This is a genomic window from Streptomyces sp. NPDC043738, assembly GCF_056436545.1.
The window spans coordinates 1-55,956 of sequence record NZ_JBWKCJ010000042.1 but is presented as its reverse complement, the minus strand read 5'-3'; the positions used below and the strand labels follow the sequence as shown (position 1 = coordinate 55,956).

Sequence of the window (55,956 nt, the reverse complement as noted above, 5' to 3'; positions counted from 1 at the left end):
CCGTACGGCCGCCGGGGCGGCGGCGCATATGCTCGCCCGTATGACCGAAGCCGCACCGCTGGACCCCGAAGACCGCAAGATCATCACGCTCGCGCGTTCGGCACGGGCGCGCAACGGCGTGCCCGAGGGCGCCGCCGTACGTGACGAGACCGGCCGCACGTATGTCGCCGGCACCGTCGCCCTGGACTCGCTGAAGCTCAGCGCGCTGCAGACGGCCGTCGCGATGGCCGTCGCCAGCGGGGCGACGTCCCTGGAGGCCGCGGCCGTGGTCACCGACGCCGAGGGCGCCGCCGACGCGGACCGTGCGGCCGTACGGGACCTCGGCGGCCCCGAGACGCCCGTCCTGGTCGCCGGCCCCGACGGCACCCTGCGCGCCGCGGCCCCGGCGGGCGAGTAGCACCCGCGGCCGCGGGAGGCGGGGGCGGGGCCGTACGGCGAGGCCCGCCCGCATCCGCCGCGCGCCGCGGCCGTACGCCGCACTGATCATCGCCCGCTGTGGTCGGAGCGGCGCCGTGGATCGGGGAGAATGGGCGCCATGAGCGTTCGTACAGACTCCTCCGCCCCGCACCGCGCCGGCTTCGCCTGCTTCGTCGGCCGCCCCAACGCGGGCAAGTCCACCCTCACGAACGCTCTCGTCGGGACGAAGGTGGCGATCACCTCCAACCGCCCGCAGACCACCCGCCACACGGTGCGCGGCATCGTGCACCGTCCCGAGGCCCAGCTGGTCCTCGTCGACACACCGGGTCTGCACAAGCCGCGCACGCTGCTCGGCGAGCGCCTCAACGACGTCGTCCGCACCACCTGGTCCGAGGTCGACGTGATCGGCTTCTGTCTGCCCGCCGACCAGAAGATCGGCCCCGGCGACCGCTATATCGCCGGTGAGCTGGCCGACATCAAGAAGACCCCCAAGGTCGCCATCGTCACCAAGACCGACCTGGTCGACTCCAAGGCGCTGGCCGCCCAGCTGATCGCGATCGACCAGCTCGGCAGGGAGCTGGGCATCGAGTGGGCCGAGATCATCCCGGTCTCGGCGGTGGGCGACACCCAGGTCTCCCTCCTCGCCGACCTCCTCGTCCCGCTGCTCCCGGAGGGCCCCGCGCTCTACCCGGAGGGCGACCTCACCGACGAGCCCGAGCAGGTCATGGTCGCCGAACTGATCCGCGAGGCCGCCCTGGAGGGCGTGCGCGACGAGCTGCCGCACTCGATCGCGGTGGTCGTCGAGGAGATGCTGCCGCGCGCGGACCGCCCCGCCGACAAGCCCCTGCTCGACATCCACGCCAACGTCTACATCGAGCGCCCCAGCCAGAAGGGCATCATCATCGGCCCCAAGGGCAAGCGCCTGAAGGAGGTCGGCACGAAGTCCCGCAAGCACATCGAGGCGCTGCTGGGCACGCCGGTCTTCCTCGATCTGCACGTCAAGGTGGCCAAGGACTGGCAGCGCGACCCCAAGCAGCTGCGCAAGCTGGGCTTCTGAAAGGCCCCTGGGACAGGCCTTACGCCACGCCCCGGATCCGCCGCACCAGCAGCGCCCCCACCAGCCCGATCGCCGCCGCGACGCCGTACAGCGCCCGGTAGCCGCCGAGGTGGCCGACGATCGGCGCGGCCAGCGCCGGGGCGGCCACCTGCGGCAGCGAGTTGGCGATGTTGATGATGCCGAGGTCCTTGCCGCGGTGCGCCGCGGCCGGCAGCACCTCGGTCATCAGCGCGAGGTCGACGGAGGTGAAGACGCCGAACCCCAGGCCCAGCAGCGCGGCGGCGCACACCGCCCCCGGCCACGTCTGCCACACGGCCAGCAGCCCCGTGGCCACCGTCATGATCACCCCGGCCCACAGCACGAACGGCTGCCGCCGCCCCGCCCGGTCCGACCAGATCCCGCCCACCACGACCGTGGCCAGCAAGGTGACGCCGTTGACGGCGGTCAGTACCAGCACCCCGCCGCCCGGGTCCGGCCGCCGCAGCACATCCCGCAGGTAGTACAGCAGATACAGCAGCGCCAGCGAGTTCCCGAGGTTGACCAGGAACCGGGTCAGCCAGGCCCAGCCCAGGTCGGGATGGCGGCGCGGGCTGATCCAGAACCCGCCGAGGAACGCCCGCCAGGTCAGCGCCGGTCGCCGCGCCGCCGGCAGCACCGGATCCCGGTGCAGCAGCACATACGGCAGCGTCCCCAGCACCGCGAACCCGGCGCAGGCCAGATAGCCGCCGACCACCCCGCCGCCGGCCGTCGCCAGCCCCGTCCCGGCCACCACGCCCAGAATCTGCGCGGCTCCCAGCCAGCCGCCCACCGACCCCCGCTGCCGGTGCGGCACCCGGTCGGGCACCGCGGCGGTGATCGCCGCGAACGCCGCGTTCAAGGTGAGCTGCACCAGGCACCACCCCACCGCCATCACCGGCACGCTCCGGGCCCCCGCCAGCAGCACCAGGGCCCCGGCCCCGCCCGCGACCCCGACGACGATCCACGGCGTCCGCCGCCCGAACCGCGACGTCGTACGGTCCGACAGCGCCCCGAACAGCGGGTTGGCGACCATCGAGACGGCGGCCCCGGCCCCCGTCACCCACGCCAGCACCGACTCCTTGGCCGTGCCCGCCGGCGCCAGCTCGGCCGCCTGCCACGCGAGCAGGATCTGCAGCGGCCCGTACCACCCGACCCAGATGGCCCCGTTCGCCAGCGACAGCGACGCGGTCCAGCCGCGCCCCACCCGCCGCGACGGCTCCGCGAGCGCCCCGGAAGCCGCCGGCGGGCTCATCCCCGGTCCTGCCGGGCCTGCTCCCGCAGCACCTCCCGGAACCAGTGGTACGACGCCTTGGGCGTGCGCCTCAGCGTCTCGTAGTCCACGTGCACCAGCCCGAACCGCCGCGCGTACCCCTCCGCCCACTCGAAGTTGTCCAGCAGCGACCACACGAAGTACCCCCGCACGTCCACCCCGGCCGCCATGGCCGCGTGCAGCGCCCGCAGATGCCCCTCCAGGAAGGCGATCCGCTCGCCGTCCTCGATCCCTTCGTACGAGCAGCCGTTCTCGGTGATGACGACGGGCGGCAGCCGCTCGCCGTACCGCTCCCGGAAGGAGACCAGCAGCTCGGTCAGCGCCTCCGGCACCACCGGCCAGCCGAAGTCGGTCCGCGGGTAGCCCTCGATCTCCCGGGGCGCGAAGGGGAGTTCGGCCGGTATCTCGATCCCGGCGAAGTCGGCCGGCTCGCCGCCGCCCGCTTCCCGCGGGGCGCCCACCGACGTCGGCTGGTAGTAGTTGATCCCGTACCAGTCCAGCGGCTGCGCGATGATCTTCAGGTCCTCGGCGACCGGGCCCGGCAGCATCCCCGCCAGGTCCCACTCCTCACCCGGATAGCGCCCCAGCAGCAGGGGCTCCGCGAAGAGCCGGTTGAGCAGCAGGTCGTAGAGTCCGGCGGCCGAGGTGTCCGCCTCGTCCCCGGAGGCCGCCCAGGTCGGACCGTGCGAGTTGGCGATGCCGATGCCGCCCGCTCCCCGGGCCCGCAGCGCCTGTAGGGCCAGGCCGTGCCCCAGCAGCTGGTGGTGCGCCGCCGGCAGCGCCTCGAACAGCAGCCGCCGCCCCGGCGCGTGCTGTCCCAGCCCGTAGCCCAGCAGGGTCAGTTCGGCGGGCTCGTTGAGCGTGATCCACCGCTCCACCCGGTCCCCGAGCCGCGCCGCCACCACGTCCGCGTACGCCGCGAAGTGCTCGGCCGTCTCCCGTACGAGCCAGCCGCCGCGCTCCTCCAGGGCCTGCGGCGTGTCCCAGTGGAACAGCGTCGGCACCGGCGCGACGCCCGCCGCCAGCAGCTCGTCCACCAGCCGGTCGTAGAAGTCCAGCCCGGCCGCGTTGACCGCGCCGCCGCCGTCCGGCACGACTCGCGGCCATGCCACCGAGAACCGGTACGCGCCGACGCCGAGCCCGCGCAGCAGCGCCACGTCCTCGCGGTAGCGGTGGTAGTGGTCGGTGGCCACCCGCGCATCCGACCCGTCCTTGATCCGCCCGGCCTGCGCCGCGAACACGTCCCAGGACGAGCGTCCCCGCCCCTCTTCCGCCACCGCGCCCTCGATCTGCGCGGCGGAGGTCGACACCCCCCACACGAAGTCCCGGGGAAAGCGCGGCAGCGAGGCGGACGAGACCGGCACGGTAGTCATGGCCGGATCTTCCTTACCGCCGGTAACAGTGTCAAGGGGTGGGCGGGGACGGGCAGTTGGGGCGACGTGGACCCAAGGCGCCGCCCGCGACGTCGCCGCCTACGACCCTTCCTTCATCACCCGCGTGATCAGCGTCCGCTGGTCGGCCGTGAGGCGGGGGTCGGAGCAGTACACGGTGTTGCCGTCGACGGTGATCTGGTAGCTGAAGCCGTCGGGGACGCCGACGGGGGGCTCGGCGTGGGCGGTGGCCACGGCCCGTTCGGCGAGGGTGTGCCAGTCGGCCGCGTCGGGGCGGTCCGCGGTGTCGATCTCGGCACGGCGGTCGACGCCCGCGAAGCCGCCGGTGCGGTGGATGTGAATGCGCATAACGGAATCCTCCGACGTCGTCGGACGCCTTGCGAGGGGGCTCCTACCCCCTGTGGCCACGGTAATGGCGGGCGGGGCCAGAGCGCCTGTCGGACGACCCCCGCCCCGCCCGTGTCCCGTGTCCTACGCGAGGGGGACGCCGACCTTGTTCCAGGCCTCCTGTACGGCCTTGAGCTCCTTGCCCTCACCGAAGCGGGCGCGGGCGGCCGCGACGGTGAGCGCGGCGAAGTCGGCGAACCGGGCGTTCTTGGCGAGCTCGCCGCCGGTCAGCACGTCGTACCAGACCTGGCCCGCGCGCTCCCAGGCCTTGCCGCCGAGGGCGGTGGCGACCAGGTAGAAGGCGTGGTTGGGGATGCCGGAGTTGATATGTACACCGCCGTTGTCGCCGGTGGTCTCGACATAGCCGTCCATCGTGGCGGGCTGCGGGTCCTTGCCGAGGACATCGTCGTCGTACGCCGTCCCGGGGGCCTTCATGGAGCGCAGGGCGGTGCCCTTGTCGATGCCCGGGCCGAGCAGGTCGGCGCCGATCAGCCAGTCGGCCTGGTCGGCGGTCTGGCCGAGGGCGTACTGCTTGATCAGGACGCCGAAGACATCGGAGACGGACTCGTTGAGGGCGCCGGACTGCCCGTAGTAGTCGAGGTTGGCGGTGTACTGGGTGACGCCGTGGGTGAGCTCGTGGCCGATGACGTCAACGGGGATGGTGAAGTCCGCGAAGAGGTCGCCGTCGCCGTCGCCGAAGACCATCCGCTCGCCGTCCCAGAAGGCGTTGTTGTACTTCTCGCCGTAGTGGACGGTGGCGTCGAGCGGCAGGCCGGCGCCGTCGATGGACTTGCGGCCGTAGACCTTCAGGTAGAGCTCGAAGGTGGCGCCGAGGCCGGCGTGGGCGCGGTTGACCGAGGCGTCCTGGGAGGGGCCGTCGGACTCCGCGTGCACCTTGGTGCCGGGCAGGTGTTCCCGGTGGTGGGCGTCGCAGATGGTGCGGTTGGGCTTGTCGGCGGCGGCTCGGGCCTCCTGAGGGGCGACAGCCTTGGCGGCCTGGACGCGACGGCGGGTGCGCTGGAGGGAGTCGTGCTCCAGGGTGCGGCGGGCGGGCTCGTGGTGCAGCGGGTCGTCGGACTGGGCCAGGTTGTCGAGGATGTGCGGCGGGATGATCGTGCAGAAGACGGAGGTGGAGGTGGCGGCCTTCTTGCTCGTCTTGTTGAGGTCCATGAACAAAAGGTGGCACTGTGTAGTCCGGGTGTCACTGGCCGCGGTCGAGATTCCTGAATATGTGTGGTTCGTCGCATTTAGGCCGTAACGCCCGACCCGGTCCCGCATACTGATACGCGCCCGCCACTCAGGGCGTACCTCAGCTAGGGTGCTGTGCATCATGCGTTTCGGGCTGCTTCTCCTTAGCTGCCGCGGCGAGGGCCTGTAGTCGTAGGCCGACCCCCTCCCCGCGGAGTTCGGTGTTGCGATCTTTCGCCCCGTCGGCCCCCCAGCGGACATACGAGGAGCCCTACGCATCATGACGAACCCGTCGAGCCCCGCAGCCAACGCCGTCGGCCGCCGCACCCCGGTCACCAACGCCACGCGACTGCAGCGCCCCTCCGGGATGCCGATCCACAAATACGGCCCCTACGAAGCCGTCGACATCCCCGACCGCACCTGGCCGGACAACCGCATCACCGCCGCGCCCCGCTGGCTGTCGACCGACCTGCGCGACGGCAACCAGGCCCTGATCGACCCGATGTCGCCGGCCCGCAAGCGCGAGATGTTCGACCTGCTGGTACGCATGGGCTACAAGGAGATCGAGGTCGGGTTCCCGTCCTCCGGCGAGACCGACTTCGCGTTCGTGCGCTCCATCATCGAAGAGGGCGCCATCCCGGAGGACGTCACCATCTCCGTGCTGACGCAGGCCCGCGAGGAGCTGATCGAGCGGACCGTGGAGTCGCTGCGCGGTGCCCACCGCGCCACCGTCCACCTGTACAACGCGACCGCCCCGACCTTCCGCCGGGTCGTCTTCCGCGGCTCGAAGGAGCAGGTCAAGCAGATCGCGGTGGACGGCACGCGGCTGGTGATGGAGTACGCCGACAAGCTGCTGGGCGACGAGACGATCTTCGGCTACCAGTACTCGCCGGAGATCTTCACCGACACCGAGCTGGACTTCGCGCTGGAGGTCTGCGAGGGCGTCATGGACGTCTGGCAGCCGGAGGAGGGGCGCGAGATCATCCTCAACCTGCCCGCCACCGTGGAGCGTTCCACGCCGTCGACGCACGCCGACCGCTTCGAGTGGATGTCGCGCAACCTCTCCCGCCGCGAGCACATCTGCCTGTCGGTGCACCCGCACAACGACCGCGGTACGGCCGTGGCCGCCGCCGAGCTGGCGATCATGGCGGGCGCCGACCGCATCGAGGGCTGCCTGTTCGGCCAGGGCGAGCGCACCGGCAACGTCGACCTGGTGACGCTGGGCATGAACCTGTTCTCCCAGGGCGTCGACCCGCAGATCGACTTCTCGCAGATCGACGAGATCCGCCGGACGAGCGAGTACTGCAACCAGATGGAGGTCCACCCGCGCCACCCCTACGCGGGCGACCTGGTCTACACCGCCTTCTCCGGCTCCCACCAGGACGCCATCAAGAAGGGCTTCGACGCCATGGAGGCCGAGGCGGCGGCCGCCGGCAAGACCGTGGACGACATCGAGTGGGCGGTGCCGTACCTGCCCATCGACCCCAAGGACGTCGGCCGCTCCTACGAGGCCGTCATCCGCGTCAACTCCCAGTCCGGCAAGGGCGGTATCGCCTACGTCCTGAAGAACGACCACAAGCTGGACCTGCCGCGCCGGATGCAGATCGAGTTCTCACGGATCATCCAGGAGAAGACCGACGCCGAGGGCGGCGAGGTCACCCCGGCCGCCATCTGGTCCGTCTTCCAGGACGAGTACCTGCCCAACCCCGGCAACCCGTGGGGCCGCATCCAGGTCAAGAACGGCCAGAGCACCACCGACCGCGACGGCGTCGACGCGCTCACCGTCGAGGCGGTCGTCGACGGTGAGGACACCGTCCTGACGGGCTCCGGCAACGGTCCGATCTCCGCGTTCTTCGACGCCCTGCAGGGCATCGGCGTCGACGTACGCCTGCTGGACTACCAGGAGCACACCATGAGCGAGGGCGCCTCCGCGCAGGCCGCCTCGTACATCGAGTGCGCGATCGGCGACAAGGTGCTGTGGGGCATCGGCATCGACCCGAACACCACGCGCGCCTCGCTGAAGGCGGTCGTCTCCGCGGTCAACCGCGCGGGTCGCTGACCCGGACGCAGATCGTTCCCGGCGCCCCCGTGGCTCACGCCGAGCCACGGGGGCGCCGTCGTGCGCCCGGGCCACCTGAAGGTGGGGTTTGAGAATCCACCCCGATTACTCTGCGTAGCTGGCCAGTACTTTCGGTGCTGCGCCCGTCGGAACCGGCCGCGGCGCGGACACCAAGGACGTGCACATGAGCAGATCACGCATGCCGGTCGTGGCCCGGCTGGCGCTGGCCGGGGCCGCCGCCCTCGCGGTGGTGGGCTCCTGCCTCACCCCGGCCTCCGGGGCGCCGGCCGCCGCGGCCGACCGCCCCACCTACGTCGCACTCGGCGACTCCTACAGCGCGGGCTCGTTCGTTCGCCCCTGGGACGACAGCGACGGCTGCGGCCGCTCCTACCGCAACTACCCCCATCAGGTCGCCGAGCGGCTCCACTACGAGCTGACGGACGTCACCTGCGGGGCGGCGGAGGTGGTCGAGGGGATCCTGGAGCCCCAGCCCTCCCACAAGGTCCTCGGGCCGCCGACGACCCCGCCACCGGGCGGCTGGGACGCCATCGCCCCGCAGGTCGACGCACTGTCCGACGACCCCGACTACGTCACCGTCAGCATCGGCGGCAACTCCCTCGGCTTCGGGCCCATCATGACCAAGTGCCTTGAACTGGGCGCTTTCGCGCCGGTGTGGAAGCCCAGGCCCTGCACCGACTACTACACCGACGGCGGGGGCGGGGCGGAGTGGCTGGACGGGCAGTTCGCCCGGCTCGATGCCGACTTCGACCGGATGATGACGAGGATCCGTGCGGCCGCGCCGCATGCGAAGATCGCCGTCGTCGGATATCCGGCGGTCGTCGCGGACCCCTCCGGCTGCCGTTACGGGCACTGGAACCAGCTCGGCAGCATCAGAAAGGGCGACATGCCCTGGGTGGACGAGCTCGAACGCGACCTCAACGGCCTGCTGAAGAAGCAGGCGGACAACCACGGCACCGCCTACGTCGACACCTACGGCTCCAGCGCGGCCCACGGCGTGTGCGAGAGCGGCGACGCGAAGTGGATGTACGGGATCAAGGACGACCTCACGGGTGACGGTGACCAGACCGACCCGCCCGCGGGCCTGTGCCGCCAGATCCCCGGCGCCGGAGAGAGCTGCACCCTCGTCCACCCCAACGCCCGTGGCCTGGACAACCAGGCGCGCGAGGTGACCGAGGCGCTCAGGGGACCGTCCTCGAGAAGCTGACGCGGCCCCGCTCCGCGCCGCGTCAAGGGGCTCCGCCCTTCTCCCCCGCAAGGGCGGAGCCCGCCCCCCTCCCGTCAGTTGTCCGATACGAGGTGCTGACGCCGCATCACTGATGTGGCTAACATCACGTCCAATAGGCGACGGGGCCGCAGCGGCATGGAGGCTGGCGTGATGCACAAGATGTGTGTGATGGGCGTGCGCACGTCCTGGCGTACCGTCGCCGACGGCGAGTTCTTCTGCCCGGACTGCGGCGGGGACCGCAACTACCTGCGCCGCACCGGTCAGCGCCGCCTGACCGTCCTGGGCGTTCCGGTGCTCTCCCGCGGCGCCACCGGCCCCGTCCTGGAGTGCTCCGCCTGCCACGGCCACTTCGGCCTGGACGCCCTGGACCACCCCACCACCGTCCGGTTTTCCGCGATGCTCCGCGACGCCGTCCACACCATCACCCTCGCCCTGCTGGCCGCCGGCGGTACGTCCTCGCGCGCCGTGCGGGCCACCGCCGTCGACACGGTCCGCGCGGCCGGTTTCGCGGACTGCTCCGAGGACCAGCTGCTCACCCTCCTCGCCGCCCTCGCCGCCGACACCGGCCTGCCCCCGAGATCCTCGGCCGCGCTCACCGCGGGCCACTGCGGCCACCACGGCCTCGACCCCTGCGGCACCGCGCTGGCCATAGAGCTCCATGAGTCCCTGGAGCCGCTCGCCCCGCACCTCGCCCGCACCGGCCGCGAGTCGCTGCTGCTGCAAGGCGCCAGGATCGCCCTCGCCGACGGCTCCTACACCCCCGCCGAACGCGAGGCGCTCACCACGGTCGGCAGCGCGCTGATGCTCCGGCCGGGCGACACCCACCGCCTGCTGGCGGCCGCCCGTACGCCCTCCTGAGGGCCCCAAGTACGCCCTCCCGACATGCGCGACGCCCCGGCGCGGCCGACACCCCCGCGGCGGCCCGAGGCCCACGCAGACCGACGCCCCGCCACCCGGAAGGTGGCGGGGCGTCGGCCGTACGCGTCGCGCAACGGCGTCAGACGGCGCCCGACATCAAGACGCGGCCGGCGTCAGACGGATCGGCAGGCGGCGCAGCCCGGTCGTGATGAACCCGGCCGACGGCTCCAACTCCTCCTCGGGCACCGCCAGTTCGAGATCCGGGAACCGGTCGAAGAGCGCCGGAAGGGCGAGCCGCGTCTCCATCCGGGCCAGCGGGGCGCCCAGGCAGTGGTGGACACCGTGGCCGAAGCTGAGGTGCTCCACGTTGGGGCGCCGGACGGAGAACTCGCCCGCGGTGGGGCCGTGCTGCTCGGGGTCGCGCCCGCCCCCGACGAACGACGGCAGGATCGCGTCGCCCTTGCGGATGGTGGGGCCGTCCGGGATCTCGATGTCCTCGACGGCGAAGCGCAGCGGCAGATTGGCGACGCTGGGGGACCAGCGGAGGGTCTCCTCGATGACGTCGTTCCAGGAGGCCTGCCCGGCGCGCACCTGCTTGAGCTGCTCGGGGTGCGTGAGCAGATTGTGCACCGCGTTGCCGATGAGGTTGACGGTGGTCTCGTGCCCGGCGACCAGGACGAGCAGCAGTGTGTCCAGCAGCTCCTGCTCGCTCATCTTCTGGCCGTCCTCGTCCCGCGAGGTGACCAGCAGGCTGGTCAGGTCCTCGGCGGGCTGCCGGCGCTTGAGCGCGACCAGGCCGCGCAGCAGCTCATGGGTGGCCATCAGCGTCTTCCCGGCCTCTTCCGGGTCGACGCTGGTCATGATGATCTCGGCGAGCCGGGCCAGCTCCGTGCGGGTGTCGTCGCTCGGGATGCCGAACAGCTCGCAGATGACCTGCATGGGCAGCGGGTGCGCGAAGCCCGCGCGCAGGTCGGTGACCGAGCCGGCCGGGGCCGCCGCGAGGTCCTCGATCAGGGCCGCGGTGATCCGCTCGACCGACGGCTGCATGGCCTCGGTGCGGCGGGCGGTGAAGGCCGGCGCGATGAGCTTGCGCAGCCGCCGGTGGTCCTCGCCGTACGCGGTGAACATGTTGGTGACGCCGACCCACGTCGCCAGCCAGCCGTCCTGGTACTCGCCGCGCTGCCAGGCGGGCCAGTGTTTGCGGGGGTCCTTGGAGACGCGCGGATCGGTCAGCAGCTGCTTGATGAGGGCGTGGCTGGTGATCGACCAGGCCTCCGGGCCCTGGGGGATCTGGACGCGGGTGACCGGCCCTAGCCGACGGAGGCGCTCGGCCTCGGCGTAGACGTCGGATCCGGAGGGGTCGAGGGCGACGAGCTGTTGTCCCATGGGGTGGCTCCTGCCTGATCGGGGGTGATGGGAGTGAAGCGGGCCGGGAGAGCGGTCAGGGCCCGTTGGAAGGCGCCGGGGCGCCAGCTCAACTCCTCTACGGGAACGGCGAGTTCAATGTCGGAGAGCCATGCGGTGAGACGTTCGATCGCGGTGGTGGCGATCACCAGCGCATGCCGCGGCACCGGGCAGGCATGGGGGCCGGACGCCCAGGTCAGATGCGCGCCGCTGCCCGAGCCGCTGTCCAGGGAGACCTCCCCGAACTGGGTGTTGGCCGCCGCGTAGGAGACCAGCACCAGCTGGCCCTTGCGCACCCACGTGCCGTGGAAGAACACGTCGCGGCGGGCGTAGTGCGCGGAGTACTGGCCCATCGGCGGGTCGTTCCACAGCACTTGGTTGATGGCGTCCTGCACGGTCAGCGCGCCACCGGACAGGGTGCTGTAGTAGCGGTCGTCGGAGAGCATCCGCGACAGCGCGTTGGCGATGAGGTTGGCCAGCGGCTCGTTGCCCGCGGCCATCGTCACCACGATCTGCGCGATGACCTCCTCGTCGCTCAGACCGTTGGGGTGGTCCAGGAACCAGGACGTCAGGTCCGCGCCGCGCTGCGCCTTCTTCCGGCCCACCAGCTCCATGATGTACGCCGAGAACGCCGCGTCGGCGGCCGCCGCCTCCTCCGGCGTGGCACCGTCCATCAGCCCGCCGATGGCCGCGATCAGCTGGTCGCCGTACTCGTCGGGCATACCGAAGAGGCTGTTGAACATCAGCAGGGGCAGCTGCTGGGCGTAGGCGGACATCAGATCCACCTCGCCCGTCGCGCCGAACTTCTGGATCAGGGAGTCCGCGGCCTTGCGGACCCGCGCCCGCAGCTCCTGCGGCTCGACGAGCCGGAAGCTGTCGGTGATCACCTGGCGGTAGCGGCGGTGCACCTCCCCGTCGTTGAACAGGGCGTTGGGCCGCCAGCCCAGCATCGGCATGACCGCCGTGTCGGGCGGCACCGTCTCCATCCAGGCCCGGGAGTCCTTGGACCAGGTGGTCTCGTCGTTCAGCAGGTCGAGCGCGGCCCGGTAGTCGATGACCAGCATCGCGGTCACGCCGGTGGCGATCTCCACCGGGGCCAGGGCGCCGTACTGCCGCAGATAGGCGTAGTAGCGGTGCGGGTCGGCGGCGAACTCCGGGTCGTACAGCCTGACGAGCGAGTGGCCTTCGACCTGGTCCAGCGGATGGCCGCCCGGTGCGGGGGCGCCCTGGGCGAGGGCGTCCGCCGGCCCGGCGGCCACTCCGCCCTGGGCGTGGGCGGGGCAGCCGGGTGGTGGGGTGGCACCCGGCTCGTACGGGGAAGTCACGAGGTCTGGTTCTCCTGGGGCGTGTGGGCGAGAACGTGCCCGACGAGCGCGATCAGCGCATCGACGGACTGGTCCCGGTCGCGGGCGTCGCACATCACCAGCGGCGTATCGGGGTGCAGGTCGAGGGCTTCGCGGAGCTGCGGCACGTCGTAGTGCGGCGCGTCGGGGAAGGTGTTGACCGCGACCGCGTAGCGCAGGCCCGCCTCCTCGATGATGTCCATCACCTCGAAGGAGTCCGCGAGGCGACGGGTGTCGGCGAGGACGAGCGCGCCCAGCGCGCCGCGGGCGATGTCCTGCCACAGCGGGCGGAATCGTTTCTGTCCGGGGGTGCCGAACAGGTACAGCACCAGATCACCGGGCAGGGTGAGCCGCCCGAAGTCGATGGCGACGGTGGTCGTGGTCTTCTCCCGCACACCGGCGAGGTTGTCGACGAACGCACCGGACTGCGTCATCACCTCCTCGGTGTGCAGCGGCGGGGTCTCCGAGAGCGCACGGATGAGCGTGGTCTTCCCGACCCCGAACGGCCCCGCGACCAGGAGCTTGACCAGCGTCTGGTCGGCTCCCGAGAGGTACATGCCGTCGGTGGCGGCTGCGTTGCTAGGACTTGAGAGAGCGGAGTCCATCGAGAACCCTCTCCAGGATCTGCCGGTCGAATTGCTCGGCTTCGGGGATGGGGACACGGGCGTGCAGCCGCCCGGCATCGACGAGGTCGGCGACCAGTACCTTCACCACGCTGACGGGCAGCTGAAGGTGGGCGGCGACCTCCGCCAGAGACAGCGCCCCGGGCTGCAGCAGCTCCAGGATGCGGTGCTCTTCCGGGCGTACCTCACTGGTGATCGGCATCCCCGCGCTGTGCAGCAGGGTGAGCCGGTCCAACGTGTTACGGCTGGGCTGGGCGCGTCCGCCGGTCGCAAGATAGGCCGGTACGAGGCGCCGTCCGCTGCTCTGGCGCGGCGTCATGCCGGCGTACCGAGGTCCCGAGCCGGGCTGTTCATGACCTTGCTGCCCAGGGTCGTGACCTGGATCTGCATGTGGTGCGCGACGACGCCCATGTTCACCTCCGGGCCGCAGAAGACGGCCAGGCAGGTGTTCTCGCCGGCCGGTATCGCGAAGACGAAGCCCTCGTCGGACTCGATGACGGTCTGCCGCAGCCTGGCGTCGTCCTTGCCGGCGAACGCCGCGGTGACGGCGCGGCCGGCGCCCTGCAGCGCGGACATCATCGCGGCGACACCCTCGGCGGAATCCCGGGTCAGGCCCGGTGAGGCGCCCTCGATGAAGCCGTCGCCGGAGATCACGGCTGCGTGGATAACATGCGGCAGCTCCAAGAGGGGGGCCAGCACCCAGGACTTGTCCTCGGTGACGCGGCGGCGGGTCGGGCTGTTCATGGCTGGACGTTCCCTTCGGGACTGCGAGGGGCTTCTGACTGGGCTGCCGCGCGGCCGGACTCGGTGCCCTGCTGGAGCGCGGCCCAACGAGAGCCGGTCTCCTCCGGGGAACGTTCGTGGACGGGCTCGGTGCGCGGCAGACTCTGTTCCTGCTCGGCCACCGGCTGCCGGCGGCGCCTGCGCGGCAGCCCGCCCTCGGCGGAGGCCGCCGCGGCGTCGGGCTGTGCGGGCACGCCGTGTGCCGGAGCGGCCGGCGCGGGGGTGTGCGGTGTGGGGGGAGTGGGGGCGGCGGCTCCGGTCGGGAGTACGGCGGGCCGCTCGGACGCGCCGGAACGGCGCGGCATCGGAGCCATCACGGACATGGGCTGGGCGCTCTCGTCGAGGACGGTGAGGAGGGGGTCACCCGGGATGTAGACGACGGCCCGCACGCCGCCGTACGGCGAGGACTCGATGTGCACGCCGAAGCCGTACTGGCGCACCAGCTGGCCGGCCGCCGCGAAACCGGACCGCGGCGGGTCGCCGAGCTGGGTCAGCAGCAGGTCCGTGTCGCTCGCGAGGAGCTCCATCGCGGCCTTGACCTCGTCGTCGTGCATACCGACGCCGTAGTCGTCGATGATGACCGACGCACCGCGGTTGCCCTGCTGCAGCGTGACGGTGACGGGCAGCTCCCGGTGGGAGTGGTGCAGCGCGTTGGCGAGCAGCTCGGTGACGGTGATCGCGATCGGCTCGACGGCCCGGGCGACCACCGCGACGGGGTCGCGCAGCTGGTTGCTGACCTGTACGCGCTCGTAGCCGCGCAGCCGCGAGGCGGCGCCGACCACCAGCTCGGAGAGGTAGGAGTCCTCCCGGGTCAGGCCCGGCCAGGCGCCGCACACCACACCGGTGGCCTGGATGCGCCGCAGCGCCTGCTCGTTGAGGAAGTCGGCGGCCAGCAGGTCCTGGGCGACGGACGGGTCGTCGTAGCGGTGCTGCATGTCCTGAAGCGCCGTCTGGAGGCGGTAGAGCAGCGCCTGGATCGTCGTGGTCGCGCCCCGCAGCGTGGACTGCGCCGCCGCGTCGACCCGGGACCGCTCCTTGGTGATGGCCTCGCCGACCTGCTCCAGCACGGCGCTGAGCGCCTGGTCGGTCTCGGACCCCGCGAACCGGGCGTCCAGCAACCCGCGTACGGGCACGTGCGGGTGGGCCAGCGCCATCGTCAGGTCGGGCAGCCTGGTCCCGGCCAGGTGCCGGATCTCGGCCTCGGTGGCGCGCAGCCGGGCCGAGAGCTCCGTATTGCCGTGGAGCGTGGCGCTGTTCTGTTCCTCAGCGGCGGTGAGACGGGCCGTCAGGGCCTTGCGCTGTCCGCTGGCCCGGATCGTGAGCGCCGCCAGGACCACGGCGGCGGCCGTACCTGCGCTGAGGCACCACAACAGCGCCTCCGGTATGGATGTCATCGAGATCCTCTATATGGGGACTGAGGGGGGCGGCCGGCCATCACGGCTTCGTGGTGCCGATCATCACGGGATGCTACCGGGGAGTTGACGAGCCGTAAGGGCCGATCGCGGGGGGTGACTGAGAAGTGCGGAAGGTCACGTTCCGCCCGTGTATGCCCTGGACCATAACGTGATGTGGCCCTGTCATCCAGGAGAGATGGCAGGGCCCTTGTGCTCTTGTTGTGACGGCTTGGTGAAAGCCGGTCAGGCGCCTTTGAACTGCGCGTTCTTGACGGCGCCGATGAAAGCGGACCATGCGGGCGCCGGAAACGCGATGGCCGGCCCGTGCGGATTCTTGCTGTCACGGACGGGGATGAGGCCGGGGATGTCGTCGGCTACCTCGATACAGCTACCGCCGTTGGTGTCGCTGTAGCTGCTCTTGCGCCAGCAGGCCGTGCTCAGGTCGTGGTCTCGCATCGTCTGTAGTCCTCAGCGGCCGATTCGATCAGGGCTAGGGACGCGTCGGGTGAAAGCGCGGCGGCCCTCGCCAGATCGTAGCTCTCCTGTACGTGCCTCACTACGGCCGGTTCGTCCAGCAGATTGCCCGAATACACGCCCTCTGTATAGGCGGTTGGCGGGGCATCCTCGAATTCCAGGAGGGTCACCATCTTGCCGATGATGGAAAACGCGCCAGCCGAGAACGGGAGGATCTGCACCAGGATCTTCCGCTCGCGCCCAAGTCGCGCGATGTGCTCCAGCTGCTCAGTCATGGCGGCCATGCCGCCCACCGGCACCCGCAGTACCGCCTCGTGCAGAACAGCCCAATACATGGGACGAGCTGTGTCCTTGAGGATGGCCGCCCGGTCGAGCCGGGCGCGGACCTTGTCTTCGATGTACTCGTCTGCGGCCAGCGGGTTGCCTGCGAGCATCAGCGCCCGTGCATAGGTCGGCGTTTGCAGCAGCCCCGGCACGATCATCGACTCGAAGTCGCAGATCTTGGTCGCCAACCGCTCCAGATCCGCCGCTGCCGCGAAGTAGTGCGGATACCGCTTGTCGTCGATCAGCTTGCGCCAGGCCCGCTCGAAAAAGCCGTCGGTTTGCAGCACCTCGTCGATCCGGATCGCCACATCCAGCTGGGGCTTGCGGATCGCCTGCTCGAACTGGCCGATGTAGCCGCCGGAGACGAACACCCGCCGCCCCAGTTCGCCCTGCGTCAGTCCGGCGAGCTCGCGGCGGTACTTGAGCTCCGCGCCCCAGTGCTCCCATGCCGCCATGCGTGAGCCATTGGCCATGGCTGACTCCCTCTAACTCCCACCGTGTGCACGGCAGTTGTAGTGCCGATCCCGTGCCGATCCCCTTGCGCAGCGTAGTTCCGCAGCGTCACGCTCTGCATGCAAAACGTGAACAACCCTGCGAAAAAAGGCGGACGATCATGAAGCACCTCAAGGAAGTCGATGCCGTGACGACGGAACTGCGCGAGGCCCTCGCCGGCGCGGGGGTCGTCCTGCCGTCGCTGCGCCCCGACCCCGTCTCCATCGCGCACCGCTACAACCCGCCGCTCGTCGAGCTGGGCCGCTGCTCGATGGAGGTCGCCCGGCAGCTGACCGCGGCGCTGGTGCGGCAGTCACGGGGGGAGCGGCCCTAGACCTACCCGGACGGCGGCCTTCCGCCGGGTGAGCAGCGGGGACACGTGTGGAAGCTACGAGAGCAAGGAGCGACCGCATGGCGAAGAACCCCGTCGTACGCCCGAAAGGCGACGGCGACGCATTCTGGCTGATGAACGGCCTGTATGAGGTCAAGGCGTCCGGTGACGAGACCAACGGCGAGATGACCGTCATGGAGATGACCATTCCGGAGGGAGGAGGCCCACCGCCTCACACCCACCCCGGAACCGAGAGCGTCTACGTCGTCGAGGGAACGCTGCGCTATCACATCGGCAACGAGACGTTCGAAGGCGGCCCCGGGTCGTTCTTCCACATCCCCGCGGGGACGCTGGAGCGATTCGAACCCACGAGCACGGTCCGCATGGTGATCACCTACACGCCGGGCGGTATCGACAAGTTCTTCGCCGAAGCCGGTGAACCGGCCCAGCGACGCGAGCTGCCACCGCCGTCGGCCACGGCCCAGGACATCGAGCGCATGGTGGAGGTCGGCCGGCGGCACGGCATCGACATGAGGCCCCTGCACCTGGCCTAGGGCGGGCCGGTCCTAGGCCGCCCGACGGAGACCCCACCGGCCTCCTCCCCACCACCCACCTACGGGAGGGGCCGCACCGCAGGACGGAGTCCGGAGGAGCGGCCCCGCGGCCGAACAGCCCCGCGCAGCGGCAACCAGCCCGCCGCAGGCGCAACGGCGACAAACCCCCACGGCGGGAAAGCCGACCACGTGGGAAGCGGCCAAGCGCAGCGGAACGCGCAACGGCGACAAACCACCACGGCCCCGCAGCCGCCCACGTGGGCGGTCCCGCCATGCGGAACAATGGCCGCATGAGTCTGTTCCGCGACGACGGCATCGTGCTGCGCACCCAGAAGCTGGGTGAGGCGGACCGGATCATCACGCTGCTCACCCGGGGCCACGGCCGGGTCCGGGCGGTGGCCCGTGGCGTACGGCGCACGAAGTCGAAGTTCGGGGCGCGGCTGGAGCCGTTCTCGCATGTGGACGTGCAGTTCTACGCCCGCGGCAGCGAGCTGATCGGCCGCGGCCTGCCGCTGTGCACACAGAGCGAGACCATCGCCGCGTACGGTGGCGGGATCGTCACCGACTACGCCCGCTACACCGCCGGCACGGCCATGCTGGAGACCGCCGAGCGGTTCACCGACCACGAGGGCGAGCCGGCCGTACAGCAGTACCTGCTGCTGGTCGGCGGCCTGCGGACGCTCTCGCGCGGCGAGCACGCCCCGCACCTCGTCCTGGACGCCTTCCTGCTGCGCTCGCTCGCCGTCAACGGCTACGCGCCGAGTTTCGACAGCTGTGCGCGGTGCGGGCTGCCCGGTCCCAACCGGTTCTTCTCCGTGGCGTCGGGCGGAGTGATATGCGGCGACTGCCGGGTCCCCGGAAGCGTCGTACCCTCCTCAGAGGCCATCGGACTCCTCAGCGCGCTGCTGACCGGCGACTGGGAGACCGCGGACGCCTGCGAGGCCCGGCACGCCCGGGAGGGCAGCGGGCTGGTCACGGCGTATCTGCACTGGCATCTGGAGCGGGGCCTGCGCTCCCTCCGGTACGTAGAGCAGTAACGCACAAGCACACAGCGCATCACCAACGCATCACCTGACGAACCCCCGAAGCGACACATAGGAGACGTGGGCCGCATGGCACGACGCGGGATTCTGGGCCGTAATCGGCGCGAGTACGAGACGCCCGAGCCGCACCCTTCCGGTGCGCGGCCGCCGAAGATCCCCAGTGATCTGGTCCCGAACCATGTGGCCGTCGTCATGGACGGCAACGGCCGGTGGGCCAAGGAGCGCGGGCTGCCGCGCACCGAGGGCCACAAGGTCGGCGAGGGCGTCGTCCTGGACGTGCTCAAGGGCTGCATCGAGATGGGCGTGAAGAACCTCTCGCTCTACGCCTTCTCGACGGAGAACTGGAAGCGGTCGCCCGACGAGGTCAAGTTCCTGATGAACTTCAACCGGGACGTGATCCGGCGCCGGCGCGACGAGATGGACGCGCTGGGCATCCGCATCCGCTGGGTCGGGCGGATGCCGAAGCTGTGGAAGTCCGTGGTGCAGGAGCTCCAGATCGCCCAGGAGCAGACCAAGAACAATGACGCGATGACGCTGTATTTCTGCGTGAATTACGGCGGTCGGGCGGAGATCGCGGACGCGGCGGCGGCCATCGCGGCGGATGTGCGGGCCGGGAAGCTGGACCCGTCGAAGGTCAACGAGAAGACCGTCGCGAAGTACATGTACTACCCGGACATGCCGGACGTGGACCTCTTCGTGCGGCCGTCCGGCGAGCAGCGGACCTCGAACTACCTGATCTGGCAGAGCGCGTACGCCGAGATGGTGTTCCAGGACATTCTGTGGCCGGACTTCGACCGCCGGAACCTGTGGGACGCGTGCCTGGAGTACGCCAAGCGGGACCGCCGCTTCGGGGCGGCGCCGGCGCCGGACGGCCACCCGGCCACGTAAGGCAGCGCGACCACGACACGGGCCGCCCCCTTGAGCCTGAAGGGGGCGGCCCGTGTGCGTCGGTCCTGGCGTGACGCCGAATCCGGCGTTACTTCTCCTCGGCGGCCCGCTCGGCGCACTCGCCGCACGTCCCGAAGATCTCGATGGTGTGCGCCACGTCCCGGAAGCCGTGCTCCGCGGCGATCTGGTCGGCCCACTTCTCCACCGCGGGGCCCTCGACCTCGACGGCCTTGCCGCAGGACCGGCACACCAGGTGGTGGTGGTGATCGTCGGTGCTGCACCGGCGGTAGACGGCCTCGCCGTCGCTGGTGCGCAGCACGTCGACCTCGCCGGCGTCGGCGAGGGACTGCAGAGTGCGGTAGACGGTGGTCAGCCCGACCGAGTCACCGCGGTGCTTGAGCATGTCGTGCAGTTCCTGTGCACTGCGGAACTCGTCCACCTCGTCGAGTGCGGCGGACACCGCGGTCCGCTGCCGCGTCGACCGGCCGCGTACCGGAGATCCCGCGCTCGTCGCCACCGTTGCCTCCCTAGGACGTCAGGGACCTCTCCCTGCACATGCGTCCCGCCATTGTGCCAGGTGATGCCCGGATCCCCGGTGGGACGCTTACACCTGCGCGGACATCTCCCGTACTCCTGGGGGCACATCTGCACGTACCCCTTTACGTATATCTATGCGCCGACTCGTGCGGGCTTAGGCGGCGCTATCCGGCCACCTTCACGTCGTCCGCGGCGGTGCGGCCGCCGGGTACCTCCAGGGTGCACCCCGCACCGGGCTGTGCGGCAGCCCTGGCGCGCCTTTTCGTCAGCGGCCCGGCGAGCGCGGTGAAGACGACGAACAGGCCGATGGCGAGGAGCACGATCGTCGCGCCGGACGGCACGTCGACGTAGTACGAGGTGGTGGTGCCCGTAAGAGTGACCGCCACACCGATGGCCACGGCCACCGTGAAGGTGACCGCGAAGCTGCGGCTGATCTGCTGCGCGGCCGCGACCGGGATCACCATCAGGGCGCTGACCAGCAGCAGGCCGACCACGCGCATGGCGACGGTGACGGTGACCGCGGCGGTCACGGCGATCAGGAGGTTCAGCAGCCGCACCGGCAGGCCGGTCACCCGGGCGAACTCCTCGTCCTGGCAGACGGCGAACAGCTGGCGGCGCAGGCCGACGGTGACCGCCAGCACCAGTGCGGCGAGCACACAGATCGTCGTCATGTCCTGCGGCGAGACGGTGGTGATCGAGCCGAAGAGGTAGGTGCCGAAGTTGGCGTTGGAGCCGGCGTCGGACAGGCTCATCAGCATCACGCCGCCCGCCATGCCGCCGTAGAACAGCATGGCCAGCGCGAGGTCGCCGCGGGTCCTGCCGTACCAGCGGATCAGCTCCATGACGACGGAGCCGGTGACGGCGACGGCGGTGGCGACCCAGACGGGGCTCTGGTTGAGCAGGAAGCCGAGGCCGACGCCGGTCAGCGCGACATGGCCGATGCCGTCGCCCATCAGGGCCTGGCGGCGCTGGACGAGGTAGATGCCGATGGCGGGGGCGGTGACGCCGACGATCAGGGCGGCGATCAGAGCCCGCTGCATGAAGGGGTAGCTGAGGATTTCCATGGCGATACAGCCCCTAGGTCAGCAGGCCGGTGCGGAGCGGTTCCGCGGCGGCGTCGGCGTGTGGGTGGACGTGGTCGTGGCCGGGCAGGGCGTGCTGACCGACGGCCTTGGGCGGCGGGCCGTCATGGACGACGCAGCCGTCGCGCAGCACCACGGCGCGGTCGATCAGCGGCTCCAGCGGGCCGAGCTCGTGCAGGACGAGCAGGACCGTGGCGCCGGCGGCGACCTGCTCGCGCAGGGCGGCGGCGAGCACCTCCTGGCTGGCCAGGTCGACGCCGGCCATCGGCTCGTCCATGATCAGAAGTTCCGGTTCGCCGGCCAGGGCCCTGGCTATCAGCACCCGCTGGTGCTGTCCGCCGGAGAGCGCGTCGACGGCGTCCTTGGCACGGTCGGCCATCCCGACCAGCTCCAGGGCGCGGTGTACGGCCACCCGGTCGGCCTTGCGCAGGATGCCCAGCTTCGTACGGGCCAGGCGGCCGGCGGTGACGACCTCGCGGACGGTGGCGGGGACCCCGCCGGCCGCCGTGGTGCGCTGCGGGACGTAACCGATCCGGGCCCAGTCCTTGAAGCGGCGGAACTCCGTGCCGAAGAGGGACAGCGCGCCGCCGGTGAGCGGGACCTGGCCGATCACCGAGCGCACGGCGGTGGACTTGCCCGACCCGTTGGCGCCCAGCAGCGCGACGACCTCGCCGGTGCGGACGGTGAGGTCGACGCCGCGCAGCACGGGGCGGGCGCCCAGGGAGGCGGTGGCGCCGCGCAGGTCGATGACCGGCTGGGGTTGCACCTGGTTCACGGTGTCCTCCGTATCGGGCTGGGGTCGTGGGGAGGGGCTGCTCACTTGCTGCCGAGGGCCTTCTGCAGCGCGGCGAGGTTGGCGCGCTGCACGCCGAAGTAGTCCTTGCCGCGGGACTTGGCGGTGATCCCCTCCAGCGGGTCGAGCACATCGGTCTTCAGGTGCAGATCGCCGGCCAGGGTCCGGGCGGTGGCCGGGTTGGCGATCGTCTCGAAGAAGACCGTGGAGACGTGGTGCTCCTCGGCGAGGGAGTGCAGGCTCCTGACGCGGTTGGCGCTGGGCTCGGACTCGGGGTCGAGGCCGCTGATGGCCTCCTCGGTGAGGCCGTAGCGCTCGGCGAGGTAGCCGAAGGCGGCGTGGGTGGTGATGAAGGTGTCGGTCGCCCGCTTCTTCAGCCCGTTCCTGAAGTCGGAGTCCAGTGCCTGGAGCTTCTTCACCAGCGCGTCGGTGTTCTTCTGGTAGTCCGCCTTGTGGCCCGGGTCGGCCTTGGCGAGGGTCTTGTTGACGCCCTTGGCGACCTCGGCGTACTTCACCGGATCCAGCCAGATGTGCGGGTCCTTTCCGCCCTCGGACCCGGAGTGCGCGTGCTCGCCGCCGGCGTGGTCGTGGTCGTGGCCGTCGACCTCGGTGCCGTGGGCCTCGAGGGAGGTCAGGGCCGCCGCGTCGGCGACGTTCTCGACGCCGGACTGGGCGATCGCGCTGTCCACGGCGGGCTGCAGGCCCTTGAGGTAGACCACCGCGCCGGACGCGCTGAGCTTGGCGGTCTGCTGCGCGGTCAGGGTCAGGTCGTGCGGCTCGACACCGGGCTTGGTGAGGCCGGTCACCTCGACGTGGTCGCCGCCGATCTGCTCGGCGAGGAATTCCATGGGGTAGAAGGACGCTGCCACCTTCAGCTTGCCGTCATCCGTGCGCGTCGCGTCGGCCGTGGAGCAGGCGGAGAGGGCCAGGAGGCCGAGTACCGCGGCTCCGGCGACGGCGGCGGTGGATATGTGACGGCGTATGTTCATGACAGTCATTTTCAACAAACTTGGAAACGATTGTCAACAAACCGGGGGCGGGGTGTGAGCGGGGCGACAGTGGTACGGAACCGATTTGGTCTGGGGGGTGCGCCCGCCGGTACCCTGAACTATTCGTCCATCCGTCTCCCGACCACCCCCCAGCGCGAGACGTCAGGGCGTCTGCCCAATTCATCGTTCGTCGTCGTAATGAAGAGAGCACCGTGGCCGCCGACAAGATCGATACCATCGTCAGCCTGAGCAAGCGCCGTGGCTTCGTATACCCCTGCAGTGAGATCTACGGCGGCTCTCGGGCTGCCTGGGACTACGGTCCGCTGGGCGTCGAGCTCAAGGAGAACATCAAGCGTCAGTGGTGGCGCTCCATGGTCACCTCGCGCGACGACGTCGTCGGTCTCGACTCGTCGGTGATCCTGGCCCCCGAGGTGTGGCAGGCGTCCGGCCACGTCGCCACCTTCACCGACCCGCTCACCGAGTGCACCTCCTGCCACAAGCGCTTCCGCGCGGACCACCTGGAGGAGGCGTACGAGGCCAAGCACGGCAAGCTGCCCGAGAACGGCCTCGCCGACATCAACTGCCCGCACTGCGGCAACAAGGGCGGCTTCACCGAGCCCAAGCAGTTCTCCGGCCTGCTCTCCACCCACCTCGGCCCGTCGCAGGACACCGCCTCGGTCGCCTACCTGCGCCCCGAGACCGCACAGGGCATCTTCACCAACTTCGCCCAGGTCCAGCAGACCTCCCGCAAGAAGCCGCCGTTCGGCATCGCGCAGATGGGCAAGTCCTTCCGGAACGAGATCACTCCGGGCAACTTCATCTTCCGCACCCGCGAGTTCGAGCAGATGGAGATGGAGTTCTTCGTCAAGCCGGGCGAGGACGAGCAGTGGCAGGAGTACTGGATGGAGCAGCGCTGGAACTGGTACGTCGACCTCGGTATCCGCGAGGAGAACATCCGCTGGTTCGAGCACCCGGCCGAGAAGCTCTCGCACTACTCCAAGCGCACGGCTGACATCGAGTACCGCTTCAACTTCGGCGGCACCGAGTTCTCCGAGCTGGAGGGTGTGGCCAACCGCACCGACTACGACCTGAGCGCGCACTCCAAGGCGTCCGGCCAGGACCTCTCCTACTTCGACCAGGAGGCCGGCGAGCGCTGGACTCCGTACGTCATCGAGCCGGCGGCCGGTGTGAACCGCGCGATGCTGGCCTTCATGCTCGACGCGTACGTCGAGGACGAGGCGCCCAACGCCAAGGGCAAGATGGAGAAGCGCACGGTCATGCGGCTCGACCCGCGCCTGGCGCCGGTCAAGGTCGCGGTCCTGCCGCTGTCCCGCAACCCGCAGCTGTCGCCGAAGGCCAAGGGCCTCGCCGCCGACCTGCGCAAGAACTGGAACATCGAGTTCGACGACGCGGGCGCCATCGGCCGCCGCTACCGCCGCCAGGACGAGATCGGCACGCCGTTCTGCGTCACGGTCGACTTCGACACCCTCGACGACAACGCGGTCACCGTGCGCGAGCGCGACACGATGAAGCAGGAGCGGGTGTCCCTGGACCAGATCCAGTCGTACCTGGGCGGGCGACTGCTGGGCTGCTAGTCCCTGGCGGGGCGGCGCCGGCGTAGCGCCGTCGCATCGCTGCAAAGCGCCGGTCGGGCTCGGGTGAACCGGGCCCGACCGGCGCTTGTGCGTGGGGAATACCGCTCCCCACCCCCACGTTGTGGCCCCGCAGGGGGGCCTCGCGACCCCTACGGGATGTGTTCGCCCACCCCCTAAGTGCCCCTGCTCCCCCCCAGCTACCCCCGCGACGGCCGCGCCGCGAGCCAGGTGCACAGGGCGGCCAGGGGGAGTTCGGCCGCGACGGCCATGGCTATGGCGGTGGCCAGTTCCGGGCCGGGGGCGGCGGTGGCGAGGTCGATGCAGGCGTCGGCGACGAGGAGGACGGCCGCGGCGGCCGCGGGCGCGCGGTGGCGGTGGCCGCCGCGCAGCAGGCGGGTGCCGGCGGCGAGCAGGGCGGCGGCCTCCAGCGCGTCGAGGGCGACCCAGGCAGCCGCCTCCGCGGGCGGCAACGTGCCGGCGAGGTAGCCGAGCCAGGGGAGCAGGGCGAGACCGGCGCCCGCCAGGATGCGGCCCTGCCACCGGCGGGCGGTGCCGACCCGTGCGGGCCCGTGGCAGGCCACCGGCGGCGTCGCGTAACGTCCGTCGTGCGCAGGGGAGTTGAGGGCGATGAAAGCCATGGCAGGGGTCTCTTCCGGTCTCTGGAACCCGGCCGTCGGGCTCGTGATCAAGACTCCGGTTTTCGCCGGCCGCGGTCAGTAGCGCCGCTGTCCGACCTGGGGTGGCACCAGCTACACCCCCCGTACGGCAACGGGCTTCATGGTGGCCCGCGGCGCCCGGCATCTACGGTTGGATCATGAAAATCCCGCCCCGGCTGCGGCGCGTGCTCACCCGCCTGACCCGCGACACGTCCTTCCTCGCCCTGGGGGCGCCGCTGCACCTGTGCATCGGGTTCCTGCTGTTCATGACCTTCGGTCTCGTATGGGAGATCGTCGAGGGGCACGACGCCAGTGTGCCGGTGGTCCTGGGCTTCACGGTGGTGCTGACGGTGCTCTCCGTGCCGGCGCTGACCGCCGCCCAGCGCTGGCGCTTCCGGCAGCTGCTCGGGATCGACATCCCCCGCCCCGGATGGCGGCGGCCGCAGCGGCAGTTCGGTTACCACTGCCTGGTCGGCACGCTGCTCGGCGGGCTCGAAGTGCTGCTGCTGTCCCTGCTGCTCTCGGGCCTGGCCGCCGCCACGGTGTACGCATGGATATGGGGGGCGCCCTGGACCTGGCGGGCCGACCACCCCGGCTACACCACCCAGGCCTTCTACGTCACCCTCGCCGGCCTCGCGGCGCTCGCCGCCGTGCCCGCCCTCGCCGCGGCCCTGGTGCGCCTCGAGACGCGGCTCGGACCCGATCTGCTGGGGCCCGATCCGAGCGCGGACCTGGTGCGGCGGGTGGCCGACCTCACCGAGAGCCGCGCCGGGGCGGTGGACGCCGCGGATGCCGAACGGCGGCGCATCGAACGCGATCTGCACGACGGGGCGCAGCAGCGACTGGTGTCGCTGGCGCTGAATCTGGGGCTGGCCAAGGCCACGCTGACGGATCTGCCGCCGGAGGTGCGGGAGGTCATCGACACCGCGCACCGCGAGGCGAAGGAGGCGATCGAGGAGCTGAGCAGCCTGGTGCGGGGGCTGCACCCCGCCGTACTCGACGAGTTGGGGCTGGATGCGGCGCTCTCCGGACTCGCGGCCCGTGCGCCGCTGCCCGTACGGCTGCGGGTGGATCTGCCGCCGGAGTTGCCGCAGCGGGTGACGCCGGCCGTCGAGGCGGTCGCGTACTTCGTCGTCTCCGAGGCGCTGACGAACATCGCCAAGCACGCGCCGCAGGCGACCAGGGCGGATGTGACGGTCACCCGGCTCGGCGGGATACTGCGGGTGGTGATCGCCGATGACGGTATGGGCGGGGCCGATCCGTCCAAGGGGAGCGGCCTGACGGGCCTCGCCCAGCGAGTGCGGTCCGTGGACGGAACCTTCCGGATGAGCAGCCCCGTGGGGGGCCCGACCATGATGAGCGTGGAGCTGCCGTGCCCGATGTGAGGCGTGCCGTGATCGCCGAGGACTCCGTCCTGCTGCGGATCGGGCTGGTCAAGGTGGTGGAGATGGCCGGGTTCGAGGTGGCGGCCGAGTCCGGGGACGCGCAGGGGCTGCTGGCGGCGGTCGAGGAGCACCGGCCGGACCTGGCGGTGGTGGACGTACGGATGCCGCCCGACTTCACGGACGAGGGGGTGCGGGCGGCGCTGTCGATCCGCCGGCAGTGGCCCGGCACGGCGGTGCTGATGCTCTCCCAGTACGTCGAGGAGCGCTACGCGGCGGATCTGCTGGCCACGAACACCAGCGGGGTGGGCTATCTGCTCAAGCAGCGGGTGGCGGATGTCGAGGAGTTCATCGAGGCGCTGCGGCGGGTGGCCGACGGCGGCACCGCGCTGGACCCGCAGGTCGTCGCCCAGCTGCTGGTGCGGCGGGCGAGCGATCCGTTGGAGCGGCTGACGGCCCGCGAACGGGACGTGCTCGCCCTGATGGCCGAGGGCCGCTCCAACGCGGGGATCGCCGCCCAGTTGGTGGTGAGCGAGAGCGCGGTCGCCAAGCACATCAACAACATCCTCGCCAAGCTCGACCTGCCCAAGGCCGACGGCGATCACCGGCGGGTGCTGGCGGTGCTGCGCTTCCTCGGGGTGGGTGCCTGATCCGCCGCGTGACGCGTCGTCGTTGACGTGGTGTGAGCTGCTGCCCGCCCGCCGTGGTTCCGCCGTGTGAAATGGCGGAAATAAAAGCCGTCGGCGCGCATCCATTGGTCTGTCTCAGGCGTCTCACGACCGAGCGGCTTTCTCATATGAGCCGCATTGCAGGCGTATCAGGGGTATTTGGAGTATTCAATTTGAAAACTGGCATCAAGGGCATTCGTCGCGTCTCCGCAGTTGCCCTCACCGCGGGAGCCGTCCTGACGGCAGGGGTGTTCGCCGCCCCGGCGCAGGCCGCCACGCTTCCGACGCCCACGGTCGCCGCCAAGGGCGGTTTCGTGATGAACAACGGCACGGGTAAGACGCTGTACACCAAGGCCGCGGACACCCGTCGCTCCACCGGCTCCACCACCAAGATCATGACGGCCCGGGTGGTGCTCGCGCAGCCGAACCTCAACCTGGACTCCAAGGTCACGGTCCAGAAGGCGTACAGCGACTACATCGTCGCCAACGACTGGGCCTCGTCGGCCCGGCTGATCGTCGGCGACAAGGTCACGGTCCGTCAGCTGCTGTACGGGCTGATGCTGCCGTCGGGCTGCGACGCGGCGTACGCGCTGGCGGACAAGTTCGGCACCGGGTCCACGCGGGAAGCGCGCGTGAAGTCGTTCATCGGCAAGATGAACTCCACCGCCAGGAGCCTCGGGCTGACGAACACCCACTTCGACTCGTTCGACGGCATCGGGCACGGTGCGAACTACTCGACGCCGCGTGATCTGACCAAGCTGGCCAGCAGCGCGATGAAGTACTCCACGTTCCGCAGCGTCGTGAAGACGAAGTCGACGAAGCAGAAGGTCACCACCAAGAGCGGTGGTTACCGCTACATGGAGTGGACCAACACCAACGGCCTGCTCGGCAGCTACTCCGGCACCATCGGCGTCAAGACCGGCTCGGGTCCGGAGGCCAAGTACTGCCTGGTCTTCGCCGCCACCCGGAACGGTAAGACCGTCATCGGCACGGTCCTCGCCTCCACCTCGGTCGCCAACCGCACGGCGGACGCGAAGAAGCTGATGGACTACGCCTTCAAGAAGTAACCCGGGCGAGCCTTCGGCCCGAACCGGGCCGGGCGTGGGGCCTGTTCGCGACCGCACGGTCGCGGGCGGGCCCCTTCGTCGTTCCGGCGGCGGTTCGGGTGGCGGCTTGAGCGGCGGTTTCGGCAGCGGTCGCGGGGCCGGGGCTCGTGGGGGCCCGGGGTGCCTCAGCTGCGCAGGCCCCGGAGGACCAGTTCGCGGACGGCCTCGAAGTCGGCGGTGATCTCCGGTCGGGACCACTCGGGGGCGTAACACGGGTCGTGGAAGCGGCCGGTGGCGTCGAAGACGGCGCGGGCGGCGATGGCGGGGGAGGGGGTCTGGAAGGCGCCCTGGCTGACGCCGGCCTCGATGATGACGGCGAGCTGGGACTCCAGGTCGGTGACGTGGCGGTCGACCACCCCGCCGCTCTCGCCGATCAACGTCATGTATGTGGCGAACAGTTCGGGGTCGTCGCCGGCCTTGTGCCGCTTGGCCTCGAAGAGGGCGGTCAGCCAGCGGTCCAGGCGCTCGGGGGCCGGGCCCTCCTCCGCGACGATGACCGACAGCTCCTGGCTCGTACGGTCCAGCCAGCGCGCGGTGACCGCCTCCCGCAGCGCCGCCTTCGTGCGGAAGTGGCGGTAGACGCTGCCGTGGCTGACGCCCAGGGCGCGTGCCACGTCCACGACCGTGGCCTTGGCCGGGCCGTAGCGGCGCAGCACCTCCTCGGTGGCTTCGAGGATGCGCTCGGGGGTCAACGTCTCGGGGGGCATGGGGCGGGAGGCCTTTCGGAGCAGGCGGGCGGGGCGGCGGGCGCCAGGTACCTACGGACGGTACCTGGCCCTTGCCCCCCGTGCGCCCGCCGGTCAGCGCTCGCTGTCCAGATGAGCCATCTGATCGGTCGGGTAACGCTCGCCGGCGGCGGCGTCGGCCGGGACCGCCTGCTCGATCGCGGCCAGCTCCCCGGCGTCCAGGACGACGTCGAGGGCGCCGAGCGCCTCGGTCAGACGGTCGCGCCGGCGGGCACCGACCAGCGGGACGATGTCCTCGCCGCGGGAGAGCACCCAGGCGATGGCGGTCTGGGCGACCGAGACGCCCTTCTGCTCGGCGACCTTGCGCAGCGCGTCCACCAGATCGAGGTTCCGCGCGAGGTTCTCGCCCTGGAAGCGCGGGCTCATCCCGCGGAAGTCGTTCGCGGCGAGCTTGCGGTCACGGCTGAAGTGGCCGCTGATCAGGCCGCGGGAGAGCACACCGTACGCGGTGATGCCGATGCCCAGCTCGCGGGCGGTGGGCAGGATCGCGTCCTCGATGCCCCGGGAGATGAGGGAGTACTCGATCTGGAGGTCGGAGATCGGGGCGACGGCGGCGGCCCGGCGCAGGGACTCCGCGCCCACCTCGGAGAGGCCGATGTGCCGCACATGGCCGGCCTCGACCAGCTCGGCGATGGCGCCGACGGTCTCCTCGATCGGAACGTCCGGGTCGATACGGGCGATCCGGTAGATGTCGATGTGGTCGGTGCCCAGGCGCTGGAGGGAGTACGCGGCGAAGTTCTTCACCGCGTTGGGCCGGCCGTCGTAGCCGGTGAAGCCGCCCTCGATCGTGCGCAGGGCGCCGAACTTGACGCTGGTCTGCGCCTTCTCGCGGGCCGCCGCGGGGGCGGTGCGCAGGGCTTCGTTGATCAGTAGTTCGTTGTGGCCCATGCCGTAGAAGTCGCCGGTGTCGAGCAGCGTGATGCCGGCGTCGAGGGCGGCGTGGATGGTGGCGATGGACTCGCTGCGGTCGCTGTCGCCGTAGAGGGCGGACATGCCCATGCAGCCGAGGCCGAGGGCGGAGGTCTGCGGGCCGCTGGTGCCCAGGGTGCGGGTCTGCACTGCGTACTCCTGAGAGGGGTCGGGGGTGGAGCGCAATTCACTATGACATGACGGCTGACAGATTTCAATATCTGTCAGCCGTCATGTGTGGGAGGGTGGGGTCGCGTGTGGCCCTCTTTCCCTGTTCCCGCGTCCCCGGCGCCTTCTCGCAGGTCAGCGCACCGTGCGGGGCAGGCGCAGAGCCAGCGCCGTCGTGCCCGCGACGATCGCCAGCTGGGTCAGCAGGGCGGCGAGCAGCGCATCGCGGATGCCGACGGCGGGCAGCAGCGCGAGGAAGAGGGTGCCGAGGGTCGCCACCCCCAGGGCGAGGCCGGACTGCTGGGTGGTGACCATCACGCCGCCGCCCACGCCCGCCTGCGCCACCGGCAGCTCGCTCAGCACGATGCGCAGCAGCACCGGCAGCACCATGCCCTGGCCGAAGCCGAGCACCGCCATGCTCGGCGCGAGACCGGCCACCGAGGTGCCGGGCCAGCTCGCGTGCACGGTCAGCGCCAGGGCGATCAGCCCGGCGCCCTGGATCAGCGAACCGGCGATCACCACCCGCCGCCCGAACCGCCGTACCAGCCGCGGCCCGGCGAGCGAGGCGAGGAAGAAGGTGACGCAGAGCGGTGCCAGCGACAGACCGGCCGCGAACGGGCCGTAGTGCAGACCGTTCTGGAGCGCCACGGCCACCACGAACATGAACCCCCCGAAGCCCAGCGAGAACGGGACGATCATGGCCAGACCGCTGTTCACGGAGGGGATGCGCAGCAGGGACGGCGGTACCAGGGGCGTCCGGCCGGCGCGTTCCGCGCGACGCTCGACGTGCAGGAACGCCGCGCCGGCGAAGGGGAAGACCGCCAGCAGGGCCCAGGACCACAGCGGCCAGCCGGCCGCCCGGCCCTCGGTCAGCGGCAGCAGCAGGGTGATCAGGGTGGTGGCGAGCAGGACGGTGCCGGGAACGTCGGCCCGGGTCGGGTGCGGGGAGCGGGTCTCGGGGACCGTACGGGCCGCCAGCAGCCAGGCCGCCGCGGCGATCGGGACGTTCACCAGGAAGACCGCACGCCAGCCGGTGCCCGCCAGGTCGGCGGAGACCAGCAGACCGCCGAGCACCTGTCCGACGGCGCTGGAGACACCGGCCGTGCCGCCGTACAGGCTGACGGCCTTGGCGCGCCGCCTGCCGGTGGTGGTGGCCTGGATGGTGGCCAGGACCTGCGGCAGCAGCAGCGCGGCCGCCGCGCCCTGGGCGACCCGGGCGCCCACCAGAGTTCCCGCGTCCGGCGCGAGACCGCAGGCCAGCGAGGTCAGACCGAAGGCGGCCAGGCCCCACAGGAACAGCCGACGGCGGCCGACGGTGTCGCCGAGCCGGCCGCCGAGGACCAGCAGCGTCGCGTACGCCACCCCGTAGCCGGCCACCACCATCTCCAGCATCGCGGGGCCCGCGTGCAGATCGTGGTCGATGGTCGGCAGGGCGACATTGACGATGAAGAAGTCGATCAGGGGCAGGGCCGCGCCCAGCAGGACGGTCAGCAGGCCGAGTGGGGTCAGCGCGGCCGTGGCGGGGTGCTGCCGCGGGGCGTCCGCCGGGGCTTCCAGGACGGTGGTCTGTGTTCCGGTATCGCTCACGGAGTCGACGATCGTCGACCGCTCAGAGGGGTACCAGAGTGTCCTTATCCTGGTACCCGTGCTACCTGGCAACCGGCTGGGGTCTGCGGCACGCTGGAGGCATGACCGTCGACGCGCCCCTGACGCAGGCTGCCACACGTCCCGTTGCCGCCGCCCCGCCTGCCGTCGCCGCCCCGCGCGACGACGCCGCCCGCCGGGCCGAGCTGGCCGCCTTCCTGCGCAGCCGCCGCGAGCGGATCACCCCGGAGCAGGTCGGTCTGCCGCGCGGCAGGCGCCGGCGCACCCCGGGGCTGCGCCGCGAGGAGGTCGCGCACCTGGGGGCGGTCGGCGTCACCTGGTACACCTGGCTCGAACAGGCGCGGGACATCCACGTATCACCGCAGGTCCTGGACGCGGTGGCCCGTGCGCTGCTGCTCGACCGCGCCGAGCGCAGTCACCTCTTCGCGCTGGCCGGGGCGATCGACCCGCTACCGGGCAGGGAGTGCACGGGCGTACCGCGCGAATTGCGGCAGATCCTGGGGCAGCTCGCCCCGTTCCCGGCGGTCGTACAGAACAGCCGGTTCGACATCCTCGCCTACAACAGCACCTACGGGCAGCTGATGTGCGATCTCGACGCGCTGCCCGAGGAGGACCGCAACTGCATGTGGCTGGCGTTCACCCACCCCCAGTGGCGGGCGAGCGTGGTCGATCTGGACGCCACGATGCGGGTGATGGCCGCCAAGTTCCGGGCCTCCATGGCGGAGCATGTCGCGGAGCCGGCCTGGAAGGCGCTGGTCGCGCGGCTGACGGAGGCCTCGTCGGAGTTCCGGGAGATCTGGGCGCAGCACGAGGTCGTCCGCCCGATGAGCGCCGTCAAGCTCTTCCGGCATCCGCGGGTGGGCGTACTGCAGCTGACGGCGACGAGCCTGTGGACGGGGCCCAACCCCGGGCCCAAGCTGCTGTCGTACACCCCCGTGGACGAGGCGTCCCGCGAGCGGCTGCAGCAGCTGGAGGAGCTGGCGGCGCGGGCCGCGGCGTAGGCGGGGCGGGGCGGGGTGGGGCGGGCCTTAAGGGGTGGGGGAACAGATCCCGTAGGGGATGCGAGTGCCCCCTGCGGGGCCACAACGTGGCGGGGGCGAGAGGTACTCCCGGCCGAGGACGACCGCGCGCCTCCCGGCCGCGCCCCTCGGCCACGCCCCCGCGACCAGTACTCACGACCGCGCCCCCGCCGCCCGCTCCCCCCTCCGTTCCTCCTCGAACAGTGCCGCCGTGCGGGCCGCCGTCGCCCTCGCCCACCGGCCCGTCGTCAGGGCGCCGAGCAGCAGGACGGCGGCACCGCAGCCGGTGATGATCCACCAGGCGGGGCGGCCGGCCGCGAGGAACTGGTCCGCGGTGGCGGCGGCGTGCGCCCCGCTCGCCAGTACGGCGCCGATCACCGCGACGCCGAGGGACTGTCCCACCTGCCGGCTGGTGGAGGCCACGGCGGCGGCCACCCCGGCCTGGGCGCGCGGCATGCCGGACACCGCGGTGTTGGTGATCGGCGCGTTGACCAGGCCGAAGCCGATTCCGAAGAGGACGTAGCCGGTGAACATCAGCGCCGCGGACGACTGCGCGTCGAAGGCGGCGAAGAGCACTCCGCTGGCGCCCATCGCGGCACCGGCGAGCAGCAGCGGCAGCCGGGGCCCGCGGCCGCCGACCAGCCGCCCCGACACCGGCGCCCAGATCAGCGTCATCCCGGCCATCGGCAGCATGTAGAGCCCGGCGGACAGCGCGGACAGCCCGCGGATGTTCTGCAGGTACAGGGTGTTGATGAAGAGGAAGCCGCCGAGCGCGGCGAAGGCGCAGACCGCCACGACGGTGGCGCCGCTGAACGGGGCGCTGTGGAAGAACCGCAGATCGAGCAGGGGCTCGGCGCGGCGCCGCTCGTACCCGACCAGCGCCGCCAGCGAGACCACCGCCACCAGCACGCACGCCAGGATCCCGGTGGACGCCCAGCCGGCGTCCGGCGCCTCGATGATCGCGTACGTCAGCGACCCGAGCAGTGTGATCACCAGCAGCTGGCCGACCGGGTCGACCCGGCGCGGCCGGGGGGCGCGCGATTCGGGCACGTAGCGCAGGGTGAGCAGGAGCGCGAGGGCGCCGATCGGGACGTTGAGCCAGAAGATCGAGCGCCAGCCGACGCTCTGCACCAGCAGCCCGCCGATCACCGGCCCGGCCGCCATGCTGATGCCGACGACGCCGCCCCACACCCCGATCGCGCGGGCCCGCTCCCGGGGCTCGGTGAAGGTGTTGGTGATGATCGACATCGCGACGGGGTTGAGCATCGAGCCGCCGACCGCCTGCACCATCCGGAAGACCACCAGCCACCCCAGGTCCGGCGCCAGGCTGCACAGCAACGAGCCGGTCGCGAAGACCACCAGTCCGACCAGGAAGACCCGTCGCCGCCCGAGCCGGTCGGCGGTCGACCCGGCGAGCATCAGCAGCGACGCCAGCACCAGCGTGTAGGCGTCGATCGTCCACTGCAGACCGGCGACCGAGGCGTTCAGCTCGCGCTGCATGGCGGGCAGGGCGACGTTGAGGACGGTGTTGTCGAGGCTGACGATCAGCAGGCTCAGGCAGCAGATCGCCAGTACCAGGAGTCGACGCCGGCGGCTGAGGTCAGGCATGGTTGAACGCTACAACCATCTGGGCCGGTCGGCTCTGGCGGGGCCACTCCCGCGGTGCGGGACAATGGGAGGTCGCAGCGGCCGGTCACCCCGTACGGCCGAGGCCCGACCGCCCCGCCAACGGAAGCCGAAGAAAGCCGAAGGTATCGCCGCCATGACTCTGCTGCAGATCGGTCCGCACGCGGTGCAGCCGCCCGTGGTCCTCGCGCCGATGGCGGGGATCACCAACGCCCCGTTCCGGACGCTGTGCCGGGAGTTCTCCGGCGGCAAGGGCCTCTTCGTCAGCGAGATGATCACGACGCGGGCGCTGGTCGAGCGCAACGAGAAGACCATGCAGCTGATCCACTTCGACGAGACCGAGAAGCCCCGCTCGATCCAGCTGTACGGCGTCGACCCGGACACCGTCGGCAAGGCCGCCCGCATGATCGCGGAGGAGGACCTCGCCGACCACATCGACCTCAACTTCGGCTGCCCGGTCCCGAAGGTGACCCGCAAGGGCGGCGGCTCCGCGCTGCCGTACAAGCGCAACCTGCTGCGCTCCATCCTGCGCGAGGCGGTGGCGAACGCGGGCGCCCTGCCGGTGACGATGAAGATGCGCAAGGGCATCGACGACGACCACATCACCTACCTGGACGCGGGACGGATCGCGGTCGAGGAGGGCGTCACGGCGATCGCCCTGCACGGACGGACCGCCTCCCAGCACTACGGCGGCACCGCCGACTGGGACGCCATCGCCCGCCTCAAGGAGCATGTCCCCGAGATCCCGGTGCTCGGCAACGGCGACATCTGGTCGGCGGACGACGCCAAGCGGATGATGCGGGAGACCGGCTGCGACGGGGTGGTCGTGGGTCGCGGCTGCCTGGGGCGGCCCTGGCTGTTCGGCGACCTGGTGGCGGCGTTCGAAGGCACCGGCACCTATGCCCAGCCGACGCTCAAGGAGGTCGCGGCGGTGATGCTGCGGCACGCCGCGCTGCTCGGCGAGTGGATCGGCGACGAGGCGCGCGGCGTGATCGACTTCCGTAAGCACGTCGCCTGGTACACCAAGGGCTTCTCGATCGGCTCCGAGATGCGCCGCAGCCTCGCGGTCACCTCCTCGCTCGACGAGCTGGACGCGCTGCTGTCGGAGCTGGACCTCGACCAGCCGTGGCCGGTGGGCGCGGACGGCCCGCGCGGCCGTACGTCGGGCCGCAACCGCGTCGTCCTGCCGGACGGCTGGCTGGACGACCCCTACGACTGCAGGGGCGTCGACGCGGACGCGGAGCTGGACACGTCGGGCGGCTGAGACCGGCCGCCCCCGGTGGCGCCTCGTCCGACGGCTCCCCTGAACGGGGGAGCCGGGCATCGGCGTCTCCCCCCTGCTGGTGAGGCGCCCCACTGCTCGGCGCAGCAGCATTACCGGTGCCGCAGGGCGGGCGCCCGCCGCGGTACGGGGGTTCGCGGCGGGCGGGGTGGGGCGTGTCGGCGTCACGGATGAGGGACGGGCGGTGAGCGCCGCGCTACCGTTTGAGTCCGTACGGGGTGCGGGCGCACGGCCGACCGTACGGCCGCGCACCGCATCCGGCTGGCCACGGGCAGGCCACGGGCTGGCCACGGGCAGGCACCGTGGACGACGCCGAGGGAGATGCTGTGGTGAACGGAGACGCTGTTCTCGGAGCCATCGAGCAGGCCGGGGCCATCGAGCAGGCCGGGGCCGTGGAGAAGACCGGGGCCGTGGAGAAGACCGGGCACGCCGGGGATACCGAGCGGGCGGTCCAGGCCAAGCTCGGTGACACTCCCGTCCGTTACGAGCAGATGGCCGCGGTGGCGAACCTCTACCGCGCGGCCGCCGCGGTGCGCCAGCACTTCGAGAACTCCGTGCTGCGCGGCGCCGAGCTGACCTGGACGTCCTTCGTCGTGCTGTGGGTGGTGTGGATCCGGGGCGAGCGGGAGACCCGCAGGGTCGCCGAGGAGGCAGGCATCTCCAAGGGCACGCTCACCGGCGTCGCCCGCACCCTCCAGGGCCGTGGCCTGCTGGAGCGCCGGGCGCACCCGGACGACGGGCGGCTCGCCCTGCTCTGCCTGACGCCCGAGGGCGAGCGGCTGATGACCCGGGTCTTCCCGGAGTTCAACGCCGAGGAGGCCTTCGTCACCGGGGGGTTGAGCGACGACGAGGCGCTGGACCTGGCGGATCTGCTGCGCCGGGTCGTGGTGCAGGTCGAGACCCGGGGCGCCCAGCGGCGACTGGAGCTGCTGGACGGCCAGGCCCCGCCGCCGCGGCGCAGCGGACGGCGGGCGAAACTGTAGAACCGGGCGCCTTTCAGCCCTCCGCCTCAGCTTCAGCCCTCAGCCTTCAGCGCTTCGCCTCAGCCTTCAGCGCTCCGCCCCAGCCTTCAGTCCTCCGCCCCGGCTCTCCGTCCGCCGGCCCGCCCCGCGGCGACCAGCCCCGCCGCGCCGATCTCCCGGTAGCGGTCGAGCAGTTCACCGATCACCCGGACGGCCTCCTGGTCGGCGGGCGTATAGACCCACATCTTGGCGTCGGGGACGGCGGTCGTCGTGAAACCCGTGGCGGTGATCGTGACCGTGCGGCCGTCGGCGGTACGGAATTGCTTGCGGTGGGTGACCGGTGCCGAGACTTCGTGCCGGGCCCACAGTTCCACGAAAAGCGGGCTGGCGTCGGAGAGTTTCCGGATATACGCGCGCCAATGCGGATCGGTCAGCCGCCTGCCGAATTCGGCCCGCAACTGCCCGACCATGAAGGAGACCTCACGCTCCCAGTCGACCAGTGGCTGACCCGCCTCGTCCGCCGTGAAAAGCCGCCACAGCACATTGCGGTCGGGCGGTGAAAGCAGCTCCATCCGCGGGTCGAGCGCGGCATATGCGTCATTGAAGGCCAGTACGTCATAACCGGCGGACACCATGCTCGCCGGCAAGGGGCTCAGCGAATCCAGAATGGTCTGCATGGCCCCCGCCTCGGGTGGCAGCGGATGCCGGGCCGGGGGGCAGCCGACGGCGCCGGGCACACCGGCGAGCCGGTGCAGATGGGCGCGCTCCTCCGGGCCGAGCAGCAGCGCACGGGCGATGGCGTCCAGCACCTGCACGCTCGGGTTGATCGCCCGGCCCTGCTCGAGCCAGGTGTACCAGGCCACCCCGACACCGGCGCGCTGGGCGACCTCCTCGCGGCGCAGCCCCGGGGTGCGCCGCCGCGGCCCGCCGGGCAGGCCCACGTCCTCGGGCGTGATGCGCTCCCGGCGCAGGCGCAGAAACGCGGCGAGTTCACCGCGCCGGGAGGCCGCGGCGGTTGCGGAACGGGTGGTGATCGCTGACACCGCACCATCATGCGGGATGCCCCAACGCCGTGCCAGATACCGCCGGTACCAGGATCACTGGATCTCTGGTACCCGAATACGACGGTGGTGATCATCGCTGTCATGAGCGAGCTGACCTACGACCCGGATATCCCCGCAACGCGGCCGACACCGGCCACCCCGCCCCATCGGAAGAGGAATCGACCGCACCCCAACGGGATTCTCCTCGTCGTTCTCGGCGCGGTATTCATGGCGCTGCTGGACGCGACCGTCGTCAATGTCGCCACCCCGACCATGCGCACCGATCTCCATGCCACCGGTTCCGCACTCCAGTTGATCGTCGCCGGCTATACGATTTCCTATGCCGCGCTGCTGATCACCGGCGCCCGGCTCGGTGCCCGGCACGGATTCCGCACCGTCTTCCTGCTGGGCCTGGCCACCTTCACCCTGGCCTCGTTCGGCTGCGGGCTGGCACCGGGGGCAGGGGTGCTGATCGGCGCCCGTGTGGTGCAGGGCATCGGCGCGGGGCTGATGGTTCCCCAGATCTACAGCCTGATTCAGCTGACGTTCGAAGGACGGGCCAGGGCCCGGGCGTTGAGCCTGTACGCGACGGTGATCGCACTCGCCGTGGTGATCGGCCAGGTCGCCGGCGGACTGCTGGTCAGCGCGGACCTGTTCGGCACCGGCTGGCGGCCGGTCTTCCTGATCAATGTGCCGGTGGGGTCGGCGCTGCTGGTCGCGGCGCTGCGGCTGCTGCCCCGCCGTACGGCCCCGTCGTCCAAGGAGCTGGACCTGCCCGGCCTCCTCACGCTGACCACCGCGCTGCTGCTGCTGGTCGTACCGCTGGTGCTGGGCCATGAGCAGCACTGGCCGCGGTGGGCCACCGGCGCTCTGATCGCCGCGGCCCCGGCGTTCGCGCTGTTCGTGCTGGTCGAGCGGAGGGTTGCCCGCCGCGGCGGCGCACCGCTCGTCCCCGGCCGGGTGCTGCGGTCGCGGGACCTGGTGTGCGGTGCGGCCGCCCTCTTCTTCAGCATGGCCGGTTACGCCGGCTTCCTCTTCTCCTTCTCCCAGCATCTGCAGTCGGGGCTCGGCGAGTCCGCGATCCGCGCCGGGCTGACCTTCGCGCCGCTGGCCGTCGGCGTCGCCACCGGCAGCCTCACCTGGCAGAAGCTGCCCGCCCGCTGGCACTTGCGGATGATCGCCGCCGCCTGCGTGCTGGCCGCGGTCGGCTATCTCGGCATCGGCCTCACCCTGCGCGCGGGCGGCCGGGGCGGTCTCGTACTGCTGGTGCTCCAGCTGCTGTGGGGGCTCGGCCTCGGCTACACCACCAGCCCGCTGCTGACCCTCGCCCTGTCCGGCATCGCCCCCGCCGATGCCGCCGACGCCAGCGGGGTGCTCACCACCGTCCCGCAGATCGCCCAAGTGGTCGGCGTCGCCGCGTACGGCAGCGTCTTTCTGTCCCTCGCCGACGGGCCGCCGGCGGCCGGGACCCGCGCCGCCTCCGCATCCGTGTCCGCGGCGGCCGCATCCGCCGAAGCCCTGTACGCCACCGCCCTGCCGGTCGCGGTCGGCGCCCTGCTCGGGGCGCTGGCGCTGGTCCCGCTGCTCCGCGGCCGTACCGGGAAAGGCCTCGCGACGGTGACCCGAGCCGGGGACAATTGAAGTTTGCATCCAAAAGAGTTGCTTCGGCAGGCATCCACCGGACCCGCGGGGCCCGGACACGAGGAGGGGAGCACCACCCATGCGCGCCTTGGTCATCGTGCACGACCATCTGTCCACCGCGGGCCATGTCGGCGAGCGGCTGGCCGAACGGGGCTATGAGCTCGACGAACTGCACGTGGTGCCGGCCGAGCGGTATACGAACCCGGACCTCGACGTGGCCTTCCCACCGGCCGGGAACTATGGCCTGATCCTGACGCTCGGTGCCCCGTGGTCGGTGGCACGGCGGAACGCCTGGATGGAGGCGGAGCTGGCCCTGCTGCGCTCGGCGCACGACGCCGGGATACCCGTGCTCGGGATCTGCTTCGGCGGGCAGATGCTGGCCGCGGCGCTGGGCGGGGAGGTGGCGGTCGCGCCGCGCTTCGAGCTCGGCTGGAGCCGCATCACCACCGACGCCCCCGAACTGGTCGGGCCCGGCCCCTGGTTCCAGTTCCACGGCGACCGCTGGACGCTGCCGCCGGGTGCCCGGGAGGTGGCGCGCAACGCATACGCCTCGCAGGCCTTCGTCTGCGGACGCTCGTTGGGCCTGCAGTTCCATCCGGAGCTGACGCCTGAGGTGCTGCGGGCCTGGTTCGACAACGGCGGGGAGGAGGTCGCGGCCGGGCTGGGGGTCGACCCGGATCGGCTGGTGGCCGAATTGCGTGCAGATCTGCCGGCCGTACGGGAGCGGGCACGCACCTTGGTCGACGCGTTCCTGGATCGGATGGCCGCTGTAGGGGGTCCAAATGATGGGACCCCAGCACACATGAGCGCGTGATTCTCGCCACCCCTGATAGGTGGTGCGCTCAGATGAGCGAAGTGCGCCGGGCTCCACCTCTCCAATGGTGGCACCCGGTGCCACGCTACTTGTGTTCGACTGATCAAGTCATGGATTGCTCTGCGTAGCGAGATCCCGCTGCTCTGATTGCGTAGCGGAGTGATGCATTCAGGCAGTAAACGCAGTCGAGAAGGCATGATCACTTTCGATCTGCTGGCGGACGCCTGGTTACACGCGTATGTCGACCAAGTGGACGTACCCATACGCCTTCGATCTGGGTATGTTCCTCGCCGTCAGGGCAGCCCGTCGGCGAGGAGTCAGTGCCGTGCCGGAAACACAAGATCCCCACGTAACCCAGCCTTCGTCCGCGAAGTTCGTCTACGACTTCACCGAGGGCAACAAGGAGCTCAAGGACCTCCTAGGCGGCAAGGGTGCGAACCTTGCCGAGATGACCAACCTGGGGCTTCCCGTCCCTCCGGGCTTCACGATCACCACCGAGGCCTGCAAGGTCTACCTGGAGAGCGGCACCGAGCCCGCGGCACTGCGTGCCGAGGTCTCCGAGCACCTCGACGCCCTTGAGCAGAAGATGGGCAAGCAGCTCGGCCAGGCCGACGACCCGCTGCTCGTATCGGTGCGTTCCGGCGCGAAGTTCTCCATGCCCGGCATGATGGACACCGTTCTCAACATCGGCCTCTCCGACGCGTCGGTTTCCGGCCTCGCCGCGCAGGCCGGCGACGAGCGGTTCGCGTGGGACTCCTACCGCCGCCTCATCCAGATGTTCGGCAAGACCGTGCTGGGCGTCGACGGCGAGCTCTTCGAGGACGCGCTGGAGGAGGCCAAGCAGGCCAAGGGCGTCCGCGTCGACGTCGACCTCGACGCCAAGGACCTCAAGGGCCTGGTCGCGGACTTCAAGGACATCGTCGCCAAGGAGACCGGCCGGGACTTCCCGCAGGACCCGCGCGAGCAGATGGACCTCGCCGTCCGCGCGGTCTTCGACTCCTGGAACACCGACCGCGCCAAGCTCTACCGCCGCCAGGAGCGCATTCCCGGCGACCTCGGCACGGCCGTCAACGTCTGCTCCATGGTCTTCGGCAACCTCGGCCCCGACTCCGGCACCGGCGTCGCCTTCACCCGCGACCCCGCCAGCGGCCACCAGGGCGTCTACGGCGACTACCTGCAGAACGCACAGGGCGAGGACGTCGTCGCCGGTATCCGCAACACGGTCCCGCTCGCGGACCTGGAGCAGATCGACAAGGCGTCCTACGACCAGCTGATGCAGATCATGGAGACGCTCGAGACGCACTACAAGGACCTGTGCGACATCGAGTTCACCATCGAGCGCGGCAAGCTGTGGATGCTGCAGACCCGGGTCGGCAAGCGCACCGCCGGTGCAGCCTTCCGGATCGCCACCCAGCTCGTCGACCAGGGCCTGATCGACGAGGCCGAGGCCCTCCAGCGGGTCAACGGCGCGCAGCTCGCCCAGCTGATGTTCCCCCGCTTCGACCTGGGCGCGAAGTCCGAGATGATCGGCCGCGGCATCGCCGCCTCCCCGGGCGCGGCGGTCGGCAAGGCCGTCTTCGACTCGTACACCGCCGTCAAGTGGTCGCGCTCCGGCGAGAAGGTCATCCTGATCCGCCGGGAGACCAACCCCGACGACCTCAACGGCATGATCGCCGCCGAGGGCATCCTCACCTCCCGCGGCGGCAAGACCTCGCACGCCGCCGTCGTCGCCCGCGGCATGGGCAAGACCTGTGTCTGCGGCGCCGAGGAGCTGGAGGTCGACACCAAGTCCCGCCGGATGACGACCAGCGACGGCACCGTCATCGAAGAGGGCGACGTCGTCTCCATCGACGGCTCCACCGGCAAGGTCTACGCCGGTGAGGTGCCGGTCGTGCCCTCCCCGGTCGTGGAGTACTTCGAGGGCCGGATGCACGCCGGCGCCGACGACGCGGACGAGCTGGTCAAGGCCGTCCACCGGATCATGGCGTACGCGGACCGGGTCCGCCGGCTGCGCGTACGGGCCAACGCCGACAACGCCGAGGACGCCGCCCGCGCCCGCCGGTTCGGCGCCCAGGGCATCGGCCTGTGCCGCACCGAGCACATGTTCCTCGGTGAGCGCCGCGAGATGGTCGAGCGCCTCATCCTGGCCGACACCGAGACCGACCGGGACGCCGCGCTCGCCCAGCTGCTGCCGCTGCAGAAGGCCGACTTCATCGAGCTGTTCGAGTCGATGGACGGTCTGCCGGTGACCGTACGGCTGCTGGACCCGCCGCTGCACGAGTTCCTGCCCGACATCACCGAGCTGTCGGTCCGGGTCGCGCTCGCCGAGGCCCGCAAGGACGCCAACGAGAACGACCTGAGGCTCCTGCAGGCCGTGCACAAGCTGCACGAGCAGAACCCGATGCTGGGTCTGCGCGGCGTCCGCCTCGGCCTGGTCATCCCCGGTCTGTTCGCGATGCAGGTCCGCGCGATCGCCGAGGCGGCCGCCGAGCGCAAGAACGCCAAGGGCGACCCGCGCGCGGAGATCATGATTCCGCTGGTGGGCACCGTCCAGGAGCTGGAGATCGTCCGCGAGGAGGCCGAGCAGGTCATCGCCGAGGTCGAGCAGACCCACGGCGTCAGCCTCCGGCTCACCCTCGGCACGATGATCGAACTGCCCCGCGCCGCCCTCACGGCCGGTCAGATCGCCGAGTCCGCCGACTTCTTCTCCTTCGGTACCAACGACCTCACGCAGACGGTCTGGGGCTTCAGCCGCGACGACGTCGAGGCCAGTTTCTTCACCGCGTACCTGGAGAAGGGCATCTTCGGCGTCAGCCCGTTCGAGACCATCGACAAGGACGGCGTCGGCTCGCTCGTCCGCAACGCCGCCGCGGCCGGCCGGGCCACCCGCCCGGACCTCAAGCTCGGTGTGTGCGGCGAGCACGGCGGCGACCCGGAGTCCGTCCACTTCTTCCACGAGGTGGGCCTGGACTACGTCTCCTGCTCCCCGTTCCGCATCCCGGTCGCACGACTGGAGGCGGGCCGCGCGGCGGCGGAGAGCAAGGGCAGCGACAGCCGCTGACCGCTCCGGTCGCCGCGGGCGCCGAGCGCGTCCGCGGCGACCGGCCACCAGCCCACCGGAGCCGGCGGCGGGGAACCCCAACCCTCATCCGCCCGGCCGCAGGCTCCGGCACCCCAACGAGGGCGGCACCTTGTGCGGAGGTGCCGCCCTCGCTCTTGCGCTGGGCCGCGGGCCCGGGGCGCGCTGCCCCGGGCCCGCCGTCATGCCTGGGTCATGCCGTCGTCATGCCGCGGTCCATGCCGTGGTCAGCAGGTGCGGTTGACGTGCCGTGGTCAGCAGGTGCGGCCGACGTAGTGCGCGCCCTGGATCCTGCTCGCCGAGCCCAGCCACGACCTGCCGGGGCCCACACAGCGCTCGTAGTCCGGGGCCAACGCCACCCTCACTTTGATGACCACGTGCGAGCCGTCGCTCGTGCAGTGGTTGTAGAACGCGTCGCTGCCGGTCTCGTAGAACCCGCAGGGGTCGGCGGCGGCGGACGGTGCGGCGGCCGTGGACAGCCCGAGGACGAGTGCCACGGCGCCGAGGACGGCCGGCAGGGAACGGCGAACGCTCACGGGTCGACTCCTTCTTGAGGACGCGATGTTCGAGCAGAGTTGGCTTGTGCACGGTGGCCGGCGCATCGGTGGCTCAGGCACCGTTGGGTCCTGCACGCGGAGAGCGTCGCAGCAGCCACGCGGGGTGGTCACCGGAACTCGCTCGGACGAGTGGGGGAGTTCACTCGGTCGAGTGGGGAGGGTTTGAAGTGCGGAAACGTCCGCAACCTGGCCGCAGCGGGCCCTGCCGAGGGGCCGGTGGCCCGGGGCTCCCGGGCGGGGGCGGCACCTGTGCGGAGGTGCCGCCCACGCTTTCTCCGGACTCCCCCCTCGGGAGCTGCCGCCACCCCGGTCGGCGCGGGAAGGCGGCCTTCGGCGGGGCCGTCGAGCGGCCGGTTGTTTGCCCATCACCCCCCACGGGATCGAGCAATCCGGGCCGTTCGTGCCGCCGTCGAATTGAGTACAGCATTCCGCCCGGCCGCCTGGTCGCGCGACACTTTTCAAGTCTGGCCAAAAGGGCATGGTGACCGCGCGTGTTGGCGTGCATACTCAGGCGTGCCGGGGGCCGACTGAGGAAACCAGAGGTGGGGGTTCGGTGTTACGCGTCCATTTCAGTGGACTCGATCTGGCCCGTGTGCGCATTGCGGCGCGCCCGGACGCACTGTGGGAGACGGTCTTAAGCTTTCATCGACTACGTGACAGACGCGACGATTCGGCGTTCGGCAAATGGCGATCGGAAACGCGCGGAAGGTTGAATGGCGAAGCGCGTCTGCTGGCGCCGCTGGTGCCCACGCGCGGCTATTTTCCCGATTTCCTGACGCCCGCCGAGGGGCTCCTGGGGATGACCGACGCGCTCGCCGCGCTGCGCGAGACACCGGCCGTCCGGCTGCACGACGAACTCGGCCGGCTCTCCAGCACGACCCGCCCGCTCCCCGCGTGGATACGGGCGATGGCCGACGGTGAGACCCGTGCCCTCGGCCGCCTCGCCGGCGTACTGCAGCGCTACTACGAGGCGGCGGTCGCCCCGTACTGGGCGCGCGTCCAGGGCCGCATAGAGGCCGACCGCGCCGCCCGCGGCCGGGCCCTGCTCGACGGCGGCGCGGACCGTCTGCTCGCCTCGCTGCCGCCGATGATGCGCTGGCGCCCACCGGTCCTTGAGGCCGACTACCCGGTGGACCGCGAGCTCCATCTCAACGGCCGGGGCCTGCTTCTGCTGCCGTCGTACTTCTGCCGCCGCACGCCGGTCACCTTCCACAACCCGGACCTGACGCCCGTCCTGGTCTACCCCGTGGAGCACCAGTCGCCGCGGCTCACGCCGAACGCCGCGCAGGAACGTTCCCTCGGGCGGCTCGTCGGCCAGACCCGCTCCGCGATACTCCAGGGCATCGGCGTCGGCTGCACCACCAGCGAACTCGCCCGCCGCGCCGACGTCTCGCTGGCGTCGGCCAGCCAGCACGCGACCGTACTCCGCGACGCCGGCCTGCTGACCACCCTGCGGCAGGGCAACGCGGTGCTGCACACCCTCACCCCGCTGGGCGTGGCCCTGCTGCGCGGGGCGCGCTCGGCGGAGGGGGTGGGCGCGGCGTAGCGGCGGGCGCGGCGCATGAGCCGGGTACGAGCCGGGGTACGGGTGCCCGACGCGCGGGGCGCGCGTCGGGCGGTGGGCGGCGCGCCCCGGCTCAGTACGGGCGGTCGCCGGCGATGGCGACCCGTTCGGCGACCCTGCGGTGCGCCCCGTAGTCGTTCACCGCGTAGTGCTGGGTGGCCCGGTTGTCCCAGAACGCGACGTCCCCCGCCTGCCAGCGCCACCGCACCTGGAACTCCGGTACGTGCGCCTGCTGGAACAGCGTCCGCAGCAGCCGGTCGCTCTCGGCCTCCGCCAGCCCCACGATCCGGGTGGTGAAGGAGGCGTTGACGAACAGCATCCGCCGTCCGGTCTCCGGGTGCCTGCGCACCACCGGATGCTCGACGGGAGGGAACTCCGCCTGGAATGGGGCTAGTTGAGCATCGGAGTAGAAGCGCGCGAAGCCCGGAAGATAGTCGTGCACCGCACGCGCGGAATTGATCCGCATCCGGATTTTCGAAGGCAAATTGTCGTATGCCGCGGCCATATCGGCCCACATCGTGTCCCCTCCGGCGGGTGGGACCTCGCGCAGCTGCAACACCGCCCCGAGCGCCGGCCGCTCCCGGAACGTGACATCCGTGTGCCATACGTTCTCGAACGTGGGGACCCCGCCGGCGGCCTTGTCGAACCGCACCACATCCTTCGAATCCCCCTGCGCCAGGAGCGGATTGGTCTCCAACTCTCCCCAATTGGCGGCGAATTCGCGCTGGGCGGCGGGCTGGAGATGCTGCCCGCGGAAGAACAGTACCTTCCACTCCAGCAGGGCCCGGTTCAGCTCCGTACGCAGCGCCTCGGACAGTGGCCGGGACAGGTCCAGCCCACGGATCTCGGCCCCGATGGTGGCGGCCTGGGGCACCACCTCGAAGCGCTCGTAGGGGCGGTCCTCCCAGCCGTCGGGCGTACGCCGAAGGATGCGCGGCCCCTCGTACAGCCCGTCGGCGGGGATGCGGTGGGGGCGCAAGGCGGGGGTGGTGGGTGCGGTGGATGTGGCGGGGGGCGTCATCGGGTCCTCCTGAAGGGAACGGGGGAGGGCAGGGGAGGGGCGCGGGGCGTCGCGCGGCAGGGGTCGCGAGGCGCAGCCGTCGGGGCGGGGCTGCCGGTACGGCGGGCCGTGGCGAACCGTCGTCAGCCGCCGTACGGACCGGACCGGGCGCAGGGAACCGACGGAACCGTCAGGCCGCCGTACCCAGCCCGAACGGGCCGCAGTGGACCGTCGTCAGGCCGTACGGGAACAACAGACCGGGGGAGAGCCCACCCGGCCCCGGCGGCGCAGGAAGCTCAGCCCGCGGGGCGCGCACTCGCCGTGGGGGCCGCGTTCGCGCGGCTCCGCCTCACCGACGTCCAGGTGCGTGCTCATGCCACGCACCGTACCCGATACGCCGCCCGGCCACGCCTCAGTCATCGATCCCGCTGCGCTCCACCCCCGCGACGATGTACCGCTGGAGCAGCAGGAAGACGACCACCAACGGGGCGATCGACACCGCCGCGGCCACGAACAGCTCGTGCAGATTGAGGTTCTGCGCGGTGGTGAACGTGGACAGCGCCACCTGCACCGTCCACGCCTCCCGGTCCTGCCCGATCACCAGCGGCCACAGGAACGCGTTCCAGGCCCCGATGAAGACGATCGTGCCGACGGCGGCGAAGACCGGGCGGGCGTTGGGCACCACGATGCGCCAGTACGTCCGCCAGTGGCCGAGCCCGTCGACCCGCGCCGCATCCTCCAGCTCCTTGGGGAAGCCCAGGAAGTACTGCCGGAAGACGAAGCAGGCGAAGGCGCTGAACAGCGTCGGAATGATCAGCCCGCGCAGCGTCGAGATCCACCCCAGCGTGGAGACCAGCACAAAGCTCGGTACGAACGTCACCGCCGCCGGCACCATCAGCGTCCCCAGGATCGCGTAGAAGACGACGTTGGCATGCCGGTACGGAATCCGGGCCAGGCCGTACCCCGCGAGCGAGGCCAGCACGACCGTACCGACCGTCGTCGACACCGCGATCAGCGTGGAGTTGAGCAGCGCCCGGCCCATGGGGAGGTTCGGATCCCGGAAGACCTCGGTCAGATTCGACCACCGCAGATCGTGCGGGAAGAACGTCCACTGCGGAGCGGTGATGTCCTGCTCGGTCGCTAGCCCGTTGCGCACCAGCAGATAGAACGGGACCAGGAACAGCAGTGCCAGCGCGATCAGCAGCACCACCCGCAGCGCCCGCCCGACCCTGGTCAGTGCGTCGCCCATCCCGGAGTTCATCCCTCTCCCTTCAGTCCTCACCCTTGCGGCCGAGGCCGAACCAGCGGGCCTGCACCACCGTCGCCAGTGCGATGATCAGCGCCAGGATCACCGCACCCGCACTCCCCAGCCCGAGGTTCTGGTCCTGCCCCAGCGCCGTGTAGTAGAGGTAGACCAACGGGGGCCTGGCGTAGGGCGGATAGCCGCGCGCGTCGCTCAGCAGGTTGTAGAACTCGTCGAACGCCTGGAACGCGTTGATCACCAGCAGCAGCACCACCGCCACGGACGTCGCCCGCAGCTGCGGAAAGGTGATGTGCCGGAAGGTCTGCCAGCCGGGCCGCGCCCCGTCCACCGCGGCCGCCTCGTACAGCCCCGGCGAGATCCGCTGCAGCCCGGCCAGGAACAGGATCATGTAGAACCCGGCCTGCAGCCACAGCCGTACCGTCACGATGACCAGCCAGTACCAGGGCGGGTCGGTGGTCGACAGCCAGGCCGTCTGATCGGCGCCGAACCACCCCAGGACGGTGTTGGCCAGCCCGAACCGCACCCCGTTGAAGATCGACAGCTTCCATATCAGCGCCGCGACCACATAGGAGCACGCCGTCGGCAGGAAGAACACCGAACGGAAGAAGGCCTGGGCGACGCGCAGCCGGTTGACCATCAGCGCCAGCGCGAGTGAGAGCACATAGGTGGCGGGCACGATGAAGGCGGTGAACAGCGCAAACGTGCCCAGGCTGCCGAGGAACGCCGCATCGCTCAGCATCGCGCCGTAGTTGCCCAGCCCGACGAAGTCCGAGCCGGCCGGACTGACCGTGTTGTGCGCGTCGAAGAAGCTGAGGTAGACGCTCCACGCCAGCGGCACATAGGTGAACAGCCCCAGCCCGACCGCGAACGGCCCGACGAACACCCAGAACCACAGATTCCGCCGCTGCGGCCCGAGCAGCCGCTCCCCGAACGCCACCGCCGCTTTGCTCCTCGCCTGCACTTCGCCTACTTCTTCTTGACGCGCTGAAGCTCGGCATTCACCTTCCGCACCACACCCTTCAGCTCGCTCTCCGGGTTGGCGCCGTCCTTGACGATCCGGCTCAGCGCGTCCTGATAGGCCGTACGGTCCGCCGTCGTCCACAGCAGCGGCTCGGCGTGGCCGTACTCCGTCGCGTACCGCACCGCGTCCGCGGCCGCACCCTCCCGCAGCTCCGCGGCCTTCTTCGCCAACGAGATCCGCGCCGGGATGTGGAACCCGTACGACAGCGCGAAGTCCCGCTGGAAGTCGGTCCGCTCCACCCACAGCCACTTGGCGAACGCCTTCGCCTCCGCCTTGCGCGCGCTGCGCGCACTGACCGCCGAGCCATACGCCCCCACGGGAACGGCCGGCTTCCCTCCACTCCCGTCCTTCGGGAACGGCAGTACCCCGAAGTCGTCCCCCAGTGCCTTCTTGATCTGCGGCAGCGCCCACAGCCCCGACCACTGCATCGCGGTCAGCCCCTGGATGAACGCGGCCGGATCGGACCAGTCCGTGGGCGCCCCCAGCAGCAGCGACTTGTCCGCGTACAACTGCCGGATCTTCCCCAGCACCCGGGCCGCGGCCGGATCGTCGAACCCGACCTTCCCGTCCTCGTCGATCAGACTCAGCCCGGCGGCGAACAGCGGCGTCCCGCTGAGCACCCCCACCCCACCGTCGTTCCCCAGGAACAACCCCTTGCTCTTGCCGCCCTTACCGCTGAGCTCCTTCGCCGCGTCCACCAACTGGTCGAGCGTGTGCGGAGGCTCCACACCGGCATCCTTGAGCGCACTCCTGCGGTAGTAGAGCAGTTGCATGTCGACGACCTGCGGGATGCCCCAGATCTTGTCCTGCCAGATCTTCGGCGCGAGCACGGCCTGGTTGAAGTCGTCCTTCACCGGCTCGACCTCGGCGGTCAGATCGACCACCTGCCCGCCCTGGATCTGATCCAGCAACGGCCCGTTGACCTCGAAGACGTCCGGCCCGGAGTCGGTCAGTAGCGCGGCCGCGGTCTGCCGGTCGTAATCCCCCGGCCGCCACTGCACCGACACCTCCGCCTTCTTGTACGCCGCCGCATACCGCTTCACGGCCTGCTCGGTCCCCGGCTCCCCGTACTGGTGGTACCACTGACTGATCCCGGAACCCGAACCCCCGCCCCCACGCCCCGTGTTGGACCCGCACGCCGTGGCCAATGCGGCAGCGAAAGCCACCCCACCACCGGCCGCCAGCAACCGCCGTCTGTCGATCCCCGCCATGACGCATCGCCCCCTGCCGCTCACAACTGCCGTCTACTGCCTGACGCTTGCTGCCTGTCTACTGCCGCGCGCACCTACTGCCACGCATCGCCGTCGCTGTCTCTCCGCATCTCCATGAACCACCCCCGCCCGCGATCTATGCCCACCTCCACCCACCAACCACTCACGTCCCAGGGCCCCTAAGCCCCTACGCCCCCGCGTCACCAACCTCTCCGGACAACACACCTAGGGGCTGTCCGATGGGCCATGGCCGGCCTCGCGGTATCCGCTTTGGCCCGCCGGGTGTGATCCGGCAGGATCTCACGCATGTTCGAAGAGAAGCTCGACACGCTCTCGCAGATGATGGCCGAGCACATGACCATGCCGTTCCCGCCGGGATTTCGCAGTCTGGACATCGGGGACCAGGACCTGGTGACGCTTGGTGCGGACGCCTACGGCTACGCCCAGGGCGTTCTCGAAGGCCCGCTCGACGAACAGCGCGGCAACGGCTTGATCCGGCTGACGACGGTGTTCGCGAAGGTTCTCCCGGCGATCGACGACGAGTACGCGGCCAGGTACTACACGCACGTGCGCGACCTGGCTGTGCTGGCCGTCGAAATCGAGGCCCTGCGCGAGAAGCAGTTGCAGCTCTCCGACCAGGAAGCCTCGCTCGGGGGCCTGGTCACGACGGTGGGAAGCACGCTGACGGCTGGTCCGCCCGTTGGAGGCGCGGCGACCGAGCCTGCTGGTGACCCCGACATCTGCCCCGGGCCGCCCCGACCGGACCCGGCTCCGCCCACCTCGCTACGCGGAGCCTCGGTCCTCCTCCGCCCGACGGCGGAACGCGATGTCGCCACCCTCGACCGGATCGTCCGCGAACCGGCGGTCGCGGCCTGGTGGTCGGTTCCGGACGACTACGACGACATGCTCACCATCGTCCTCGACGACGAGGTCATCGGGGCGATCCAGTACAACGAGGAGACCGACCCCGAATACCGCCACGCGAGCATCGACATCTTCCTCACCACCGCCATGCACGGCCGCGGCCTCGGCACGGACGCCGTACGCACCCTCGCCCGCTGGCTGATCCACGAACGGGGCCACCACCGCCTGACCATCGACCCGTCCGCCGCCAACACCGCAGCCATCCACAGCTACCGCAAGGTCGGTTTCAAGCCAGTCGGCATCATGCGCGCCTATGCGCGCGACCACCGGACGGGCGGCTGGGCGGACGGACTGCTGATGGATCTGATCGCGGATGAGCTGAGTTGAGATGAGCTGAGCCTGAGGGCGGTCAGAACGCATGAGCCGTGGGCCGGGCGGCTCCTACAGCGTGTCCGGCCGGTAGAACTTGCGGTACAGACCGATCGCATCCGTCGGCGGACGCATCGGGAGCCGGCGGATCATCCCACTCTCCTTGCAGACCACGACGCAGGTGCCACCGGGATTTCTCATCCGCGGACGTCGGCGCCCGTTCTCCACCGGGGATTCCGGAAGCGGTGGAAGCTTCGCGTACACCAGGTACCCGATGTCGAATTCCCGGACTCGCAGCGGCGCCGGTGTCCCATCGGGCCAAACCGGCACGTACTGCGTCCGTGCGATCTCCACGGCTTCCTCGGGGCTCACCGGTCACAACCCCCGCGACGGGTTGGGATGGTGACGCTTGCGGTAAAGGGAGATCGCCGACTTCGGCGGGAAGTTCGGAACGAAGGTCAGCGCCCCGTCGACCTTGGAGATGATGAGGTGGCTGCCGCCGAACGACCGGGGCTCGGTGGGCGGGAAGGTGGCATAGACGAGGTAGCCGATGTCGAACTCTTCGACGTGTACGGATGCCGGGGTGCCGTCGTGGCAGAGCGGCTTGAAGTTGGTGCCGGCGATTTCCAGCGCTTCTTCAACGGTTGACGGCACCCGGTTCCCGGATTCCGGTGGGTCGATTTCCGGCACGTGTTTCTCCTTGTCCGTTCGGCCGGCGTGCGCCGGTGGACGGCTTGCTTTCAGGGACGGAACGGCTTCTGCCGCTATTGGTTGTGGAATGCGTATGCCCAGGCGGGAGCCTCGGCACCTGCCCTGTCGATGAGTTTGTGCGCGGCCAGTACGTGATCGGGCAGGGGATTGGCCTCATCGTCGCCCTCGACGAGCCCCTTGGTGAAGTGGCCGGTGACCCACAGCGCAACCATGGTGAGGAAGTTCTCCAGGCTGTGCGCGGCGGGCAGGCCCGCAAGGTGCTCCTCACCCGGCTCCGAAGGGACGCGCAGTACGTGACCCGTAGGTCCGTCGATGACGAGTTCGCCGCCCATCCAGCCGATCTGGAAGAACGGACCGGTTTCCTCGACGGAGACGATGTCCGAAGGCCAGGGGACTTCGTCAAAGATGCGCATGCGGGGATCGGAGGGGCAATTATTCACACCATGTCGGGGTCGTCCCAATGACCGCTGAGAATGGCGGTCCAGTGGGGGTGTGAGGCAGCAACCGGGTCGACCTCGTGGGCCCAGGAGGTCAGGCTGCGCTTCGCGTCCAGCTCTTCCGCCCAGACGGTGAATCTGCTTTGGCGGCGCTTCACCGTGAGAGCCAGCAACGTGCAGGTCTGCCTCAGGCCACTGCTGACGAGGTAGTCGGCATCGCCATCTCCCACGTCCGTGAGGAAGAGTTGGCCTGACGTGCCGTTCAGCAGCAGTTTCCCCCTGACCCATCTGCCGATATCGAAGAAAGGGCCGGGGTCGGCGGAGGCGGGAAGGGCAGACGGTCGGGCGACTTCCGCCATCGTGGGCGACGGCGCAAAGGCGAGGTATCGGAATTCGTCGCCAAGGTCTGGGAGGCCGACCTCGGTCAGGAATCGTACGGTGTCGGCGTGCACGAGGCCGTCCGCCAGCCCGCTGCGGGACACGGCATGACATGCGCCTTGGCCGAACGCGCTCTCGTACCAAGATCGTGCAGGCGGGGCGTCGGCTCGCAGCACGTCGGGCAGAGGCCACACCGCGGAGGTGCTATGCGTGGTGAGCAGGGGGCGACTACGCCATCGAGGCTTGGAAACCACACGAGTCGGATCGCAAACGCGGAGGGCATAGATGCCTCCGGAACCACCATGGACCTGACGTCCGTCGGCCGCTTTGACCAGACACGTGCTGGCTGACGGGGCTCTCGGTGCCGGGGGCTGTTCCGCATCGTCCGGCTCTTCGACCGGTTCGAACGCCCGGTCGCTCGCCTGGTCGATGTCGGAGTCGTCGTCGTAGTGCAGTTGAACCTGTACAGCGCCACCCAGAGGATTTCCGTCATCGAGGCTCCAGAGCCTTTCGACGGCGTACCAGTCCGCGTCGGGATCCACCGCGTTCTCTAGTTCGTCCTCGTCGATCTCCAGCTGACTGGCGACCACGTCGACGCCGTTGGCGACACCGACGACGAGTTCCTCCGCCTTCGCGGCGTCGTGCCGAGGAGACGGACCGAAGAGGCCGTACGGCCGCCAGCGGGACCAGCGGGTCAGCCACGGAAGTTCACCGGCCGCGTCCGACAGTTCCTCGGCGAATTGTGTGGCACCGCGGTTCAGCGATGCCCAGTGGAGCCAGGAGAGCCACTCCTCGTGGGTGGCGGGCTCGACGCCGGCCGCCTCGAGGTAGTGGGCATCCGAAGCCGGAATTCCTGCCGGGATTCCGTCGGGGTAGGCAAGGGAAAGTCCGGTGAGCAGCGCGTGCCGGTCGACATTCGCGAGAAAGCGCGGATCCTGCGAAAGATCGGCCAGTACGCCGGCCGCCACGCAGTGGAGAGGGAGTGCGTGGGACGCGTACTCCGCTACCGGGCCTTGTGCACGCCAGGGTTCGGGAATGTCGTTGCGGCGGAGCGAGTGATCGAGCAGGGCGTCGACGATGCGTACCTGCTCCGGCTCGGTGAGCGGGGCCTCGGTACGAAGAAGCTGGCGCAGGCCGTCGGCGTGAAATCCAACGCGCTCTGTTCCTGCATTTCCTGCATTGTCGGACCGCGACGTCAGGAGGTGTGGCAGGGCGCTCACCGCGTTCTGCAAGTCGGCAAGAGCACCTTGAAGGCCGAGCGGAGCGCAGAGAGCGGACCAGGCCTCAATCGGGACATCTCGGGTCTCGGCGGCGGCCAGTGCGCGCAACTGCGGGAATCGGGCGAGGGATTCGCTCAACGGCGGTTCGGAGCCGGCTGGTCCTTCGAGCGGCGGGAGGATCTCCACCTCCAGGCCCGACGGCAGTGGTGCACGTACCTGTTCCCGGTCCACTTCGAAGAGGACGGCGACCGGGCATTTGGTGTTGCGAAGGAGCGGAATGACGACGTGGTTGAGCACGCGTCGGGGCTCTGCTGACGTGGCCGTCACGCCCGCCCACTGGACATTCGCGAAGAGAACGACGGCCTTTTCCTTGCCATGCGTCCATTCCGCGAACGCGTCGGCCAGCGGGGTGTTGCGGGTGCGGAGGAACCGCTCGTCGAATCCCCAGTGGCCGATCATTCGCGTAGCCACTTCATCGGCCGACAGACCACGGCAGTCGACATACAGGGAGATGTCCGGGCCGGTTTCCCGGACGGCCTCCTCCGCCTGGCGCAGACAGGAGGTCTTTCCCGAGCCGACCGGGCCGGCCACGGGCAGCTTGAGGTGGTGCCGCCCCGGCTCCTGCAGCCACTCTGTCAGGCGGGTGACGACAGCGCTTCGGGACACGGCACTTCACTCCGATCGTTCGCGAGAAATATGGGGTGGTGATGCGAGCGGCACGGTACTACGGGGTCACCTATGCGTGCACCTTGAGCCATATGCGCAGCAACTCGCCGCGGACGCGGTCCATATCGTCCTTCCACTGCTGCTTGAGCGCCTCTTGGGCTTCCTTCGTTGTCTCGCCGTCGGCGAACTCTCCATAGCGGTAGCTGGTTCCGTATGAAACTTCCATGGGATTTTTCTTCCCTGGATCGGTCAGCAGCCCCTGCTTCTTCATTTCGCCGTGGGGGACGCGTTCCTTGTCCTTCGGGCGGTCCAGGTTTTCACTGATGTAGTGAGCGCAAGCCGCGCCGCCGAGATCGCCAGAATTGCCGCACGGCTCGTATTCAGTGAACATCGCCGTACGCTTGAACTTATCCTTGTCGAGTTCGCGAAGTCCCTCGCCTGCGGCAGGCTCCGAGTGATCCGGGTTCAACACTCCTTCGCCTGGAGGGACAGACGATCCGATGATGAAGTGTACGTCCTTGGGATTCCCGTCGCTGTCGGTCTCCGTGACCTCGTATACCGCGTAATTCCGTCCCGAGAAATCTGGCAGGGCCGCCGTGTCCGACATCTTGGAATCCAAGATGCCCTTGATGCGATCCCGCTCTATTCTGAGGTCGCGCCGATACTTCTTGGCTTCCTCGTTCGTCATGTTCTCGGGTTCCGGAACATTCTTTTGGGCTACATATTCGATCACCCGCCCTCGGGTGTCATTGATTTTCTTTTCGCCCGGCTTGTGGTCCTTGTGATGCTGGAGCCCCTCCGGGTTGATGTTGTGCCCGGCTATCTCGGTGTGCTGTGCGTGATAGTCGTAGCTCAGCCGGGCCAGACAGGAAACGGTGGCAAGCCGCTCATGCTGCTTCAGCCCCTTGTACTTGTCGCCCAACAGGTTTCCCAGGTCGCCTTCGCTGATCCGCCCGTTTTCACGGATGTGATCAAAGACGTTCTCCAGCGGTGACTTGCCCGTCTCCGCGTCGCGCTCCGCCCAGCCGTCCAGGTTGCCGAGGACCCTGTCCCAGTTCACCTGGCGCACGACGTGCGTCACGCGGAGGCGTTGCTGGGCCTCGTCCCCGAGCATGCCCTGCACGGTGTGGTCCGGCCCCTGCTCTTGTTCGTAGCCGGGAGTGCCTTCCGCCTGCTGGGAGTCGAGAGGCTGCTGCATCGCCTCACGGGTCTCCTTCGCCGGACGAGTCTTCTTCTTTTTGGGTGCGGGCTTTTCTTTCTCGTCCGACGTCTCATCCGATTTGTGCTTGCCGGCCGGCTCGGCGGGCGGCCGGCGGGTGCCATCGGCGCCGGGAAGCGTCGGAGTTCCGCTACTGGTGGTGGGGCGGCGGTTGGGGTCGAGGGGGATGGCGTGGACGCCGTTGGTGCCGTCGTGGAGGGGGGTGTTGCTGCGTTGGCCGGTTTGGGCG

At 70.4% G+C, this 55,956-nt stretch carries 53 protein-coding genes; 21 read left to right on the top strand and 32 right to left on the bottom strand.

Features of this window, described 5'->3' with window-relative positions; all coding sequences use genetic code 11:
* Window positions 1-40: 40 nt before the first annotated feature.
* Together AC0680_RS35130 and era are read left to right on the top strand one after the other, a co-directional pair.
* The gene (locus AC0680_RS35130) at window positions 41-397 is read left to right on the top strand and encodes a cytidine deaminase (RefSeq protein WP_478637014.1); all 357 of its coding nucleotides are present in this window, start codon (window positions 41-43) and stop codon (window positions 395-397) included.
* 138 nt (window positions 398-535) lie between these two features.
* Window positions 536-1,474 carry a GTPase Era gene (gene era / locus AC0680_RS35125; protein ID WP_478637012.1) on the top strand — a complete coding sequence of 313 codons (939 nt, stop codon included), beginning with the start codon at window positions 536-538 and terminating at the stop codon, window positions 1,472-1,474.
* A gap of 19 nt (window positions 1,475-1,493) precedes the next feature.
* Here era and AC0680_RS35120 read toward each other — a convergent pair whose 3' ends face one another.
* The 4 genes from AC0680_RS35120 to AC0680_RS35105 all read right to left on the bottom strand — a co-directional run bounded on the left by AC0680_RS35120 (window position 1,494) and on the right by AC0680_RS35105 (window position 5,710).
* Window positions 1,494-2,744 (bottom strand): MFS transporter, encoded by a 1,251-nt coding sequence (locus AC0680_RS35120; RefSeq protein ID WP_478637010.1) that lies wholly within the window; start codon window positions 2,742-2,744, stop codon window positions 1,494-1,496.
* Complete coding sequence (locus AC0680_RS35115) at window positions 2,741-4,135, bottom strand: GH1 family beta-glucosidase (protein ID WP_478637008.1); 1,395 nt, start codon at window positions 4,133-4,135, stop codon at window positions 2,741-2,743. The genes AC0680_RS35120 and AC0680_RS35115 overlap by 4 nt, the downstream gene beginning before the upstream one ends.
* A gap of 99 nt (window positions 4,136-4,234) precedes the next feature.
* Window positions 4,235-4,501 (bottom strand): protealysin inhibitor emfourin, encoded by a 267-nt coding sequence (locus AC0680_RS35110; protein ID WP_478637007.1) that lies wholly within the window; start codon window positions 4,499-4,501, stop codon window positions 4,235-4,237.
* A gap of 123 nt (window positions 4,502-4,624) precedes the next feature.
* On the bottom strand, window positions 4,625-5,710 hold the full coding sequence (locus AC0680_RS35105; protein WP_478637005.1) for a M4 family metallopeptidase: 1,086 nt from the start codon (window positions 5,708-5,710) through the stop codon (window positions 4,625-4,627).
* A gap of 298 nt (window positions 5,711-6,008) precedes the next feature.
* Between AC0680_RS35105 and leuA the strand changes: the two genes are divergently transcribed.
* The 3 genes from leuA to AC0680_RS35090 all read left to right on the top strand — a co-directional run bounded on the left by leuA (window position 6,009) and on the right by AC0680_RS35090 (window position 9,891).
* A complete protein-coding gene (gene leuA, locus AC0680_RS35100; RefSeq protein WP_478637003.1) occupies window positions 6,009-7,787 on the top strand; it encodes a 2-isopropylmalate synthase in 1,779 nt (592 codons plus the stop codon).
* Between the two features lie 184 nt (window positions 7,788-7,971).
* Window positions 7,972-9,012: an SGNH/GDSL hydrolase family protein gene (locus tag AC0680_RS35095; RefSeq protein ID WP_478637002.1), complete on the top strand. Its 1,041-nt coding sequence runs from the start codon at window positions 7,972-7,974 to the stop codon at window positions 9,010-9,012.
* A 171-nt stretch (window positions 9,013-9,183) separates the two neighbouring features.
* Entirely contained in the window at window positions 9,184-9,891 is a 708-nt protein-coding gene (locus AC0680_RS35090; RefSeq protein WP_478637048.1) for a TerB family tellurite resistance protein, read from the top strand.
* A gap of 156 nt (window positions 9,892-10,047) precedes the next feature.
* Here the strand turns inward: AC0680_RS35090 and AC0680_RS35085 are convergent, their stop codons facing one another.
* The 8 genes from AC0680_RS35085 to AC0680_RS35050 form a co-directional block, all read right to left on the bottom strand.
* The gene (locus AC0680_RS35085) at window positions 10,048-11,277 is read right to left on the bottom strand and encodes a cytochrome P450 family protein (protein WP_478637000.1); all 1,230 of its coding nucleotides are present in this window, start codon (window positions 11,275-11,277) and stop codon (window positions 10,048-10,050) included.
* Window positions 11,202-12,620 carry a cytochrome P450 family protein gene (locus tag AC0680_RS35080; RefSeq protein WP_478636998.1) on the bottom strand — a complete coding sequence of 473 codons (1,419 nt, stop codon included), beginning with the start codon at window positions 12,618-12,620 and terminating at the stop codon, window positions 11,202-11,204. The genes AC0680_RS35085 and AC0680_RS35080 overlap by 76 nt, the downstream gene beginning before the upstream one ends.
* Window positions 12,617-13,195, bottom strand: coding sequence for a GTP-binding protein (locus AC0680_RS35075; RefSeq protein ID WP_478636996.1), 579 nt, complete (start codon window positions 13,193-13,195; stop codon window positions 12,617-12,619). The genes AC0680_RS35080 and AC0680_RS35075 overlap by 4 nt, the downstream gene beginning before the upstream one ends.
* A 22-nt stretch (window positions 13,196-13,217) precedes the next feature.
* A complete protein-coding gene (locus tag AC0680_RS35070) occupies window positions 13,218-13,580 on the bottom strand; it encodes a DUF742 domain-containing protein (RefSeq protein WP_384426915.1) in 363 nt (120 codons plus the stop codon).
* Window positions 13,577-14,005: a roadblock/LC7 domain-containing protein gene (locus AC0680_RS35065; protein ID WP_384426917.1), complete on the bottom strand. Its 429-nt coding sequence runs from the start codon at window positions 14,003-14,005 to the stop codon at window positions 13,577-13,579. Before AC0680_RS35065 ends, AC0680_RS35070 begins: the two co-directional genes overlap by 4 nt.
* Complete coding sequence (locus AC0680_RS35060) at window positions 14,002-15,438, bottom strand: sensor histidine kinase (protein ID WP_478636993.1); 1,437 nt, start codon at window positions 15,436-15,438, stop codon at window positions 14,002-14,004. The genes AC0680_RS35065 and AC0680_RS35060 overlap by 4 nt, the downstream gene beginning before the upstream one ends.
* Window positions 15,439-15,681: 243 nt before the next feature.
* Window positions 15,682-15,894: a DUF397 domain-containing protein gene (locus AC0680_RS35055; RefSeq protein ID WP_478636992.1), complete on the bottom strand. Its 213-nt coding sequence runs from the start codon at window positions 15,892-15,894 to the stop codon at window positions 15,682-15,684.
* The gene (locus AC0680_RS35050) at window positions 15,876-16,709 is read right to left on the bottom strand and encodes a helix-turn-helix domain-containing protein (RefSeq protein WP_478636991.1); all 834 of its coding nucleotides are present in this window, start codon (window positions 16,707-16,709) and stop codon (window positions 15,876-15,878) included. Before AC0680_RS35050 ends, AC0680_RS35055 begins: the two co-directional genes overlap by 19 nt.
* Before the next feature lie 140 nt (window positions 16,710-16,849).
* Between AC0680_RS35050 and AC0680_RS35045 the strand changes: the two genes are divergently transcribed.
* The 4 genes from AC0680_RS35045 (at window position 16,850) to AC0680_RS35030 (ending at window position 19,544) form a co-directional block, all read left to right on the top strand.
* Window positions 16,850-17,062, top strand: a complete 213-nt coding sequence (locus AC0680_RS35045; RefSeq protein ID WP_478636989.1) for a hypothetical protein — start codon at window positions 16,850-16,852, stop codon at window positions 17,060-17,062.
* A 77-nt stretch (window positions 17,063-17,139) separates the two neighbouring features.
* The gene (locus AC0680_RS35040) at window positions 17,140-17,613 is read left to right on the top strand and encodes a cupin domain-containing protein (protein WP_478636988.1); all 474 of its coding nucleotides are present in this window, start codon (window positions 17,140-17,142) and stop codon (window positions 17,611-17,613) included.
* 290 nt (window positions 17,614-17,903) lie between these two features.
* Window positions 17,904-18,650 (top strand): DNA repair protein RecO, encoded by a 747-nt coding sequence (gene recO, locus AC0680_RS35035; protein ID WP_384426927.1) that lies wholly within the window; start codon window positions 17,904-17,906, stop codon window positions 18,648-18,650.
* Window positions 18,651-18,725: 75 nt separating this feature from the next.
* Window positions 18,726-19,544 (top strand): isoprenyl transferase, encoded by an 819-nt coding sequence (locus tag AC0680_RS35030; protein ID WP_384426929.1) that lies wholly within the window; start codon window positions 18,726-18,728, stop codon window positions 19,542-19,544.
* A gap of 88 nt (window positions 19,545-19,632) precedes the next feature.
* Here AC0680_RS35030 and AC0680_RS35025 read toward each other — a convergent pair whose 3' ends face one another.
* From AC0680_RS35025 to AC0680_RS35010, 4 genes are all read right to left on the bottom strand, one after another.
* Window positions 19,633-20,061 carry a Fur family transcriptional regulator gene (locus AC0680_RS35025; RefSeq protein ID WP_384426931.1) on the bottom strand — a complete coding sequence of 143 codons (429 nt, stop codon included), beginning with the start codon at window positions 20,059-20,061 and terminating at the stop codon, window positions 19,633-19,635.
* Window positions 20,062-20,245: 184 nt separating this feature from the next.
* The gene (locus AC0680_RS35020; protein ID WP_478636985.1) at window positions 20,246-21,145 is read right to left on the bottom strand and encodes a metal ABC transporter permease; all 900 of its coding nucleotides are present in this window, start codon (window positions 21,143-21,145) and stop codon (window positions 20,246-20,248) included.
* Window positions 21,146-21,158: 13 nt separating this feature from the next.
* Window positions 21,159-21,938, bottom strand: a complete 780-nt coding sequence (locus AC0680_RS35015; protein ID WP_478636983.1) for a metal ABC transporter ATP-binding protein — start codon at window positions 21,936-21,938, stop codon at window positions 21,159-21,161.
* Between the two features lie 41 nt (window positions 21,939-21,979).
* Window positions 21,980-22,945, bottom strand: a complete 966-nt coding sequence (locus AC0680_RS35010) for a metal ABC transporter substrate-binding protein (RefSeq protein WP_478636981.1) — start codon at window positions 22,943-22,945, stop codon at window positions 21,980-21,982.
* Window positions 22,946-23,157: 212 nt separating this feature from the next.
* Here AC0680_RS35010 and AC0680_RS35005 point away from each other — a divergent pair, with 212 nt between their 5' ends.
* Window positions 23,158-24,540, top strand: a complete 1,383-nt coding sequence (locus tag AC0680_RS35005; RefSeq protein WP_478636980.1) for a glycine--tRNA ligase — start codon at window positions 23,158-23,160, stop codon at window positions 24,538-24,540.
* 197 nt (window positions 24,541-24,737) lie between these two features.
* Here the strand turns inward: AC0680_RS35005 and AC0680_RS35000 are convergent, their stop codons facing one another.
* A complete protein-coding gene (locus AC0680_RS35000; RefSeq protein WP_478636978.1) occupies window positions 24,738-25,178 on the bottom strand; it encodes a hypothetical protein in 441 nt (146 codons plus the stop codon).
* 176 nt (window positions 25,179-25,354) lie between these two features.
* Between AC0680_RS35000 and AC0680_RS34995 the strand changes: the two genes are divergently transcribed.
* From AC0680_RS34995 to AC0680_RS34985, 3 genes are all read left to right on the top strand, one after another.
* Window positions 25,355-26,581 carry a sensor histidine kinase gene (locus tag AC0680_RS34995; protein ID WP_478636977.1) on the top strand — a complete coding sequence of 409 codons (1,227 nt, stop codon included), beginning with the start codon at window positions 25,355-25,357 and terminating at the stop codon, window positions 26,579-26,581.
* 8 nt (window positions 26,582-26,589) lie between these two features.
* Window positions 26,590-27,228, top strand: coding sequence for a response regulator (locus AC0680_RS34990; RefSeq protein ID WP_384427324.1), 639 nt, complete (start codon window positions 26,590-26,592; stop codon window positions 27,226-27,228).
* Between the two features lie 191 nt (window positions 27,229-27,419).
* Window positions 27,420-28,313, top strand: coding sequence for a D-alanyl-D-alanine carboxypeptidase family protein (locus tag AC0680_RS34985; protein WP_478636976.1), 894 nt, complete (start codon window positions 27,420-27,422; stop codon window positions 28,311-28,313).
* A gap of 164 nt (window positions 28,314-28,477) precedes the next feature.
* On the opposite strand, the gene AC0680_RS34980 is transcribed toward AC0680_RS34985, so the two are convergent.
* From AC0680_RS34980 to AC0680_RS34970, 3 genes are all read right to left on the bottom strand, one after another.
* A complete protein-coding gene (locus tag AC0680_RS34980; RefSeq protein WP_384426948.1) occupies window positions 28,478-29,059 on the bottom strand; it encodes a TetR/AcrR family transcriptional regulator in 582 nt (193 codons plus the stop codon).
* A gap of 93 nt (window positions 29,060-29,152) precedes the next feature.
* Window positions 29,153-30,157, bottom strand: coding sequence for an aldo/keto reductase (locus AC0680_RS34975; RefSeq protein ID WP_478636974.1), 1,005 nt, complete (start codon window positions 30,155-30,157; stop codon window positions 29,153-29,155).
* Between the two features lie 153 nt (window positions 30,158-30,310).
* The gene (locus AC0680_RS34970; protein ID WP_478636972.1) at window positions 30,311-31,762 is read right to left on the bottom strand and encodes an MFS transporter; all 1,452 of its coding nucleotides are present in this window, start codon (window positions 31,760-31,762) and stop codon (window positions 30,311-30,313) included.
* Between the two features lie 101 nt (window positions 31,763-31,863).
* Here AC0680_RS34970 and AC0680_RS34965 point away from each other — a divergent pair, with 101 nt between their 5' ends.
* A complete protein-coding gene (locus tag AC0680_RS34965; protein ID WP_478636970.1) occupies window positions 31,864-32,781 on the top strand; it encodes a helix-turn-helix transcriptional regulator in 918 nt (305 codons plus the stop codon).
* A gap of 171 nt (window positions 32,782-32,952) precedes the next feature.
* Here AC0680_RS34965 and AC0680_RS34960 read toward each other — a convergent pair whose 3' ends face one another.
* Window positions 32,953-34,407: an MFS transporter gene (locus AC0680_RS34960; protein ID WP_478636968.1), complete on the bottom strand. Its 1,455-nt coding sequence runs from the start codon at window positions 34,405-34,407 to the stop codon at window positions 32,953-32,955.
* A gap of 154 nt (window positions 34,408-34,561) precedes the next feature.
* Here AC0680_RS34960 and dusB point away from each other — a divergent pair, with 154 nt between their 5' ends.
* The gene (dusB, locus tag AC0680_RS34955; protein WP_478636966.1) at window positions 34,562-35,689 is read left to right on the top strand and encodes a tRNA dihydrouridine synthase DusB; all 1,128 of its coding nucleotides are present in this window, start codon (window positions 34,562-34,564) and stop codon (window positions 35,687-35,689) included.
* Window positions 35,690-36,117: 428 nt separating this feature from the next.
* On the top strand, window positions 36,118-36,690 hold the full coding sequence (locus tag AC0680_RS34950; protein ID WP_478637045.1) for a MarR family winged helix-turn-helix transcriptional regulator: 573 nt from the start codon (window positions 36,118-36,120) through the stop codon (window positions 36,688-36,690).
* A gap of 86 nt (window positions 36,691-36,776) precedes the next feature.
* Here the strand turns inward: AC0680_RS34950 and AC0680_RS34945 are convergent, their stop codons facing one another.
* Complete coding sequence (locus AC0680_RS34945) at window positions 36,777-37,712, bottom strand: helix-turn-helix transcriptional regulator (protein WP_478636964.1); 936 nt, start codon at window positions 37,710-37,712, stop codon at window positions 36,777-36,779.
* A 102-nt stretch (window positions 37,713-37,814) separates the two neighbouring features.
* On the opposite strand from AC0680_RS34945, the gene AC0680_RS34940 reads away from it, so the two are divergent.
* The 3 genes from AC0680_RS34940 (at window position 37,815) to ppdK (ending at window position 43,228) form a co-directional block, all read left to right on the top strand.
* On the top strand, window positions 37,815-39,353 hold the full coding sequence (locus AC0680_RS34940; RefSeq protein ID WP_478636962.1) for an MFS transporter: 1,539 nt from the start codon (window positions 37,815-37,817) through the stop codon (window positions 39,351-39,353).
* Window positions 39,354-39,432: 79 nt separating this feature from the next.
* Entirely contained in the window at window positions 39,433-40,167 is a 735-nt protein-coding gene (locus AC0680_RS34935; RefSeq protein ID WP_478636960.1) for a type 1 glutamine amidotransferase, read from the top strand.
* Window positions 40,168-40,447: 280 nt separating this feature from the next.
* Complete coding sequence (ppdK, locus tag AC0680_RS34930) at window positions 40,448-43,228, top strand: pyruvate, phosphate dikinase (RefSeq protein WP_478637044.1); 2,781 nt, start codon at window positions 40,448-40,450, stop codon at window positions 43,226-43,228.
* Between the two features lie 272 nt (window positions 43,229-43,500).
* On the opposite strand, the gene AC0680_RS34925 is transcribed toward ppdK, so the two are convergent.
* The gene (locus AC0680_RS34925) at window positions 43,501-43,782 is read right to left on the bottom strand and encodes a DUF6355 family natural product biosynthesis protein (protein WP_478636958.1); all 282 of its coding nucleotides are present in this window, start codon (window positions 43,780-43,782) and stop codon (window positions 43,501-43,503) included.
* A 730-nt stretch (window positions 43,783-44,512) separates the two neighbouring features.
* Between AC0680_RS34925 and AC0680_RS34920 the strand changes: the two genes are divergently transcribed.
* The gene (locus AC0680_RS34920) at window positions 44,513-45,349 is read left to right on the top strand and encodes an ArsR/SmtB family transcription factor (RefSeq protein ID WP_478636956.1); all 837 of its coding nucleotides are present in this window, start codon (window positions 44,513-44,515) and stop codon (window positions 45,347-45,349) included.
* A 91-nt stretch (window positions 45,350-45,440) separates the two neighbouring features.
* On the opposite strand, the gene AC0680_RS34915 is transcribed toward AC0680_RS34920, so the two are convergent.
* The 5 genes from AC0680_RS34915 to AC0680_RS34895 all read right to left on the bottom strand — a co-directional run bounded on the left by AC0680_RS34915 (window position 45,441) and on the right by AC0680_RS34895 (window position 49,863).
* Entirely contained in the window at window positions 45,441-46,388 is a 948-nt protein-coding gene (locus AC0680_RS34915; RefSeq protein ID WP_478636954.1) for a TauD/TfdA dioxygenase family protein, read from the bottom strand.
* Window positions 46,389-46,601: 213 nt separating this feature from the next.
* Window positions 46,602-46,742: a hypothetical protein gene (locus tag AC0680_RS34910; protein ID WP_478636952.1), complete on the bottom strand. Its 141-nt coding sequence runs from the start codon at window positions 46,740-46,742 to the stop codon at window positions 46,602-46,604.
* 37 nt (window positions 46,743-46,779) lie between these two features.
* Window positions 46,780-47,616 (bottom strand): carbohydrate ABC transporter permease, encoded by an 837-nt coding sequence (locus AC0680_RS34905; protein WP_478637042.1) that lies wholly within the window; start codon window positions 47,614-47,616, stop codon window positions 46,780-46,782.
* 22 nt (window positions 47,617-47,638) lie between these two features.
* Window positions 47,639-48,592, bottom strand: a complete 954-nt coding sequence (locus AC0680_RS34900) for a carbohydrate ABC transporter permease (RefSeq protein ID WP_478636950.1) — start codon at window positions 48,590-48,592, stop codon at window positions 47,639-47,641.
* Between the two features lie 5 nt (window positions 48,593-48,597).
* On the bottom strand, window positions 48,598-49,863 hold the full coding sequence (locus AC0680_RS34895) for an ABC transporter substrate-binding protein (RefSeq protein ID WP_478636948.1): 1,266 nt from the start codon (window positions 49,861-49,863) through the stop codon (window positions 48,598-48,600).
* A 738-nt stretch (window positions 49,864-50,601) separates the two neighbouring features.
* Between AC0680_RS34895 and aac(6') the strand changes: the two genes are divergently transcribed.
* Window positions 50,602-51,114: an aminoglycoside 6'-N-acetyltransferase gene (gene aac(6') / locus AC0680_RS34890; protein WP_478637040.1), complete on the top strand. Its 513-nt coding sequence runs from the start codon at window positions 50,602-50,604 to the stop codon at window positions 51,112-51,114.
* A gap of 357 nt (window positions 51,115-51,471) precedes the next feature.
* Here the strand turns inward: aac(6') and AC0680_RS34885 are convergent, their stop codons facing one another.
* The 4 genes from AC0680_RS34885 to AC0680_RS34870 all read right to left on the bottom strand — a co-directional run.
* Window positions 51,472-51,786 (bottom strand): hypothetical protein, encoded by a 315-nt coding sequence (locus AC0680_RS34885; protein WP_478636946.1) that lies wholly within the window; start codon window positions 51,784-51,786, stop codon window positions 51,472-51,474.
* Between the two features lie 74 nt (window positions 51,787-51,860).
* Window positions 51,861-52,220 (bottom strand): hypothetical protein, encoded by a 360-nt coding sequence (locus AC0680_RS34880; RefSeq protein WP_478636945.1) that lies wholly within the window; start codon window positions 52,218-52,220, stop codon window positions 51,861-51,863.
* A gap of 23 nt (window positions 52,221-52,243) precedes the next feature.
* Window positions 52,244-54,508: an SUKH-4 family immunity protein gene (locus AC0680_RS34875; RefSeq protein ID WP_478636943.1), complete on the bottom strand. Its 2,265-nt coding sequence runs from the start codon at window positions 54,506-54,508 to the stop codon at window positions 52,244-52,246.
* Window positions 54,509-54,578: 70 nt separating this feature from the next.
* Window positions 54,579-55,956: hypothetical protein (locus tag AC0680_RS34870; RefSeq protein WP_478636941.1), on the bottom strand; the 1,378-nt coding region annotated here is incomplete at its 5' end.

What these genes read in the sequence shown, in the direction of transcription:
- AC0680_RS34915 (WP_478636954.1), bottom strand. Translation starts at nt 46,388, where the DNA reads ATGACGCCCCCCGCCACATCCACCGCACCCACCACCCCCGCCTTGCGC.
- AC0680_RS34940 (WP_478636962.1), top strand. Translation starts at nt 37,815, where the DNA reads ATGAGCGAGCTGACCTACGACCCGGATATCCCCGCAACGCGGCCGACA.
- AC0680_RS35060 (WP_478636993.1), bottom strand. Translation starts at nt 15,438, where the DNA reads ATGACATCCATACCGGAGGCGCTGTTGTGGTGCCTCAGCGCAGGTACG.
- AC0680_RS35110 (WP_478637007.1), bottom strand. Translation starts at nt 4,501, where the DNA reads ATGCGCATTCACATCCACCGCACCGGCGGCTTCGCGGGCGTCGACCGC.
- recO (WP_384426927.1), top strand. Translation starts at nt 17,904, where the DNA reads ATGAGTCTGTTCCGCGACGACGGCATCGTGCTGCGCACCCAGAAGCTG.
- AC0680_RS35030 (WP_384426929.1), top strand. Translation starts at nt 18,726, where the DNA reads ATGGCACGACGCGGGATTCTGGGCCGTAATCGGCGCGAGTACGAGACG.
- AC0680_RS35050 (WP_478636991.1), bottom strand. Translation starts at nt 16,709, where the DNA reads ATGGCCAATGGCTCACGCATGGCGGCATGGGAGCACTGGGGCGCGGAG.
- AC0680_RS34960 (WP_478636968.1), bottom strand. Translation starts at nt 34,407, where the DNA reads ATGCCTGACCTCAGCCGCCGGCGTCGACTCCTGGTACTGGCGATCTGC.
- leuA (WP_478637003.1), top strand. Translation starts at nt 6,009, where the DNA reads ATGACGAACCCGTCGAGCCCCGCAGCCAACGCCGTCGGCCGCCGCACC.
- AC0680_RS35020 (WP_478636985.1), bottom strand. Translation starts at nt 21,145, where the DNA reads ATGGAAATCCTCAGCTACCCCTTCATGCAGCGGGCTCTGATCGCCGCC.
- AC0680_RS34980 (WP_384426948.1), bottom strand. Translation starts at nt 29,059, where the DNA reads ATGCCCCCCGAGACGTTGACCCCCGAGCGCATCCTCGAAGCCACCGAG.
- AC0680_RS35120 (WP_478637010.1), bottom strand. Translation starts at nt 2,744, where the DNA reads ATGAGCCCGCCGGCGGCTTCCGGGGCGCTCGCGGAGCCGTCGCGGCGG.
- AC0680_RS35065 (WP_384426917.1), bottom strand. Translation starts at nt 14,005, where the DNA reads ATGAACAGCCCGACCCGCCGCCGCGTCACCGAGGACAAGTCCTGGGTG.
- AC0680_RS35075 (WP_478636996.1), bottom strand. Translation starts at nt 13,195, where the DNA reads ATGTACCTCTCGGGAGCCGACCAGACGCTGGTCAAGCTCCTGGTCGCG.
- AC0680_RS34995 (WP_478636977.1), top strand. Translation starts at nt 25,355, where the DNA reads ATGAAAATCCCGCCCCGGCTGCGGCGCGTGCTCACCCGCCTGACCCGC.
- era (WP_478637012.1), top strand. Translation starts at nt 536, where the DNA reads ATGAGCGTTCGTACAGACTCCTCCGCCCCGCACCGCGCCGGCTTCGCC.
- AC0680_RS35105 (WP_478637005.1), bottom strand. Translation starts at nt 5,710, where the DNA reads ATGGACCTCAACAAGACGAGCAAGAAGGCCGCCACCTCCACCTCCGTC.
- AC0680_RS35085 (WP_478637000.1), bottom strand. Translation starts at nt 11,277, where the DNA reads ATGGGACAACAGCTCGTCGCCCTCGACCCCTCCGGATCCGACGTCTAC.
- AC0680_RS34935 (WP_478636960.1), top strand. Translation starts at nt 39,433, where the DNA reads ATGCGCGCCTTGGTCATCGTGCACGACCATCTGTCCACCGCGGGCCAT.
- AC0680_RS34910 (WP_478636952.1), bottom strand. Translation starts at nt 46,742, where the DNA reads ATGAGCACGCACCTGGACGTCGGTGAGGCGGAGCCGCGCGAACGCGGC.
- AC0680_RS35070 (WP_384426915.1), bottom strand. Translation starts at nt 13,580, where the DNA reads ATGACGCCGCGCCAGAGCAGCGGACGGCGCCTCGTACCGGCCTATCTT.
- AC0680_RS35090 (WP_478637048.1), top strand. Translation starts at nt 9,184, where the DNA reads ATGCACAAGATGTGTGTGATGGGCGTGCGCACGTCCTGGCGTACCGTC.
- AC0680_RS35000 (WP_478636978.1), bottom strand. Translation starts at nt 25,178, where the DNA reads ATGGCTTTCATCGCCCTCAACTCCCCTGCGCACGACGGACGTTACGCG.
- dusB (WP_478636966.1), top strand. Translation starts at nt 34,562, where the DNA reads ATGACTCTGCTGCAGATCGGTCCGCACGCGGTGCAGCCGCCCGTGGTC.
- AC0680_RS35010 (WP_478636981.1), bottom strand. Translation starts at nt 22,945, where the DNA reads ATGAACATACGCCGTCACATATCCACCGCCGCCGTCGCCGGAGCCGCG.
- AC0680_RS35095 (WP_478637002.1), top strand. Translation starts at nt 7,972, where the DNA reads ATGAGCAGATCACGCATGCCGGTCGTGGCCCGGCTGGCGCTGGCCGGG.
- AC0680_RS35040 (WP_478636988.1), top strand. Translation starts at nt 17,140, where the DNA reads ATGGCGAAGAACCCCGTCGTACGCCCGAAAGGCGACGGCGACGCATTC.
- AC0680_RS35045 (WP_478636989.1), top strand. Translation starts at nt 16,850, where the DNA reads ATGAAGCACCTCAAGGAAGTCGATGCCGTGACGACGGAACTGCGCGAG.
- AC0680_RS35055 (WP_478636992.1), bottom strand. Translation starts at nt 15,894, where the DNA reads ATGCGAGACCACGACCTGAGCACGGCCTGCTGGCGCAAGAGCAGCTAC.
- AC0680_RS34895 (WP_478636948.1), bottom strand. Translation starts at nt 49,863, where the DNA reads ATGGCGGGGATCGACAGACGGCGGTTGCTGGCGGCCGGTGGTGGGGTG.
- AC0680_RS35115 (WP_478637008.1), bottom strand. Translation starts at nt 4,135, where the DNA reads ATGACTACCGTGCCGGTCTCGTCCGCCTCGCTGCCGCGCTTTCCCCGG.
- ppdK (WP_478637044.1), top strand. Translation starts at nt 40,448, where the DNA reads ATGTTCCTCGCCGTCAGGGCAGCCCGTCGGCGAGGAGTCAGTGCCGTG.
- AC0680_RS34880 (WP_478636945.1), bottom strand. Translation starts at nt 52,220, where the DNA reads ATGCGCATCTTTGACGAAGTCCCCTGGCCTTCGGACATCGTCTCCGTC.
- AC0680_RS35130 (WP_478637014.1), top strand. Translation starts at nt 41, where the DNA reads ATGACCGAAGCCGCACCGCTGGACCCCGAAGACCGCAAGATCATCACG.
- AC0680_RS34905 (WP_478637042.1), bottom strand. Translation starts at nt 47,616, where the DNA reads ATGGGCGACGCACTGACCAGGGTCGGGCGGGCGCTGCGGGTGGTGCTG.
- AC0680_RS34965 (WP_478636970.1), top strand. Translation starts at nt 31,864, where the DNA reads ATGACCGTCGACGCGCCCCTGACGCAGGCTGCCACACGTCCCGTTGCC.